This is a genomic window from Nocardioides sp. ChNu-153 (genome assembly GCF_030466625.1).
Lineage (GTDB): Bacteria > Actinomycetota > Actinomycetes > Propionibacteriales > Nocardioidaceae > Nocardioides.
Genome location: NZ_JADEVT010000002.1, coordinates 283,942 through 341,200, shown reverse-complemented (window position 1 = coordinate 341,200; position 57,259 = coordinate 283,942). Strand labels below are relative to the sequence as shown.

Here is a 57,259-nt window from a genome sequence, read left to right as displayed (position 1 = left end):
TGGTGCCCGCTGACCTTCTCCCAGATCTTCTCGGCACCCTCGTAGCAGAGGAAGGCGCCGCCGGCCATGAGGATCGGCGTCAGCAACCAGGGCAGGAACTGGCTGAGCAGCAGGGCCGCCGGCAGGATGATGAGCAGCTTGTTGCGCAGCGACCCCACCGCGATGCGGCGCACGATGGGCAGCTCGCGCTCGGCGGCGACGCCCTGCACGTACTGCGGCGTGACGGCGGTGTCGTCGACGACCACGCCGGCCGCCTTCACGCTGGCGCGGCCGGCCGCGGCGCCCACGTCGTCGATCGAGGCCGCCGCGAGGCGCGCGAGCGCCGCGACGTCGTCGAGCAGGGCGAAGAGGCCGCCGCTCACCGGTGGGCCGCCGGACGGAGGAGGGTCGTCGAGGTCGTCACGTCGAGCAGCCTAGTGCGACGCCGGGGCGGCGCGACCGCGTCGGGCGCCCGCCGCGCGTCGTAGCCCGGCGCCCGGGGTCAGGCGGGGACGAGCCCCAGCCCGAGGTACGCCGCGGCGTACCGGCCCTGCAGCAGCAGCGAGGCGTAGCGGGCCACCTCTCCCCCGTCGTCGTGGCGCAGCTCGACGACCCGGACGTCATGGGCGGCCGCCACCGCGCGCAGGTGCCCGCCCTGCTCACGGACCCGCGGGTCGTCGGACCCGTCGTCGAGCACGAGGAGGACCGGTCGGCTCGCGCCGCCGTCCCCGTCGAACGGGTCGGCGAAGACGTCGCGGGGGCGGGCCGCCTCCAGCACGGGGAGCAGCTGCTCGGCGTCGCCCGCGAGCGCGGCGCGGCCGGAGCCCGACCGCAGCGCCTCGGCCACGCGCCGGGCCGCGCGGGCGGCCAGCGGCGTGCCGCCCCACACCAGCGGTACGGCGTCGGCGAGCCCGATGGCCGCCTCCTTCGCCGGGTTGCCGGCGATGTCCCGGTACGGCGAGCAGCGCACCGCCACGTCGTCGAGCGCCAGCGCCACCACCTCGGGGTCGGTGCTGCGGCCCAGGCCGGCGCCGGCGAGGAAGTCGAGGGCGACGACGGCGGCGGCCAGGGGGTCCCCGCTGGTGGTCGGCAGCAGCACCACGTCGCGCCCGGCGGCGTGGTCGGCGACGAGCGAGGCGGGCGGGCAGGCGACGAGCACGTCGGCCCCCCGTCGTACCGCCTCGGCGACGGTGCCGGCCGCGGCGACGTCGTCACCGCCGGGGGCGAGCACGACGACGAGGTCGAGGCTGCCCGTCCAGCCCGGGAGGCCCGGGGCGGACCAGGCGACGAGGGGGACGGGACAGCCGGCCTCGAGCACGGCGCGCAGCAGGCGGGCCTCGGCACCGGCGGCCACCACGGCTCGCGGGCGGGGACGCTCACGCGCCTCCCGGACCCGGCCGTCGACGGCCTCGGCCGCGGCCTGCGCCTCGCGGCGGACCCGGGCGCCGGACTCGGCGAGCGCGCGCAGCCGGGCGTCGGCGCCCGCCAGCGCCCGCTCGTCGTCGAGCCGCGACTCGTCGAACCACATCGCCGCCACCGTCCCCGCCTCCTGTGCGCCGTCTCGAGCCGTCTCCGCCCCGCCGCCTCAGGCCGGGCGGCGCGCCTCGTCGACGAGGAGCACGGGGATGCCGGAGCGCACCGGGTAGACCAGCCCGCAGGCCGTGCAGACCAGCGTGCTCTCGTCGGAGGGGCTGCCGAGGTCGGCCGCCGCCCCCGCCGTGGTGTCGACGGCGCGCTCCTCGAGCGCGCCATGGCACGCGGGGCACACGACGATGCGCAGCAGGGTGGCGTCGACGCTCATCGGCGGATCACCGCCAGCGCCTCGTCGCGGACCCGGGCCATCGTGGCCTCGTCCTTGCCCTCCACGTTGAGCCGCAGCAGCGGTTCGGTGTTGGAGGCCCGCACGTTGAACCACCAGTCGGCCGCGTCGAAGGTGAGGCCGTCGAGCTCGTCGATCGTCACGCCGGGCCGGGCACCGAAGGTGCTGCGCAGCTCGGCCAGCACCGCCGCCTGGTCGGCGACCGTGGAGTTGATCTCCCCGCTCATCGGGTAGCGCTCGTACTCGGCGAGCAGCTCCGACAGCGTCACGTCGGTGCCGGCCAGCGCCGCGAGCGCGTGCAGCGCGGCGAGCATCCCGGAGTCGGCGCGCCAGAAGTCGCGGAAGTAGAAGTGCCCGCTGTGCTCCCCGCCGAAGACGGCGTCGGTCTCGGCCATCGTGGCCTTGATGTAGGAGTGGCCCACCCGGGTGCGGACGGGCGTGCCGCCCTTCTCCGCCACGATCTCGGGCACGGCCTTCGACGTGATGAGGTTGTGGATGACGTTGGAGCCGGGCACCCGGGCCAGCTCGCGGTCCGCGATGAGCGCCGTCAGCGTCGAGGGCGAGACCGCCCGCCCGGTCTCGTCGACGAGGAAGCAGCGGTCGGCGTCACCGTCGAAGGCGAGCCCGATGTCGGCCTGCTCGGCCACGACGCGGGCCTGCAGGTCGACCAGGGTCTCGGCGTCGATGGGGTTGGCCTCGTGGTTCGGGAAGGTGCCGTCGAGCTCGAAGTACATCGGCACCATGTCGACCGCGCCGGCGCCGATCCGGTCGAACACCGCCGGGGCCGTGAGCCCGGCCATGCCGTTGCCGGCGTCCACGACCAGCTTGAGCCGGCGGCCGGTGACGGGGGCCAGCGACAGCACGTGGGCGGCGTACGCCGCGAGGACGTCGTGCTCCGTGATGCTGCCCGTGCGCGTGGCCGGGGCGGGCTCCTCGCCGGCGACGAGGTCGCGGATCTCGGCCAGGCCCGTGTCGGTGCCGATCGGCACCGCGTTGGCCCGGCACATCTTGATGCCGTTGTACTGCGCCGGGTTGTGGCTGGCGGTGAACATCGCGCCGGCGTGGCCGAGGTGGCCCGACGCGAAGTAGAGCTGGTCGGTGGAGGCGAGACCGATGAGCACGACGTCGGCGCCCTGGTCGGCCGCGCCCTGCGCGAAGGCCCCGGCCATGCCCGGGGACGAGGGCCGCATGTCGTGGCCGACGACGACGGTGGGAGCACCGGTGACCTGCACGAAGGCGGCGCCGACCCGGCGCGCGAACTCCTCGTCGAGCTGGTCGGGGACGGTGCCCCGGACGTCGTACGCCTTGAAGACGGCGGTGAGGTTGGACGGGTCGAGCGTTCCGCTGGGCGCCATGCCCCGGAGCCTAGCGTCCCGCGCGCCGACGCGGGGTCAGAGCAGCGTGGGGTCGGTGTCGAGCACCCGCAGGTGCCCGCCGCGCCGCGGCGCACCGCCGTGCCGGGCAGGACGACCGGGGTGGTCGCTGCGGGGGGCACGGGGGTCGAGGGGGTCGAAGGAGTCGAGGGAGTCGAGGGAGTCGGCCGGGGCGGGGACCGACGGGCGGCGCTCCTGGTCGAAGGGCTCGTCCCGGCCCTGCGGGCCGACGACGTGCGGCGGGCGGCTCGGGGCCGGCGCCGGACGCACCGCGGCCTCGCGCACGGCGTCGGCCAGCGCGAGGAGGTCGTCGTCGGAGGGGCCCGCCCCGACCGGCACGTTCGCCAGGCGGAGGACCTCCCAGCCGCGCGGCGCCGACAGCCGCTCGCTGTGCTGCTCGCACAGGTCGTAGGCGTGGGGCTCCGCCGTCGTCGACAGCGGCCCGAGGACCGCGGTCTGGTCGGAGTAGACGTAGGTGAGCGTCATCGCCGCGGGACGACCGCAGGCGGTGCGCGAACAACGACGGGCGGACCTCACGGGCCAGACGGTACTCCGGGCCGCCGGCGCACCCGGCTAGGCTCGCGGACGGTCGGAGGGAGATTCGCGTGGACGACCCGGTGGACGAGGCGGTGGACGAGGGGGCACGACCCGTGCGCCCGGTACGGCGGCGCGACCGGCACGGTCGCGCCGGGCGCGGCCCCCAGGTCGGCACGGTGCCCGGCATCCGGCGGGCCCGCCCGACGCCCGGTGAGCGCTTCGACGCCGTCGTGCTCGCGGTCGTCTCGGTCGTCGACGCCCCCTGGCGCGCGCACCTCGCGGCGCTCGGGGAGCTCGAGTACGCCGTGGAGGAGATGCCGCTCCTTCCCGACGACTGGGACGACGACGTGCCGCTCGGCTCGCTCGTGCGCGCCCGGGCCGACCAGCCCCACCGCATCGTGCTGTTCCGCCGCCCGCTGGAGCGGCGCAGCGAGTCACGCACCGACCTCGAGGAGCTCGTGCGCCGCGTCGTCGCCGAGCTGCTGGCCGAGCTGCTCGGGACCACGCCGGACACCATCGACCCGGGCTACGACCCCGACGCCTGACCCCACGCCCGGCCCCCCGCCCGGCCCGGTCGGCGGGTGCCGCTCACGGCCAGGCGCGGCGCACGACGGCGACGAGGTCCTCGGGCACGGCGGGTGCGAGCGCGAGGACGCTGGTGCGAGCGCCGGCCGTCACCACGAGGGCGCCCCGCACCGCGTCACCGGCGGACTCCACGTCGACCCGTGCCGCCCCGGCCGGGAGGTCCACGGCCGCGGACGCACCCGGGTCGAGCGCGACGTCCTCGCGCAGCAGCTCCGCACCGTCCGCCGCGCGCGCCACGACCGTCGCGGGCGCCGCCTCCTCACCCGCGTCGTCACCCGCGCCGTCACCCGCGTCGTCACCGCTCCCGTCGCCGCTCCCGTCACCGGTCCCGTCCTCGGCGTCGCGCGACAGCACGAGGCGGGCGGTGCCCGCCTGCGGCGGGAGCAGCGCCGTACCGGTCGTGAGGGGGGCGGCGGGGACGGCCGCGACCTCGTCGGCGCCCGCACCCGAGCGCAGGGTGGCCGCGACGTCCCCGGTCGAGACGACCCGGATGCCGAGCGCGCCCCCGGCGCCGTCCGCGAGACCGTCGGCGACGGCGGCGGTCAGGTCGAGCGAGGCCACCGCACGGGGGGCCACCACGACGGGCTCGAGGCCCGCCGGCCGGTAGCCGCCGTCGGCGCCCAGCAGGTCGACCTCGACCTGCACCTGCGCGTCGGCGGGGTTCGCGACCACGAGGGTGCGGGGGGTCGACGCGTCGCCCGGCAGTCCGAGCAGCGTCGTCGCCGGGGCCGCGGCGGGCAGCAGCGGGGCCCAGGCGGACCCCCCGGCGGTGCCGTCGAGCGGCCGCGTCGTCTGCAGCGCGCCCAGCGCGAGGCGCCCGCGGGTGACCTCGACCCGCACGCCCAGCTCGCCGCGGGTCGGCGCGAGGGCGCCCAGGTCGAGGCGCCGGGTCTCCCCCGCGCCGACGACCACGGAGCGGGCGGCCTCGACGTCGACGGGTCCGGTCTCCCCGAGCACCGTCACGGCGGCGACGGCCGTGCCGGCGTCCGGGTTGGTCAGCTCGAGCACGGAGGCGCGGTCGGCGCCGGCGCCGAGGCCGACGAACCACCCGCCGGTGTCGGGGGTCCGGCAGGTGCGGCCGGCGCCGCCCGCGGCGTCGTACCGGGCGGCGACCAGCCCGGGTGCGGCCTCGCCGGTCGCGCGGACGGTGGTGGGCGCGCCGGTCGACGTGGTCGCGACCGCCCCGTCGGCGACGGGCACCTCCTCGCCGTCGAGCTCCACGGTCGCCGCGCCCACGGCGGGGCCGGTGGCCGCACGCACGGCACCGGCGTCGGGCACGATGGCGTCGAGGTCGCCGCCCGTGCCGGCCGCGACGCCGGCCGAGGGGCAGACGACGGTGGCCGCGGTGCGCACCTGCGTGTCGGGGGCCGTCGCGGGCGGGGTGGGCGCGCCGACCCGCACCGCGGCGCCGAGCCCGAGGGCCACGACCGGCAGGACCACGGCGGCCAGCACCACGGGGTCGACCCGGCGGCGCCGCTCGGTCGCGGGCGCCGCGCGGCGGCGGCCGCCCGCGGTGCCGGCGGTCGCTGGCGTCGCGGGGGTCGCGGGGCTCTCGGGCGTCTCGGGGCTCCGGGGCGTCTCGGTCATGCCCGCTCCTCCTCACGTGCGCGGTCGCCCGCGGGTCGGCTGGGGCCGGCCATGACGAGCACGACCAGCACCGCGACGACCTGCAGCACGAGGAGCAGGCCGCGCAGGAGGTCGGTCCCGGCGGGCTCGACGGCGTCGTCCGGCGGTGGGTCGACCAGCTCCCAGGCACGGGCACCGCCCTCCGCGCCGCTCGCCGGCTGGAGCCCCGCGACGGAGTCGAGGGTGGCGCGGATGGCGGGGTCCCCGGGCGCGGCCTGCACGACGTAGGCGACGCCCGCGGCCCGCAGCGCCTCGACCGCCTCGGGCGTGGGCTCGGACACGAGCGTCCGCACCTCGTCGGCGAACGCGGCGTCGGCGGGGGTCAGCGCGGCGACCTCCTCCTCGCCCAGGCGCAGGCCGTCCTCACGGCGCACCTCGACGGTGAGGCCGCCGCGCACGGTGCCCTCGAGCACGAGCACGCCGTAGGACGGCGACTCCTCGGAGCGCTGGGCCATGTACGCCGGGATGGCGCTGTCGCGGTCGTCGTCGACGATGGCGGACCCCGGCCCGACGAACCAGGCGAGCCCGGCTACCGGCACCACCGCGAGCACGAGCAGCGGCACGAGGGTGGCCACGCGTCGTACCCCGCCGCTCGCCCGCGGCAGCGAGGCCGGCAGCCCCTGGGCGCCCAGCACGGCGGCGGCCACCGCCGCGCCGCCGAGGGCGACGACGACGAAGCCGACGGCGGCCGGGGTCTCCCCCGCCGCGAGGTCGAACGTCGGCAGGGCCAGCACGGCGGCCGGTGCCAGCACGGCGACGGCGACGGCCCAGCAGCCGACGACGGCGATGCGGCTGGCCGGGACCGCGAGGGCGAGGAGCGCGGCGCCCAGCAGCAGGTACGCCGGCCACGCGGCCGCCGCCCCCGCGTCGAGGCGCAGGGCGAGCAGGTCGGTGGGCGCGAGCACGCCGTGGGGCAGGCGCCCGGCCTCGCCGACGAGGGCGACGAGGTCACCGGCGAGCACGGTCGGGACGAGCCAGGGCGCCAGCAGCACGAGCGGCGTCGCCACGGCCACCGCGACCGGCGCCACGGTGCCCGAGAGCACGGCGCGGTCGCGCAGGGCGCGGGCGCCGCCGAGGAGCAGGGCGACGACGGCCACCACGAGGAGCACCCCGGCGGCCAGCCACCACGCGAACGGGACGAGCGCGACGACGAGCGTCAGCAGCAGCCCGGTGCGCCAGCCGGCCCGCCAGCGCCGCTCCCGCTCGGGGTCGGCGAAGCCGAGGGCGGCGTGGACGCACCACGGCAGCAGGGCCGCCGCCCACACCACCCCGAAGCGGCCCTGGGCCCAGGCCCCGGACGTGACGGGCAGGAGGGCGTAGGTGAGGGCGCCGACGCCGAGCAGCCACGGCGAGGTGCCGCGGGGGTCGAGGAGGCGGCCGGCGACGCCGAGCAGGCGCCACGCGCCCCACAGCGCGAACGGCACCGACGCCACGAGCAGGACGGAGACGGCGGTCGCCGGCCCCCCGGGGAGCAGCCACGCGAGCAGGGCCAGGGGCGCGACGTACGGCGGCGCGGGCACCTCGCTGCCCGTGCCGATGGGCAGGTGGGAGGCGAGGTGGAGGGTCCACCAGGCGCCGGTCGTGTCGGGGACCGGCGCCAGCGCACCCCCCGAGACCCGGCCGACCGCGGCCCGCGCGCCGACCAGGCAGAGCACGACCGCGGCGGTGACGGTGAGCGCGACGGGGCTCGTGACGTAGCGCACCAGCCAGCCGCTCTCGGCGGCGAGCTCGTCGTCCTGCTCGCCCGGCACCGCCGCCCGGGTGCCGGAGCGGCCCGCCGCCACCCGATCCCGCTCGGCGGCCGCCCGCGCGTCGCGGCGCCGGTCGGCGACGTCGGCGGCGTGGGTCGTGAGCGCTCCTTGGATCTCCCCCGCCGCGTCGAGACCGTGGCGGTAGGGCAGCCACCACGGCGCCAGCAGGGGCCGCACCTCGGCGTCGGGCACCGTCCGCTGCGGGCGCCGCGCCGCCCGCGCCCGGCGCAGCTCGCCGGGACGCCCGCACACGACGGCGAGGGCGACGAGCTCGTCCAGTGCCGTGGCGGGGCGGCGGGTGAGCAGGAAGCCCAGCGCGCGCAGCAGGCCGCCGAGGACGAGCCGCAGGTAGGTGGGCACGAAGCGGCGGGTCGAGCAGTTCGCCAGGACGACGCGCAGCAGGGCGCGGCGCTCGGCCTGGTGGGCATGGCGGCCGGCGACGCTGCTGCGCCGCAGCCCGCGGTGGCCCGCCTCGGCGTGGAAGACGACGGCCTCGGGGGCCACGACGATGCGGCGCCCGGCGGCGGCCGCGCGCCAGCCCAGGTCGAGGTCGGCGCCCAGCACGGGCAGGGCGGGGTCGAAGCCGCCGAGGTCGCGCAGGAGCGCGGGGCGCACGAGCATCCCGGCGCTGTTGACCGCGAGGACGCGGTGGGAGACGTCGTACTGGCCCTGGTCGTACTCGCCGCGCTCCAACCCGGTCTCGCGGCGGGCCGTGCCGCTGACCGTCACGCCGACCTCCAGCAGGCGGCGCAGCGAGGGCCACTCGCGCAGCTTGGGGCCGACGGCGTCGACCTCGGGGGTGACGGTCGCGCACTCCAGGAGCCGCTGCAGCGCGGTGGGCGCCGGGGTGGCGTCGTCGTGGAGCAGCCACACCCACTCGACGTCCGCCGCCCCGTCACCGCGGGTCCCGGCGGTGTCCGCGAGGCGGGCCAGCGCGAGGTCGACCGCCTCGCCGTACGACGCGGTGGCCGGGGCCTCGAGCACCTGCGCGTGCCCGAACGCGGCGTCGAGCAGCTCGCCGCTGCCGTCGGTGCTGCCGGTGTCGACGGCCAGGGCCCGCCCGGGTCGCACGGTCTGCGCCGCCAGGCCCTCCAGGACGGTCGGCAGCCACGCCGCGCCGTCGTGGGCCACCAGCACGACGGCGACGCGCGAGGCGTCCACCGGCACGACGGGCGCCTCGGCGGGCTCCGCGTCGCGCAGGTCGGCCCAGTGGTCCTCGACGTCACCCTCCGCGACCCCCGGCCGAGCGGACGGACCCGCGGCCCAGGGGGCCTCGGGAGGGAGCGGTCGGTCGGCGTCGGTCACGGTCGGCCACCCTACGATCCGACCCCAGCACCCTCCGAAGTCACGGGTGGGGCGACGCGCGCGCTCAGCCCCAGTGCCGCCGCAGCACCGACGAGACGCGGAACGGGTCGCTGCCGTGCTGCGCCGCGAGCACCCCCGTGCCCTCCGGCGACCCGGTCCACAGCGCGCGCGGCTCGCCGCCCGCCCACCGGGCCCAGGCGCGGGCGTAGGCGCCCGCGCGGTCGGCGTTGCTCCCGAGCACGCCGGGCACGGGGTGCCAGGCCTCGCCGTCGTGGTCGACCTCGCCGCGGGCCGCGCGTCGCAGCACCGCCCGGGGATCGCCCTCGGGCGGCGGCGGGGACAGGACCCGCCGGGCGACGAGGTACCGCGGTCGCTCGACGGGCCCCAGGGCCTCCTCCAGCGCCGTCGCGAAGGTGCGCGAGGCCTCCTCGTCGACGTGCACGAGCCGGGTCCGGTGGGTGCCGTCGGGGTCGACGCTCGTCCGCACCGCGTCGGCTCCGACGGGCACCAGCCCCACCTCGTGGAGGGCGTCCGCCACCGCGGCCGCCACCTGGTGCACCGACGGAGCGCTCCGGGCGTGGGCGAGCACCGCCCGGGCGTGCGCCGCGCGCCGCCGCGCCCGCTCCCGTCGTCGTACGACGTGGTGCCCCACCCCCGCGAGCAGGCCGACGCCGGCGCCGGCGACGACCCCCGCCTCGCTGCCGGCCACCGCCAGGGTCGCCCCGCCGAGCGTGGCCCCGCCGAGGACCAGCCCGGCCCCGGCGTCGCGGCCCAGCGCCACGCGCTCGTCGCGCGCGGCCTCCGCGTCGAGGACCGGCGGCGTGCGGGGCTCGACGACGAGCGGCCCCGCTCCCCCGGGTGCGGCCGGCAGGACCCCGGCGGGCGCGCCCGGGTGGGCCCGCAGCCGGACCGCCGTGCCGACGACGTCGTCGTACGGCTCCCCCACCCGCCAGCGCTCCCGCACCCCCGCCCGGTCGGCGGCCCGCACCCGCGCACGCGCGTTGAGGCGGTCGAGGTCCTCGACGGGCGGCGGGCGGTACGGCGAGAGCAGCGGGTCGAGGTGGGCCACGCCGTCGACGACGTCGCCCGCGTCGTCCACGCCGAGGAAACCGGTGTGCTTGCGCACGAGGCGGTGCCAGTCCGCGTCGCCCTGCGGGTGCTCCGGCGCGAGGCACACCACCGTCCAGCTGACGGCGACCTTGTCGGGCCACGCGGGGTCGGTGCGCAGCGCGCGGCCGCGCACCTGCACCACCGACTGGCTGGTGGTCGCCGCCGTCAGGTCGACCACCCCCGTGACGCGCCGGGCGTCCCACCCCTCGCCGAGCAGGCCCTTGGTGCCGACCAGCACGCGCCCCCCGCCCGCCTCGAACCAGGCGGTCACCTCCCGCACCCAGCGGCGGCTGCGCCAGGCCCCGGTGGTGCCGACGAGCCGGGCCAGCGGCGCCGCCCCCGCCTCGGGGGTGCCCTCCGCGACCGGCTCCACGCGCAGGGTCGCCGCCAGGCCGGGGTCGTGCGCGGCGACGTGGGCGGCCAGGTCCGCGAGCGTCCCCGGCGCCCCCGCCACGGTGCGGGCGGTCACGAGCAGCGGGCCCAGCGCCGCGGTCACCGGGTCGGCGGCGAGCCGGTCCAGGATCGCCCACGCCGATCCGGCCCGGCCGTCCACGACGCCGCGCAGCGTCATCGGCACGGTCGCCGTGGCGCTCTCGTGGTCGCACAGGACGAGCAGCCGCAGGCGGTCGCCGAGCTCGGCGGCCTCGTGGGTGACGATCTCGACCGTCGCCGTGGCCTTCGCCTCCGAGCGGGCGAGCACGCGGTCAACGACGCTGCGGCCCCGCCGTACCCCGCTGCGGGTCCATACGCGACCCACCGCGGGGAGGGTGCGTCGTACGACGTCGAGGACCCGCGCGTCCTCCGGGTCCGCGCTCGGCACGACGCAGCGGCGCAGCCAGTCGTCGAGGAGCAGCACCCAGTCGTCGACGTCGGGCGGCACCCGGTGCTCCTCCCGGGGCCGGGCGCCCTCGGGGAGCTCGAGGAGGCCGGCGTGGGCGAGGCGCAGCGCCGCGTCGGCCAGCCGGGGCTCGGCCAGCGCCAGCGTCGACCACGCCACCCGGCGCTCCGCGCGCGTGGGCTCGACGAAGCGGCGCTCCAGCCAGGCGCGGAACGGGGTCGTCCCGAACGCCGGGTCCTCGAGCATCGCCCGGAGCTCGGCGAAGCGCAGGCCGCCCTCGGCCAGCCAGTCGCGCTCCGCGGGAGTCGGGGTGGTGAACCAGGCGGTCTCCGCGAACGGCGCCAGGTCGCCCTCGCGCACGACCGCCGGGACGCTGGCGGCGTAGGCCACCGGCCCGAACAGCGTGTCGACCACGGCGCCCTGCGCCCGCGACAGCGTCTCGCGGGGCGTCGCGGTCAGGCCGAGCACGCGGGCGCCGGGCACCCGGTCGAGCAGCGCGACCAGCAGCTCCCCCCACAGGTCGAGCAGGTGGTGGCACTCGTCGAGCACGAGCAGGAGCGGGCCCGCGGTCGCCAGGCGCTCGACGAGGTCGGCGCCGTTGGGGTGCAGCCGGGCCACGAGGTCGTCCCCCGGCTCCCCCGCCTCGTCGGGTACCCCCGGCTCCCCCGGCTCCCCCGGCTCCCCCGGCTCCCCCGGCTCCCCCGGCTCATCGGGTACGTCGGGCTCCCCGTCGTCGGCGCGGAAGACCGCGACGGACTGGTAGGTCAGCGCGGTGAGCCCGGCGTCCAGCGAGCGGTCGGTGCCGACCTCGAGGCCGAACGCGCGCGCGGCGACGGCCCACTGCCCCTGGATCGCGGTGTTGGGGGCCAGCACCACGACCCGCTCCGCCTCGCCGGTCGCCAGGGCGTCGCGGGCCACGGCCAGGCCCACCCACGTCTTCCCCGACCCGGGCGGCAGCACGACCCACGAGCGGGACGGCAGGCCCGCGGCGCGCTTGGCGCCGTGGTCGGCGGCGAGGGCCGCCAGGGCGAGGCGCTGGTGCCGGCGCCAGCCCGCTGCCCCGGGCGGCGGCGCGGGAGGAGCGGCGGTCTCAGCCCCAGAAGACACGGTCGACGACCGCCCGCGCGTGCCGCGTGGTGCGGAGGTGGTCGTTGACCATGGCGTCGACCTCGCCGGTCGCGTAGCCCAGCACCTCGGCGACGGCGCTGCGCTCGCGCGTGTCCCGCGGCAGCTGGTCCGACGGCTTGCCCCGCACGAGCGTGACCGCGTTGCGCAGACGGCTGACCAGCCGCCACGCCTCGGCCAGGGTCGCGGCGTCCTCGTGGCCGAGCAGGCCCGCCTCCCGTGCCGCGTCGAGCGCCTCGAGGGTGCGCGGCGTGCGCAGCCCGGGCACGCGACCGGCGTGCTGCATCTGCAGCAGCTGCACGGTCCACTCGATGTCGGCGAGCCCGCCACGGCCGAGCTTGAGGTGGGTCGCGGGGTCGGCGCCGCGCGGCAGCCGCTCGGTGTCGACGCGCGCCTTGATGCGGCGCACCTCCGCCACCGCGTCCTCGTCGAGCCCGTCGGCGGGGAAGCGCAGGGGGTCGACCAGCTCGTGGAAGCGGGCCCGCAGCGTCGTGTCGCCGACGACCGCGTCCGCGCGCAGCAGCGCCTGGAACTCCCACACCGACGACCAGCGGCGGTAGTAGGCGGCGTACGAGTCCAGCGTGCGGACCAGCGGGCCCTGCTTGCCCTCGGGGCGCAGGTCGGCGTCGACCTCGAGCGGCGGGTCGGTGCCCGCCACGCCGAGCTGGCCGCGCAGCTCGCCCACCACCGCCTGGGCGTACGACGCCGCCGCGGCCGCGCGGTCGGCGTCGACCTGGCCGTCGGGCCCGGGCAGCGGGTCGTGCACGAACACGACGTCGGCGTCGGAGCCGTAGGAGAGCTCGAACCCGCCGTAGCGGCCCATCGCCACGATCGCCATGCGGGTCGGCGGCCCGTCGAGGCCACGGGCGCGGGCGACCGCGCGCATCGCGGCGTCGAGGGTGGCCTCCAGCGTCGCGTCGGTGAGGCGCGACAGGGCGGCCCCCACGGTCGCGACGTCGGTGACGCCGAGCAGCTCGCCGCAGGAGATGCGGAACAGCTCGCGCCGCCGTACCGCCCGCACGGCGCGCACGGCGGCGCCCAGGTCGTCGTGGCGCCGCGCGCCCGAGAGCATCTCGGCGGTGAGGGCCTCGGCGCTCAGCGGCGCCAGGTCTTGGCCCAGGATGCGCACGCCCTCGGGCTCGCGCTGCAGCAGGTCGGTGGCGTAGCGCGAGGTGGCCAGCACCCGGGCGAGCCGCTCGGCGACCTCGCCCTCGTCGCGCAGCAGCCGCAGGTACCACGGCGAGGAGCCCAGCGACTCCGAGATGCGGCGGAACCCGAGGAGGCCGGCGTCGGGGTCGGGGGCGTCGGCGAACCAGGCGAGCAGCACCGGCAGGAGCGTGCGCTGGATGCGGGCGGTGCGCGACAGCCCGGCGGTGAGCGCCTCCAGGTGCCGCAGGGCGGCGGCCGGGTCGAGGTAGCCGAGCGCGGCGAGCCGCTGCTCGGCCGACTCCGGCGAGAGCCGCGCGTTGGCGCCGGGGATGCGCGCGACCGCCTCGAGCAGCGGGCGGTAGAAGATCTTCTCGTGGAGGCGACGCACCTCGCGGCGGTGGTGGCGCCACTCCTTCTCCAGCTCCACCACGGCGTTGCGGGCGTGGCCCATCGAGCGGCCGAGGCGGCGCAGGTCGGCCTCGTCCTCCGGCACGACGTGGGTGCGGCGCATCTGCCACAGCTGCATCCGGTGCTCGAGGGTGCGCAGGAACGCGTAGGCCTCGTGCAGCGCGCGGCCGTCCTCCTGCCCGACGTACCCCCCGCGGGTCAGCTCGGCGAGCGCGCTCAGGGTGGCCTGGCTGCGGATCCGCTCGTCGCCGCGCCCGTGGACGAGCTGGAGCAGCTGCACGGCGAACTCGACGTCGCGCAGCCCGCCCGAGCCCAGCTTGAGCTGCCGCGCCGCCTCCTTCGACGGGATGTGCTCCAGCACCCGGCGCCGCATGGCGCGCACGTCGGTGACGAAGTTGTCGCGCTCCGCCGCCCGCCACACGAAGGTCTGCGCCATCTCCAGGTACGCCGCACCCAGCGCCGCGTCGCCGGCCACCGGGCGGGCCTTGAGCAGCGCCTGGAACTCCCAGGTGCTGGCCCAGCGCTCGTAGTAGCCCTCGTGGCTGGCCAGCGTGCGGGACAGCGGGCCGTGGCGGCCCTCGGGCCGCAGGTTCGCGTCGACCGGCCAGATGCTGCCCTCGCCCGTGTGGTCGGAGCAGACCTGCATGAGCTGCGAGGCGAGCTTCGTCGCCGCGCGCGTCGCCGCGTCCGGGTCGGCGCCCTCGGCGGGCTCGTGCACGAAGACGACGTCGACGTCGGAGACGTAGTTGAGCTCGTGGCCGCCGCACTTGCCCATGGCGACGACGGCCAGGCGCACGTCGGCGGCCGCCTCGCCCACCCGGGCGCGCGCCACGGCGAGCGCCGCCTCGAGGGTGGCCGAGGCCAGGTCGGAGAGCTCGGCGGCGACGTCGTCGACCCCGAGGTGGTGGGCGAGGTCGCGCGCGGCGAGACGCAGCAGCAGGCGCCGGTACTCCACCCGCAGCGCGTCGACCGCCGCGCGGTCGGCGTCGGGGCCGGGCAGCGCGGAGACGGGGTCGGTGTCGGCCGGGTCGGCCCCGACGGCGCGCAGCAGGCTCTCGCGCAGCGCCCAGGCCGCCGGCCGCGTCGAGCCCAGGAAGGGGTCGGTGAGCTCGCGCCACTGCTCGGGGTGGCGCGCGAGGTGGTCGCCCAGTGCCGTGCTCGCGCCGAGCACGGTGAGGAGCCGCATCGCGGTGCCCTCGTCGTCGGCGAGAGCCGTGAGGAGCGCCTCGGCGCCGCCCGCGACCTCGTGCTCGCCCACCCGGTCGACGAGCTGGACGAGCTGGGCCAGCGCGGTGTCGGGGTCGGCCGTGCGCGCGAGGATGGTGAGCACCGCCGGCGCGTGCGCACCGAGGGTCGTCAGCCGCTGCGCCGCCTCGTCGACGTCGGCGAAGCCGGCCCGCAGCAGCGTGGCGCGGCTCGGCGCCCGCTCGACCACCGGTTCCCCTCCCGCCCGGTCAGATGACCGGCAGCATGCGGTCGCGCTCGAAGGCGGAGACCTGGGTGCGGTACTCCTCCCACTCCGAGCGCTTGTTGCGCAGGAAGAAGTCGTAGACGTGCTCCCCCAGCGCCTCGGCCAGCAGCTCGGAGGACTCCGCGATGGTGATGGCCTCCGATAGCGTCTTGGGCAGCGGGTCGATCCCCAGGCTCTTGCGCTCGCGCTCGGTCAGCGACCAGACGTCGTCCTCGGCCTCGCGCGGCAGCTCGTACTCGTTCTCGATGCCCTTCATGCCGGCGGCCAGCACGACGGCGTACGCCAGGTAGGGGTTGCACGCCGGGTCGATCGTGCGCAGCTCGACGCGGGTCGACTGGCTCTTGTTGGGCTTGTACATCGGCACGCGCACCATGGCGGAGCGGTTGTTGTGGCCCCAGCAGATGTACGACGGCGCCTCGCCGCCCCACAGCAGCCGCTTGTAGGAGTTCACCCACTGGTTCGTCACCACGGTGATCTCGCCCGCGTGCCGCATGAGGCCGGCGATGAAGTGGCGCCCGGTGCGGGACAGCTGGTACTCCGCCCCCGCCTCCCAGAACGCGTTGCGGTCGCCCTCGAAGAGCGAGACGTGCGTGTGCATGCCCGAGCCCGGGTGCGACGTGAACGGCTTCGGCATGAAGGTCGCCCAGATGCCCTGGCTCAGCGCGACCTCGCGGATGACGGTGCGGAACGTCATGACGTTGTCCGCCGTGCTCAGCGCGTCGGCGTACCGCAGGTCGATCTCCTGCTGCCCGGGCCCGCCCTCGTGGTGGCTGAACTCCACCGAGATGCCCATCGCCTCGAGCATGGTGATCGCCTCGCGGCGGAAGTCGGAGCCCATCGACTGCGGCGTGTGGTCGAAGAAGCCCGTGCGGTCCACCGGCACCGGGTCGGCGCCGACCTCGGGGATGTCCTTGAGCAGGTAGAACTCGATCTCGGGGTGCGTGTAGAAGGTGAAGCCCTTCTCGGCCGCCGCCGCCAGGTTGCGCTTGAGCACGAACCGCGGGTCGGCGTACGACGGGCTGCCGTCCGGCATCACGACGTCGCAGAACATGCGCGCGGTCGAGGGGCCCGTCGCGCGCCACGGGAGGATCTGGAAGGTGGACGCGTCGGGCAGCAGGAGCATGTCGGACTCGTAGACCCGCGCGAAGCCCTCGATGGCCGAGCCGTCGAAGCCGATGCCCTCCGAGAAGGCCCCCTCGAGCTCCGCCGGCGCGACGGCGACCGACTTCAGCGACCCGAGCACGTCGGTGAACCAGAGCCGGACGAACCGGACGTCGCGCTCTTCGAGTGCGCGGAGAACGAAGTCTTCCTGCTTGCCCATGGCGCCACCCTAGTGGTCGGCGTGCACCGGCCCGCGGCTCACCGGACGTTCTCGCGGAACACGCGGTGGAAGGTGGCGGCGAGGCCGGGCGCCCCGGCGCCGGGGCTGAGGTCGACCCCGGTGCGGAGGAAGTCGGTGAAGCCCGGCACGGCGGCCATCGCGTCCGCCCCGAGCTCGCGGAACCCCATGGTCCACTCGGGGAACGCGCGCTCGTCCACCTCCTCCTCCACCACCACGAGGACGCCGCGGTGGCGGGGGTCGGCGGAGATGGTGGCGAAGAGGGACCGCACCGTCTCCCGGGGCCCCTCGAGCGTCTGCACGATGTTGCCGTCGGCGTAGAGCAGCGCCCCGGTGACCCCCGTCGCGGCGTTGCCGGCCCGCGAGTGCGCCAGGATCGCGGCGAGGTCCTCGGACGTCAGCTTCGGCACGGCCGAGCTCAGGTAGGTGAGCGACAGCAGGCCGCCCGCGTCGCCGGGCACGGCTCCCCCGTCGCCGGGCACGGCTCCCCCGTCGCCGCTCACGCCTCCTCCGGCACCCGCTCGAGGTCGGCCAGCCAGGCTGCGGCCGTCGCGTCCGACGGCATGCGCCAGTCGCCGCGCGGGCTCATCGTGCCGCCCGCCGAGACCTTGGGGCCGTTGGGCAGCGCGGAGCGCTTGAACTGGCTCGCGAAGAAGCGGCGCACGAAGACGTCGAGCCAGCGCCGGATCTCGGCGAGGTCGTACTCGGCGCGCCGGTGCTCGGGGAAGTTCGGCGGCCACTCCCCCGCCTCGCGGTCGCGCCAGGCGTGCCAGGCGAGGAGCGCGATGCGGCTCGGCGCCATGCCGTAGCGCAGCACGTGGAAGAGCGTGAAGTCCTGCAGCGCGTAGGGCCCGACGCTGTCCTCCGTGCGCTGCGGCAGCTTGTCCTCGCGGGTGGGGATGAGCTCGGGGGTGATCTCCTGCTCGAGGATCTCCCCGAGCACCGCGTTGGTCTCGTCCTCGAACAGGCCCGCGCCCATCACCCAGCGGATGAGGTGCTGCACCAGCGTCTTCGGCACGCCCGAGTTGACCGTGTAGTGCGACATCTGGTCGCCCACGCCGTACGTGCACCAGCCGAGCGCGAGCTCGGAGAGGTCGCCGGTGCCGAGCACGATGCCGCCACGGTGGTTGGCGAGGCGGAACAGGTAGTCCGTGCGCAGGCCCGCCTGCACGTTCTCGAAGGTGATGTCGAAGACCTCCTCGCCCTGCGCGTAGGGGTGGCCGAGGTCGGTCAGCATCTGGCGCGCGGCGCCGGTGATGTCGATCTCCTCGAACGTCACGCCGAGCGAGCGCGAGAGGCGGGTGGCGTAGGACTTCGTCTCCTCGCCGGTGGCGAAGCCGGGCAGCGTGAACGCGTGGATGTCGCTGCGCGGGCGCCCGAGGCGGTCCATCGCGCGGGCCGCGACGATGAGCGCGTGCGTCGAGTCGAGGCCGCCGCTGACGCCGATGACGACCTTGGGCTGGCCGATCGACTCCAGGCGCCGCTCCAACCCCGCGACCTGGATGCTGTAGGCCTCGTAGCAGTCCTGCGCGAGGCGCTCGGCGTCGTCGGGCACGAACGGGTAGCGCGCGAGCTCCCGGCGCAGGCCGACGTCGCCGGTCGGCGGGTCGAGCTCGAACTCGATGAGCCGGAACGCCCCGTCGCCGAGCACGGCGCGCCGGTTGTCGTCGAACGTGCCGGTGCGCAGGCGCTCCAGGCGGGTGCGGTCGAGGTCGGTGTCCACGACCGTGCGGCGCGGCCCGTCGGGGAACCGCTCGGTCTCCCCCAGCAGCTCGCCGTGCTCGTAGACCATCGTCTGGCCGTCCCACGAGAGGTCGGTGGTGGACTCGCCCTGGCCCGCCGCGGCGTACACGTAGGTGCCGAGGCAGCGCGACGAGGCGGAGCGGGCGAGCAGCTTCCGGTCCTCGGCACGGCCGACGGTGATGGGGCTGCCGGAGAGGTTGAGCAGCAGGGTGGCGCCGGCGAGCGCGGCGTGCGCGCTCGGAGGGACCGGCACCCACATGTCCTCGCAGACCTCGACGTGCAGCACGAGGCCGCGCACGTCGGTGGCCGAGAAGAGCAGGTCGGAGCCGATCGGCACCTCCTGGCCGGCGAGCACGGTCGTGCCGCCCACGTCGTCGCCGGGCGCGAACCAGCGGCGCTCGTAGAACTCGCGGTACGTCGGGAGGTAGGACTTCGGCGCCACGCCCAGGACACGCCCGCGGTGGATGACGATCGCGGTGTTGAGCACCCGGTTGCCGTGCACCAGCGGCGCGCCGACGACGAGCACCGGCAGCAGGTCCGCCGACGCCGCGACGATCTCCGCGACCGCCTCGAGCGTGGCGTCGAGGAGCACGTCCTGGAGGAAGAGGTCCTCCGCCGAGTAGCCCGTGAGGCACAGCTCGGGGAAGACGGCGACGGCCACGGCGTCGTCGTGGCAGGCCCGGGCCTGCTCCAGCACCGCCGCCGCGTTGGCTGCCGGGTCGCCCACCACGACCGGCAGCGTCATCGCCGCCACCCGCGCGAACCCCTGCGCGTACACCGAGGACCACTCCACGCTCACACCACCGTCCCGGCCCGCGGGCCGCTCGCCACCGTCCGTGCGTCCGGCCGCCCGGTACCACCGGGCGCCGCGTCTAACCCTCGCCCCGACCCTCGCCCCGACCCTCGCCGCGGGCCCCGTGCTCGCGCTCGATGCGCCGCAGCCGCTCCCGCGCGCCCTCCTGGTCGTAGCCGCGCCGGAGCTCGCGGCGCAGCACGACGGCCAGCGGCAGCCAGAAGAACAGCACCACGAAGAGGAACAGACCGACCTGCACGGGCGTCGACACCGGCACGAGAGCGACCGCCACGACGAACACCACGAGCAGCCACAGCGGCGCTGAGTGCACGCGCCCCACGGTGCGGGCGTAGCGCGTCAGCAGGGAGGTCACCCCCGCATGGTGCCACCCCCGTGCGCGACCGTTCCGGCGGCCGCACGCCGTCCTATAGTTGAAGTTGTGACTACCACCTTCGCCGCCGTCGTCGGACCGTCCCGCACCACCCTCGAGCACGAGGAGGCGCCGGCCGAGCTGGCACCGGGGACGGTGGAGGTGGCGATCACCTACTGCGGCATCTGCGCCACCGACACGCACAACCACACGTCGGGCGGGAAGGTGCCCCCGGCCGTGTTCGGCCACGAGTGGACCGGCACGATCGCCCGCGCCGCCGACGACGTCACCGGTCTGGAGGTCGGGCAGCGCGTGCTGGCCAGCGTCGGCCCCGCCTGCGGGTCGTGCGCCATGTGCCGCGCGGGCCACGCCGACCACTGCGACCTCGCGTTCGCCGAGGCCAACGGCGTCGCCCCGGGCTCCCCCGCCCACGGCGGGTTCGCCACCTCCCTCGTCGTCCCGGCCCGCCGCGTCGCGCCCGTGCTCGACACGCTCAGCGACGTCGAGGCCGCACTGGTCGAGCCCACCGCGGTGACCTTCCACGCCGTACGGCGCACGCGGCAGCGCCTCGGTGCCGTCGTCGTCGTGCAGGGCGCGGGCCCCATCGGGCTGCTGACCGCCCAGCACGCGCGTCACGCGGGAGCGGGCCGGATCATCGTCGTCGAGCCCAACGAGGCCCGCCGCCGCGCCGCCACCGAGCTCGGCTTCACCGAGGTGCTGGCCCCCGGTGACGCCGCCCGCGACGCCGTGCTGGCCGCGAGCGACGGGCTGGGCGCCGACGTGCTCTACGAGTGCACGGGCGTCGCCGCCCTCCTGCAGCCCTCCGCCGAGCTGGTCCGCCGCGGCGGCACGCTGTCGCTCCTCGGGTTCCCCATGACCGACTCGACGGTCAGCTACGGCGACTGGCAGGTGCGCGAGCTCACCGTCATCGGGTCGCTGGCCTACACCCACGACGACTTCCTCGGCGCGCAGCGCGCGATCGCCGACGGCTCGGTCCGGGTGGCCGGGCTGCACACCGGCACGATCGGGCTGGGCGACCTGGAGGCCATGTTCACCGAGCTCGACTCCGGCGCGACCGAGCACGCCAAGGTGCTCGTGGACCCGCGCCGCTGAGCCGCGCCGCACCCCCGGCCGCGGCGTCCGTCACCCACCCACCCGGGGTGACGGGCGCCACGTCCGCGGCGGTCGTGCCGGTCGTACGCTGGGCCGCGGTCCGGGGACTCCACCAGGGAGCCGCGAGAACGCACAGATCAGGAACTCGACGATGAGTGACGCCACGAACGAGGGGCCCAGCCCGTACGGATCGGGGTCGCAGGCGCCCGCCGCGACACCCCCGGGCGGCAGCAGCCCCCGCCGCATCCGCACCCACCACCTGCGCGACATGAAGGCACGCGGCGAACGGTGGACGATGCTGACGGCCTACGACATGTACACCGCGCAGGTCTTCGACGAGGCGGGCGTCGAGGTGCTCCTCGTCGGCGACAGCGCCTCGAACAACGTGTTCGGCAACGAGACGTCCCTGCCCGTGACCGTGGACGAGCTGCTCCCGCTCACCCGCGCCGTCGCCCGCTCGGCGCGCCGCGCCCTCGTGCTCGGCGACCTGCCCTTCGGCAGCTACCAGGCCAGCCCGGAGCAGGCCTACCTGACCGCGGTGCGGTTCATGAAGGAGGGCGGTGCCCACGCCGTCAAGCTCGAGGGCGGCGCCGAGATGGCCGCCACCATCACGAAGCTGACGCAGGGCGGCGTGCCGGTCTGCGCCCACATCGGCTTCACCCCGCAGTCCGAGCACACCCTCGGCGGCTACCGCGTGCAGGGCCGCGGCGAGGCCGCCGAGCGGGTGCTCGCCGACGCCCGGGCGGTCGCCGACGCGGGCGCCTTCGCCGTGGTGATGGAGATGGTGCCGGGCGACGTCGCCGCGCAGGTCACCCGCGAGCTGACCATCCCCACCGTGGGCATCGGCGCCGGGCCCGACTGCGACGCCCAGGTGCTGGTCTGGCAGGACGCGTTCGGGCTCCGCTCGGGCCGGATGCCCCGGTTCGTGAAGCAGTACGCCGACGTCCGCTCCGTGCTGCTCGACGGCGCGCGGGCCTACGTCGACGACGTGCGGGGCGGGACGTTCCCCGGTCCCGAGCACACCTTCTGAGCCGGGCCCCCGGGACCCCGGGCGCCCTGGGGAGCCGCCGCAGCCGGGCGACGAGGTGCTCAGCCCTCGCGGGGCGCCTCGTCGTCGTCCGCGGCCTCCCACGCCTCGTTGCGCTGGGCCACCCGCTCCAGCGCGCCGGCCGCCTCCTCGCGCGTCGCGAAGGGGCCGAGCCGGTCGGCGTTCCGGCAGCCCTTGCGGGGCTCGACCGTGTGGTGCTTGAGGCAGAACCACCAGTCGTCGGGGGCGTTGTCGGAGGAGGTGCGGGCCATGCCCCCGAACCTACGGGGCGCCCGGGGCCGGCGGTAGCGTGACGCGCATGCGTCCCCCGCTCGTCCCCGGCACCGTCTCCCCCACCCGCCCCGTCCCGCGGGACATCCCGCGGCCGGAGTACGTCGGCAGGCCGGCCCCGGCCCGCTTCGAGGGCGACGACGTGCAGGACGAGGAGACGATCGCGCGGATGCGCGTGGCGGGTCGCGTGGCCGCGCAGGCGCTGGCCGAGGTGGGGCGCGCCGTACGCCCCGAGGTGCCGACCGACGAGCTCGACCGGATCGGCCACGAGTTCCTCTGCGACCACGGCGCCTACCCCTCGACGCTCGGCTACCGCGGCTACCCGAAGTCGCTGTGCTCGTCGATCAACGAGGTCATCTGCCACGGCATCCCGGACTCGACCGTCGTCGAGGACGGCGACATCGTGAACATCGACATCACGGCGTACCTCGACGGGGTGCACGGCGACACCAACGCGACCTTCCTGGCCGGCGACGTCGACGAGGAGTCGCGCCTGCTGGTCGAGCGCACGCGCGAGGCGCTGGAGCGCGGCGTCAAGGCGGTGCGGCCCGGGCGGCGCACCAACGTCATCGGGCGGGTCATCGAGGCCTACGCGAAGCGGTTCGGGTACGGCGTCGTGCGGGACTTCACCGGCCACGGCATCAGCACGCACTTCCACTCGGGCCTCGTCATCGCGCACTACGACAACGACCACTACGCCGACGAGATCCGCGTCGGCATGACGTTCACCATCGAGCCGATGCTCACCCTCGGCACGCCCGAGCACGACATGTGGGACGACGGCTGGACGGCCGTGACCAAGGACCGGCGCCGCACGGCGCAGTTCGAGCACACCCTGCTCGTCACCCCCACCGGCGCCGAGGTGCTGACGCTGCCCTGAGACCTGGGGGCGGCAGGCAACACCCGCGTTACAGGTCGTCGGTAACCTCCGAGCATGACCGCCATGTTCGAGGGCTACCCGGGAGCGCAGGGGCCGGCGTACGACGAGATGTTCGACCCCGCGGGGCTGCGTGCGTCGTACCAGCAGCTGTCCCGCTCGCTCGAGGAGATGAGCGAGTCCGACCTGCGCGGGCGCGTCGACGCGCTGCAGACGGCGTACCTCGACCAGGGCGTCACGTTCGACATCGGCGGGGAGGAGCGGGCGTTCCCGCTCGACATCCTCCCGCGCGTCATCGAGATGGAGGCGTGGAACCGCATCGAGAAGGGCGTGCAGCAGCGCGTCAAGGTGCTCGAGATGTTCCTCGACGACGTGTACGACGCGGGCCGCGTCTTCGAGGACGGCGTCATCCCGCGCACGGTCGTGACGACCTCGTCGCACTACCACCGGGCGGCCGCCGGCATCACGCCGCCGAACGGCGTGCGCATCCAGGTGTCGGGCATCGACCTCATCCGCGACAACGCCGGTGAGTTCCGCGTGCTCGAGGACAACGTGCGGGTGCCCTCGGGCGTCTCCTACGTGATGACGAACCGGCGTGCGATCTCCTCGGCGCTGCCCGAGACGTTCGCCCAGCACCGCATCCGGCCGGTCGCCTCCTACCCGCAGCGGCTGCTCTCCGCGCTGCGCGCCGCCGCCCCCGCCGGCGTGACGGACCCGACCGTGGTGGTGCTGACGCCGGGCGTCTACAACGGCGCGTACTTCGAGCACGCGCTGCTCGCCCGGACGATGGGCGTCGAGCTCGTCGAGGGCCGCGACCTGGTGTGCCGCCGCGGCCGCGTGATGATGCGCACCACCCACGGCCTCGAGCAGGTGCACGTCATCTACCGCCGCGTCGACGACGAGTTCCTCGACCCGGTGCAGTTCCGCGGCGACTCGCTGCTCGGCTGCCCGGGCCTCATCAACGCCGCCCGCGCCGGCAACGTGACGATCGCGAACGCGGTCGGCAACGGCGTCGCCGACGACAAGCTCGTCTACACCTACATGCCCGACCTCATCCGCTACTACGTGGGCGAGGAGCCGGTGCTCCGCAACGTCGACACGTGGCGGATGGGCGAGCCGGAGCACCGCGAGGAGGTCATGGACCGCCTCGACGAGCTGGTGCTCAAGCCGGTCGACGGCTCGGGCGGCAAGGGCATCGTCATCGGCCCGCGCGCGACGCGCGCCGAGCTCGACGAGCTGCGCGCCAAGGTGCTCCAGGACCCGCGGGCGTGGATCGCGCAGCCGGTGGTGCAGCTCTCGACGGTGCCGACGTTCGTGGGCGGTCGGATGGCCCCGCGCCACGTCGACCTGCGTCCCTTCGCCGTCAACGACGGCCAGCGGGTGTGGGTGCTGCCGGGCGGCCTGACCCGCGTGGCCCTCGCCGAGGGCGAGCTCATCGTGAACTCCTCGCGGGGCGGCGGCTCGAAGGACACCTGGGTGCTCGCCGGGCCGGGAGCGGGGCAGCACCGACCGCTGGCGACGCGGCCCGCGAGCACCAGCACCTCTCCCCCGGTCTCCGGCCCCGCGCTGGGCGCGGTGACGGGCGTCGAGCAGGAACAGCAGCAACAGCAGCAGATGGGGCAGCAGATGGGGCAGCAGCTGGGGCGACCGGCGAGCCGGGCCGCCGCGGCCGGGACCGTGGGCACCACCGAGGACGAGGGGGACGGCGCGTGCTGAGCCGCATCGCGGAGTCGATGTTCTGGATCGGGCGCTACGTCGAGCGCGCGGAGGACACGGCCCGCATCCTCGACGTGCAGACCCAGCTCATGCTGGAGGACCCGACGGTCGACGAGGCCGCCACCTGTCGCACCCTGCTCTCGATCATGGGCGTGCCCCACGACGAGGACGCGCCGGTGAACCGGCAGACCATCCTCGAGCTGCTGGCCTACGACGCGCAGGCCCCCGCCTCGATCGCCGCCGCCCTCGCCGCCGCCCGGGAGTCCGCGCGCCGGGCGCGCGAGACGCTCTCGGAGCCGATGTGGGAGGCGGTGAACACGACGTGGCGTGCGCTGCCCTCGGGGCGCTTCCGCACCCTGCGACCCCCGGCCGTGTTCGGCTGGGTGCGCGACCGCGCGGCGCTCGTCAACGGCACGGCCGAGGCGACGATGACGCGCGACGAGGGCTACCAGTTCCTCGTGCTGGGCCGCAGCATCGAACGGGCGGACATGACGGCGCGGCTCGTCGCGACCGCGGCCCTGACCGGGTCCAGCGCGTCGTCGGCGTGGACCTCGACGCTGCGCGCGTGCGGTGCGTACGAGGCGTTCCTGCGCACCTACCGCGGTCTGGAGACCGACCGGGGCGCGGCGGAGTTCCTGCTGCTCGACCGGCTGTTTCCCCGCTCGATCGTGCACTCGATCAGCCGGGCGGAGCAGTGCCTGGAGAACCTCGAGGCGGGCGGTCAGCGCGCCGGCTTCCAGAACGACGCGCAGCGGCTGCTGGGCCGCACCCGCGCCGACCTCGAGTACCGCTCGCTGTCCGACGTCGTGGCGAACCTCCCGGCGGAGATGGAGCGGCTGCAGTACACGTGCGCCGCCGCGACCGAGTCCGTGACCCGCCGGTACTTCGCCGGCTCCGAGGCGACCGAGTGGCACGGAGGTGTCCTGTGAGCATGCAGCTGCGCATCACCCACACGACCGGCTACGAGTACGACGGGAAGGCCATCACGTCGTACAACGAGGCGCGGCTGACCCCGCAGACCTCGCCGGAGCAGATCGTCGTGCACACCCGGCTCGACATCACCCCGACGCCCTGGACGCACACCTACCGGGACTACTTCGGCTCGCAGGTCACGGCGTTCGAGGTGCTGGACCCGCACGACGCGCTGACGGTGCAGGCGCACGCGACCGTGCACACGAACCGCTCGCCGCTCCCGCCCCCGTCGCTGCCCTGGGCGGACCTCGCGACGCCCGAGGTGGCCGACGTGCACACGGAGTACCTCGTGCTCTCCGAGGCCGTCGCCCCCACCGACGACTTCGCCGCCGAGGTGCGGGCGATCGGCACGGACGCCGCCACCCCCGGCGAGGCCGCGATCGGCGTGTGCGCGCTCGTGCACGCCGAGGTCGACTACCTGCCCGGCTCGACCGAGGTCGGCAGCCGCGCGGCCGTGGCGTGGGAGCAGCGCGCCGGGGTGTGCCAGGACATGACCCACCTCGCGATCGGCGGCCTGCGCACGCTCGGCATCCCCGCCCGCTACGTGTCCGGCTACCTCCACCCCCGCGCCGACCCCGAGATCGGCGCGACGGTGCAGGGTGAGTCCCACGCCTGGGTCGAGTGGTGGGACGACGGGTGGCACGCCTTCGACCTGACCAACGACCAGCCCATCGGCGACCGCCACGTCGTGATCGCCGCCGGGCGGGACTACGGCGACGTGCGCCCCCTGTCGGGCATCTTCGCCGGCTCCCGCACGTCGCGGATGTTCGTCGAGGTCGAGGTCACCCGGCTGGCCTGAGGGGTACGGCGCGCCTCAGCGCAGCTGGTCGACCGTGCCCGTCCGCTCGGCGAGGCGGCGCTCGATGCGCAGCACCGTCGTCTCGTGCTCCGGGTCGCCCGTCATGGCGGCCGCGAGGCGCGCGTGCGGGAGGGCGTCGGCGTACCGGGACTGCCGCTCGAGGCTGCGGGCCAGCGCGTGGCGCACCCAGTCGTCGCTCGGGTTCTCGTCAGCGAGGCCGCGGAGCTCCTCGTCGGCCCGCTGCAGTTGCGCGCGCAGGAGGTAGGCCCACGCGCGCAGGCTGCGCAGTCCGTAGTTGCCGGGGTCGACCTCGAGGGCGGGCTCGAGCACGTCGAGCGCCTCCTTCGGCGCGCGGCGGGCGAGCAGATCGTGCGCCGTGCGGTGCGCGCCCGTGGGGTCGGCCGCCTGGCCGGGGAAGACGATGGCCGGGGCCTGGATCTCGTGGCCGGTCTCGTGGCCGGTCTCGTGCTGGATCTCGTGCTGGATCTCGTCGTTCATGGTGCTCCTCTCGTGGGGCGCCCGGACAACGTTCGGCGACCCGGTCGGATTCCCCTATCCTTGCGCGAGCGGATGGGCTGGCCGGGCGGCCGCGGCGCGCTCCACGGAGGGCGTCGAGGAAGGTCCGGGCTCCACAGGGCGAGGTGGTGGGTAACGCCCACCCGGGGTGACCCGCGGGACAGTGCCACAGAGAACAGACCGCCCGCGCCGACCTCGGTCGGTGCGAGCAAGGGTGAAACGGTGGTGCAAGAGACCACCAGCGCTCCGGGCGACCGGAGCGGCTCGGTAAACCCCACCTGGAGCAAGGTCGAGAAGCCTCCCCACGGGGAGGTGCGCGTGCGTTCGAGGGCTGCCCGCCCGAGCACGCGGGTGGACTGCACGAGGCCGTCGGCAACGGCGGCCCTAGATGGATGGCCGCACATCGGTGCCCGGCGACGGGCCCGAGGACAGAACCCGGCCTACAGGCCAGCCCGTCCGCTTCCCGGGCCCGTGCGCCTGGGTGCCGCGCCTGGGACGCCGCGCTCGGGACGCCGCGCCTGGGACGCCGCGCTCGGGGCGCCGGGCTCCACCCCGTGTGCCACGGTGGGGGCATCTCCCGCGCGCTCCCGCCCGGGGTCCCCGACACGATGGAGATGATGCACGTGACCGAGTCCCCGCTCAGCCCGTCGGCCCGCGCGATGCTGGCGAAGCCGAACCCCGCCGTCATCGCCACCACCCGCCGTGACGGGCAGCCCGTCTCCGCGGCGACGTGGTACCTGCTGCAGGACGACGGCCGCGTCCTCGTGAACATGGACGAAGGCCGCGTCCGCCTCCAGCACCTGCGGCGCGACCCGCGGGTCAGCCTCACCGTCATCGACCAGGCGGACTTCTACACCCACCTGACCCTCATCGGTCGCGTCGTCGACATCCACGACGACCCCGACCTCGTCGACATCGACGCGCTGTCCCGGCACTACACCGAGCAGCCCTACGCCCGCCGCGACCGGCTCCGCGTCAGCGCCGTCATCGAGGTCGACCGCGTGCACGGCTGGGGCGAGCAGAAGAACAACGACCAGGCCTCCTGAGTGGTCCGCACCGTCGCGGGGTTGCGTCCGGTCTGGTCGCGGACGACCGGGGCCCTGCTCCTGCTGCTCCTCGTCGAGGTCGTCCTGGTCGTCGCCGGCGCGCCGTTCGACGGCCTCGTGACCCGGGTGGCGTGGGGACCGGCCGTCGTCGCCGCCGCGCTCGTCGCGCTCTCCCTCCTCGTGGCGGTGGCCCCGCGCTCCCCCGTCGGCGCCCCCGTCCGCCTGGCTCCCCCCGTGCGCGGGGAGTGGACGGCGGTCAACAGCCCCGGTCAGCGCCTGCCCAGCCACGGTCGGCGCGCCCGTGGGCAGTACAGCGCCGTCGACGTCTGCGGCCGGGCGACGGGCGGGAGCCCACCCCTCGTGCGGCTCGGCCTGCGCGGCACGCGGCCCGAGCGATACCCGGGGTACGGCGAGCCGTGCTGGCCATGGCCCCCGGCGAGGTAGCGCGGGTGCTCGACCGCCAGCGGGACCACCGGGCCCGCGACACGTGGCAGGGCCTGACGTTCATGGTGACCTTCGAGGGCCTGCTGCGCGACCTGGCCGGCACGGCCCGGGTGCTCGGCAACCACGTCGTCGTCGCGCACGACGACGGCACGGCGGCGGTCTACGCGCACCTGCGGCGGGGGTCGGCCGCCGTACGGACGGGGCAGCGGGTCGGCGTCGGCGAGCTGCTCGGCCGAGTGGGCAACACCGGCAACACCTCCCTCCCCCACCTCCACGCGCAGCTGATGGACCGCACCGACGTCGAGAGCGCGGCCGGTCTCCCGCTCGTCTGGTCCGACGTCGAGCTGACCGGGGAGATCGACGCCCGCTTCGCGGCGTACGCGAAGGCGCCGGAGGCGTCCGCCCTGCCCGGGATGCCCCGCAACGGCGAGGTCTTCCTGGCCGGCGAGGGGCACGAGCCGCACGCGTGACGAGCGTCGGTCGACCTACGCTCGGCCGCATGACCGACCGCGACGTCCTCCGGAGGCTGCTCGACCGGCACGGCACCACCTTCGCCGAGGACGCCGGCATCCGGCTCACGGACGAGCCGGCGCCGTTGTGGCAGCTGCTCGTCCTCACCCTCCTGCTCTCGGCGCGCATTCGCTCCGACGTCGCGGTCGCCGCGACCCGCGAGTTGCTCGACGCCGGCTGGCGCACGCCGCAGCGCATGCAGGACTCCCCCCGTCGCTCGCGCGTCGCCGCCCTGGGCCGGGCGGGCTACCGGCGCTACGACGAGCGCACCGCCACCCGGCTCGGTGAGCTGGCCGACGCGGTGCTCGACCGGTACGCCGGCGACCTCCGCCGGCTGCGTGACGGCGCCGACGGCACCCGTGGCGTCGAGGAGGAGCTGCAGGGATTCGGGGGCATCGGCCCGGCGGGTGCCGCCATCTTCTGCCGCGAGGTGCAGGGCGTGTGGCCCGGGCTCGCGCCGTACGTCGACGACCTCGCCGCCCGCGGCGCCGAGCGGCTCGGGCTGCCCTCCGACGCCGACGCACTCGCGGGTCTCCTGGACCGCGACGACCTCCCGCGCCTGGTCGCCGCCTGCGTCCGGGCCGCCCGCGACGCCGCGGTCGCGGACGCCGCTGCGGATGGCGATACCGACGAGGGCTGAACGCTGCCGTCTTCGACGCGAGCTGGCCCCACTCAGGGCGGCAGGCTGTCGCTAATTACACAAGCGTAGTTCTTATGTGATAGTGGGCCTTGCGTCCCGCTCGGGGCGTCCGTACCGGGCGGGCACCCGGCCGAGGAGAAACGCAATGAGCAAGCCCCCACAGGTCCCCAAGAAGGGCGGCGGCACGCAGGAGCGCGACCGCAACAAGGACGGTCGCTGGCGCGACAAGCGCAGCGACGCTGGCAAGAAGCGCACCTGAGCCAGTAGGGCGGGGAAGCCCGTACTGGGGAAGGGCCCGGAGACACACCACATGTCTCCGGGCCCTTCTGCTCCCCACCGTAGTCAAGGACGTCGTGGGACGTGCGCCGGGCCGGCCTGGGTACCAGGCGACGTGGATCCCGCCAGCGCACCCGCCGTACCCGTTCCGACCGCGGGGGCCGCTCGTGACCCGCACGGTCGCCGACCTCGTCGTCGAGCGCGTCCGCGCCTGGGGCGTGCACCGGGTCTTCGGCTACACGGGTGACGGCATCAACCCCGTCATGGGCGCGCTGCGCCGCGCCGACGGCGACGCCGCCTTCGTGCAGGCCCGCCACGAGGAGCAGGCCGCCCTCATGGCGGTCGGGCACGCCAAGTTCACCGACGGCATCGGCGTGGTGCTCAGCACCCAGGGCCCGGGCGCGGTCCACATCCTCAACGGTCTGTACGACGCGAAGCTCGACCACGTGCCCCTCGTCGCGATCGTCGGCCAGCAGCCGACCACCGCGCTGGGCTCGGAGTACCAGCAGGAGATCGACCTGCCCGCGCTCTTCAAGGACGTCGCGGCCCAGTACGTGCAGTCGGTCCTGTCGCCGGAGTCGGCGCCCATGGTGCTCGACCGCGCCTTCCGCACCGCGCTGGCGACCCGGAGCCCCTGCGTCGTCGTGCTCCCCCACGACGTGCAGACCGCCGAGGTGCCCGAGCCCCTCCCCCACACGCACGGCGTCGTGCCGACCACGCCGACCTGGCGCACGCCGGTCGTCGTACCAACGGACGCGGACCTGCGCGCCGCCGCCGAGGTGCTCGACCGCGGCGAGCGCGTCGCCCTGCTCGTGGGCCAGGGAGCCCGGCACGCCGGCGACCAGGTCCGCGCCGTCGCCGAGCGGCTCGGCGCCGGCGTGACGACCAGCCTGCTGGGCAAGCCGTGGTGGGACGAGACGCTGCCGACCAGCGTGGGGGTCATGGGCCACCTCGGCACCACCGCGTCGGGCTGGCTGATGGACGAGTGCGACACCCTCCTCGTCGTCGGCAGCAACGACCCGTGGACCGAGTACTACCCCGCCCCCGGCCAGGCCCGCGCGGTGCAGGTCGACATCGACGGGCGCCACCTCGGCAACCGCTACCCCGTCGACGTCGGGCTCGTCGGCGACGCGGCCACGACCCTGGAGCGGCTGCTCCCCCTGCTGCGCGAGCGCACCGACCGCTCGTGGGAGCAGGAGGTCGTCGCGCAGGTCGAGCGCTGGCACGACGTCGCCGAGCGCCGCGCCCGGGTCGAGGCGCACCCGCTCAACCCCGAGCTCGTCGTACGACGCCTCTCCGACCACCTGCCCGCGGACGCCCAGGTCGGGGTCGACGTCGGCTCGATCACCTACTGGTACGCGCGGCACCTGCGGCTCCCGCCCGGCGTCCCGGCCCCACCTCTCGTCCACGCTCGCGAGCATGGGCTCGGCCGTGCCCTACGGGCTGGCCGCGAAGCTCGAGCACCCCGACCGTCCCGTCGTGGCCCTCGCCGGTGACGGCGCGACCCAGATGACGGGGCTCGCCGAGCTCGTCACGGTGGCGTCGCGCTGGCGCGACTGGGCCGACCCGCGCTTCGTGCTCCTCGTCCTCGCCAACCGGGACCTCGCGGAGGTCACGTGGGAGCAGCGCGAGATGGAGGGCGAGCCCCGCTTCGACACCAGCCAGTCACTGCCCGACGTGCCGTACGCCGGGTGGGCCGACCTCCTCGGGCTGCGGGGCATCCGGCTCGACGACCCCGCCGACGTCGACGACGTGTGGCGCGCCGCCCTGTCGGCCGACCGGCCCGTCGTCATCGAGGCGGTCGTCGACGCGGACGTGCCGCTGCTGCCGCCGTTCCCCGCCGGCGCCCAGAAGCTCGACAGCTTCCGCGACGCCCTGGCCCAGGAGGGCGAAGCCGGCGAGCACGCCCGTGCCCTGCTCGACGAGCACGCCGCGCACGAGGGCGGCTAGGCGCTGTAACGCGGTGTCCGGGCTGCTGCACACGGCGCCGGCGCCGTCTCCAGTAGCCCGGACACCGCGTTACACCCGCCGGGGAGTGCTCGTCACACCTCGGGCGCCGGGGCGACGTTCGGCGGCACGCTGCCCGGGCCGGCCGTCGGCGGGCGCGGCCGGTCCTCGGGGTGCAGGCGCACGGCGACGATCGCGACGTCGTCCTCCGTCCACCCCGGCAGCATGCGGCGCAGCAGCTCGTCGCTGAGCTCCTCGAGCGGCAGGTCCTGGGCTGCGAGGTCGGTCAGGGTCTCCCGCAGCAGCTCCAGGCCGACGTCGAGCACCTGGCCGCGTCGCTCGACGAGGCCGTCGGTGTAGAGCAGGAGGGTCGAACCGCGCGGCAGCACGACGACGGAGTCGTCGCGAGCCTCCTCGTCGCCGGGGATGCCGGTCAGCAACCCGAGCATGGGGTTGGCCGCGTCGGCCCACAGCAGGCGCGCCGTCAGGCCGCCGGAGGAGTCGGGGACGACCACGACCGGCGGCGGGTGGCCCGCGTTGGACCACCGCAGGCGAGTGACGCCGTCGGCACGCTCCTGGGGCGTCTGCTCGAGCCGCGCGACCACGGCGGTCGCCATGGTGTCGACCTGCAGGGTCGTCATGGCCGAGTCGACCCGCCGCAGCACGGCGGCCGGGCCCTCCTCCGTCGTCACCGCGATGCCCCGGAGCAGCGTGCGGACCTGGCCCATCGCCGCCGCCGCGACGGTGTCGTGGCCGATGACGTCGCCGATCACCAGCGTGGTCGCACCGTCGGGCTGGAGGAACGCGTCGTACCAGTCCCCGCCCACCTGCGCGGCCTCGGCCGCCGGCTCGTAGCGCACGACGACCTCGAGGTGGTCCGGCTCCGGCGGAGCCGTGAGCAGGCTGCGCTGCAGGCCCTCCGCGAGCTCGCGCTGGTCGGTGTACATGCTCGCGTTGTCCAGCGCCAGCCCCGCGCGCTCAGCGACGTCGGCGAGGACCTCGACGTCGTCGTCCGTGAAGGTGGCGCGGCCCGCGCCGCGGAACACGCTCATGAGGCCCGCCACCCGGCCGCGCCCCTGCAGCGGGATGATCGCGGCCGCCGACGGCGCCAACCGGCGGCACAGGTCGGTGGCCTCGCCGGGCTGCAGGATCGCGGCGATGCGGTCGGCAGCGCCCTCGGGCACGACGACCGGCCGGCCGCTCACCAGCGCCTGCACGACGAGCGACTCGTCGGTCAGCGCGGGCACCCGCAGCTGCGCGTAGCGCTCGACGAGCGGGCGGAGTGCGAGGTCGTCGGCCCACCAGCCCACGTCGCGCAGCCGGCGGCGCCACGAGCGCTCGGAGAGCAGGTCGTCCGGGAGCGTGCCGTCGACCAGGGTGACCACGCACCAGTCGCCCAGGGCCGGCACCAGCAGCTTCGTCAGCCGCCCGACCGCCTCCTCCTCGTCGAGGGTGTCGGTCAGCGCCCGCGTCGCCTCGGCCAGCAGCGCGGCGCGTCGCGCCCGGCGGGCCAGCAGCTCCTGCGCACGGCGTCGCTCGGTGATGCCGAGGAAGTAGACCGACAACCCGTCGGGCGCGGGCCAGCAGCGCACCTCGTACCAGTCGTCGAGCGGCGGCGGGTAGTACGCCTCGAACGCGGACGGCTCGCCCGAGGCGACGGAGCCGCGGTAGTGCCGCTCGAAGTCCGTGCCCAGCGCCGCGGGGAACAGCTCCCAGATGTCGTGGCCGACCACGTCGGTGCCGATGCCACCCAGGAGGCGACGGGCCTCGGGGTTCGCGTAGGTGAACCGCCACTCGGGGTCGAGCTGGAAGAACGCGGTCGGCATCGCCTCGAGGATCCGGCCGACGCGCGCCTCGCCCTCGCGCACCGCGGTGGTGTCGTACGCCGCTCCCACGACCCGCACCGCCGCGCCGTCCTCGCCCGTCACGGCATGACCGCGCGCGGCGACCCAGCGCAGCTCGCCGTCGGGCCGGACCACGCGGTACTCCGCCTCGTACTCACCGCAGGTGGCGATGGCCTCCGCCAGCGCCGCGCCCACGCGGGCCCGGTCGTCCGGGTGCACGCACTGCTCGAAGGCCTCGATCGTGCCGCCGAACGTGGTGCGGTCGTGCCCGAACAGCCCCAGCAGGCGCTCGTCCCACCGGAGCGCCCCCGTCGCCAGGTCCCAGTCGAAGGCACCGACCCCGGCCGCGTCGACCGCGAGCTGCCACAGCACGCGGTCCTCCTCGTAGGTGGTCTCGAGGGCGGCGAGCTCGAGCTCGGTCAGCGCGGGCCCCGTCAGCTGCTGCAGCAGCGCGACGTCGTCGTCGGACCACGACCGGGTCTCCCGGCCGAAGACGCACAGGGCGCCCACCACGTGGTCGCCCGCCCGCAGGGGGACGCCCAGGTAGGACCCGACCGCGCCCGAGGTCACCGGCGGCAGGTCCCGCACCCGCGGGTCGGCCGTCGCGTCGGGGATCAGCACCGGGACACCGGCCTCGACCGTCACGGTGCACAGCGACTCGGCAGCGGCCGAGCGCACCCCGACCGTCTGCGACGCCAGGCCGGCGCCGCCCATGACGGTCTGCTCGTCGGCGACGACGGAGACCTGGGCGGACTCGACGCCCAGCAGCTGCGCGGCCAGCTCGGCCAGCCGGTTGAGCGGGAGCAGCCCGCCGGGGCGCGCCGCGAGCTTGCGGGCACGCTCCACGCGGGCGGCGTCGCGGGCGCCGGACGACCCGAAGGGGGCGGCCCGGCCGTCGTGGGCACGGAGCTCCTGCCCCGTGTCGTCGGTGCCGGCACCTGCACCCGTCGTCACGGCGTCGTCACGTCGCGCACGGCTCAATCGGACTCCACTCGACGACGCCCCGAGGCTGCGGCCCAGGACGAGGAAAATGTCGTCGGACATTCTTCCACAACGCGCCCCGTCCGCCGCCTCGGCGCCGCGGCCGTGCTCCGGTTGCCCGCCACCGGGGTGGGTACCAGCCCGGCGCACCCTCCCACCCCGACACGCACGGAGGCACCCGTGAAGGCGATGACGTACCGCGGCCCGTACCGCATCCGCGTGGAGGAGAAGGACCGCCCCACGATCGAGCACCCGAACGACGCGATCGTGCGCGTCACGACCGCGGCCATCTGCGGCTCGGACCTGCACCTCTACCACGGCCTGATGCCGGACACCCGCGTCGGCCACACGTTCGGCCACGAGTTCGTGGGCATCGTCGACGAGGTCGGTCCGTCGGTGCAGTCGTTGCAGGTCGGCAACCGGGTGATGGTGCCGTTCAACGTCTTCTGCGGCTCGTGCTTCTTCTGCGCGCGCGGCCTCTACTCCAACTGCCACAACGTGAACCCCAACGCCACGGCGGTCGGCGGCATCTACGGCTACTCCCACACCACGGGCGGGTACGACGGCGGGCAGGCCGAGTACGTCCGCGTGCCGTTCGCCGACGTCGGCCCCTCGCTCGTCCCCGACTGGATGGGCGACGAGGACGCGGTGCTGCTCACCGATGCGCTGCCCACCGGCTACTTCGGCGCACAGCTGGGCGACATCGTGGAGGGCGACACCGTCGTGGTGTTCGGCGCCGGGCCGGTCGGCCTGTTCGCCGCGAAGTCGGCGTGGCTCATGGGCGCCGGCCGCGTCATCGTCGTCGACCACCTCGACTACCGCCTCGAGCTGGCGCGGACCTTCGCGCACGCCGAGACGGTCAACTTCACCCACCACCGCGACATCGTGGTGCACCTCAAGCGCACGACGGGCCACCTCGGGGCGGACGTGGCGATCGACGCCGTGGGGGCCGAGGCGGACGGCAACCTGCTCATGCACGTGACCGCGGCGAAGCTGAAGATGCAGGGCGGCTCGCCCATCGCCCTCAACTGGGCCATCGACGGCGTCCGCAAGGGCGGGACCATCTCCGTGATGGGCGCCTACGGCCCCATCTTCAGCGCCGTGAAGTTCGGCGACGCCATGAACAAGGGCCTCACCATCAACGCCAACCAGTGCCCGGTGAAGCGGCAGTGGCCGCGCCTGCTGGAGCACATCCGCAACGGCCACCTGCGCCCGAGCGACATCGTGACCCACCGCTTCCCCCTCGACGAGATCGCCGAGGGCTACCACGTCTTCTCCGCCAAGCTGGACGGCGTCGTCAAGCCGCTCGTCGTCCCGTCGGCGGCGTGACCGAGGAGCCAGCCATGATCGAGAAGCGCGACCCGGCCGACCTGACCTCCGAGGAGCGTGCCGAGCTGGGCACGCGGTACACCTACACCCCGCACAAGCCGCCGCTGGCCGAGACCAGCGACGAGCTCCGCGCCCGCATCCCCGGGTGGGGCGCCGACCTGGACCCGGCCGACCGCCCGGCGGTGCCGAAGATGCGGTTCGACCCCGGCGCGACCGGCGCCCGGTGGGAGTTCCCCGAGCGGCAGCCCGAGCTGCGGCCGCGGGAGCGGTCGGTGGAGCACGCGTTCGTGACCCCCGTCTTCGGCACCGGGCAGCCCCTCAAGGGCGTCTCGGGCGTCGTGCGCCGCCTGGCCTACCGCCGCTTCAGCGAGGCCCGGGCCGCGCACTGGCTGCTGCTCGTCGCCGCCGACCGGGTGGACGTCGCCGAGGGCCGGGTGACCTCCGCGCTGCGCGGCCGTCCCGACCGCCTCGTGGCGGAGACCGGCGTCCGGGGCGAGGCGGGCCACGAGCCCGTGTCCTCGCGCGCCGGCCGGGTCGACGTGCGACACCAGTGGATCGACCCCGTCATCGTGGCCGGGCCGATGGCGGTCGCGGGCGTGCTGGCCTACCGCGTCGTACGACGGGCCCGCTCGGCACGCTGAGGCCGGGGGGTCCGCCCGGGTGGCACCGTCGTCACCGAGGGGCGGACACCGGCACGCGCACCACGGTCAGCACCCGGTGCGCCAGCGACCCCGGCTCGGCGACGACGTCCACGGCGACCCCGTTGCGCTCTGCGCGGCGGCGCAGCGCCACGAGGGTGCCGACGGCGAGGCTGGGGAAGAAGGTGGCCTCGCTGAGGTCGAGGCGCACGTCGCGCGCGAACCCTCCCGACGCGGCGCTCACCGACAGGTCGAGCTGCTCGACGTCGTGGGTGTCGTAGAGCCCACCCGTCAGGCGCAGCGTTCTCGTGGCGGTGTCGAAGGTGAACGACGCCTCGGGCTCCCGCACGGTCGGCCTCCTCAACTGGCGAGCAGGGCCCCGACGGCCCGACTTCCCTGCGACGAAACCTACACAAACCGTTGAGGATTTTCTAGACATGCCGCCGAGCCCGCGCGCCGCGCCGCGCGTCGGGGTCGCCCGGGCGCGCCGCCCCGCCTAGGCTTCTCCGCTGTGCTGATCCTGCTGCCGCCCAGCGAGGGCAAGGCCGCGCCGGCGCGCGGCAAGCCGCTCGACCTGGCCTCGGTGTCGTTCCCCTCGCTCACCCCGGCCCGCGAGCAGGTGATCGACGCGCTCGTCGAGCTCTGCTCCGGCAACGAGCGCCACGCGGCGGAGGTGCTCGGCCTCGGCGCCACGCTGGCCGACCTCGTGCCCCACGACGCGGCGATCCGGTCGGTGCCCACGGCGCGGGCGGAGCTCGTCTACACCGGCGTCCTCTTCGAGGCCCTCGACGCGCTGACCCTCGACGCGGGTGCCCGTCGTCGGCTGCGCCGGGTGCTCGTCACGTCCTCGCTGCTGGGACTGGTGCGCCTCGGGGACCGGATCCCGTCGTACCGGCTCGGCGGCGACGTGTCGCTGCCCGGCGTGGGTCCGGTCGCCGGCGTGTGGCGCGAGCACCTGGGTCCGGTCGTCGAGCAGGAGGTCGGCCGGGGGCTGCTCGTCGACCTCCGGTCGAGCACGTACGCCGCCTTCTGGCGCCCCGAGGGCGACGTCGCCACCCGCACGGCCACCGTCCGCGTGCTCCACGAGCACGAGGGCGAGCGCAAGGTCGTCAGCCACTTCAACAAGGCGACCAAGGGGCGCATCGTGCGCTCCGTCCTGACCGACGGCGGCGACCCCCGCACCCCGGCCCGGTTCGCCGAGCAGCTGCGCGACCTGGGCTGGCACGTCGAGGTGGGAGAGACGGGACCGCGCGGCACGCGCCTCGACGTGGTCGTCCGCTCGCTCTGACGGCCTCGCGGGGTCAGGCGCCGAAGGGCCCCGTGCCCGGCACCCCGTTGAAGAGCCGCAGGCTCGCCATCGGCTCCGCGTCGTCGTCACCGGCGAAGTGGCCGACGACGGTGACCGACGCCGGGGCGAGCTCCATCCGGAAGACGGCCTCCAGCGGGGCCCCGAGGGCGTGGGCGACGAGCACCTTGATCGGGGTCACGTGGGACACCACGACGACGGTGCCGCCGGCGTGCTCCGCGAGCAGGCGCCGCAGGCCGTCGAGCACGCGGCGCTCCACGGTGCGGAACGACTCCCCCGTGCCGCCCGGTCGGGCGTCGAGCGAGCCGAGCCACGCGTCGAGCCCCGCCCGGTCGCGTTCCGCGACCTCGGCGAAGGTCGACCCGTCCCAGGCACCGAACTCCATCTCGGCGAACCCGGGCTCCTCGCGCGGCGCACCGGTGCCGAGGCGCTCCGCCACGATCTCCGCCGACTCGCGGGTGCGCCGTACCGGGGAGGTGACGACGGCGGTGACCCGCTCCGCCAGTGGCGCGAGCCAGTCCGCGGTCGCGCGCACCTGCGCCCGTCCCTCGTCGGTGAGCGGGGGGTTCGCCGATGCGAGGCCGCCCGAGAAGCTCTTGCGCTGGGTGTGCGCGGTGACGCCGTGGCGCACGAGCACCAGCGTGGTGGTGGCCCCTCCCGGCGACCAGCCGCGTGCGGGCGCGGGGGCCGTCGCGACGGGCGCGTCGTCGCGCGCCTCCTGGGCGCCCGCGTCGACCTCCTGCTGCAGGGCGTCCCCGGCCGCCGGCGCGGCCAGGTGCTCCACACCGGAGCGGGTGCCGTCGAGGGCCTCGTTGGCGAGGCGGTCGGCGTAGGCGTTCTCCGCCCGCGGCACCCACGTCCACCGGGTGCCGGGCGGGGCCAGCCCGCTCGCCTCCCGTGCGAGCGCCTGCATGTCGGGGTGCTTGATGCGCCAGTTGCCGGCCATCTGCTCGACGACGAGCTTGGAGTCCATCCGCACCTCGACCGAGGCCCCCGGCGCGAACGCGCGCGCCAGCCTCAGGCCCGCGACGAGGCCCGAGTACTCCGCCACGTTGTTGGTGGCCCGCCCCAGCGTCGCGCCGTCGTGCGCGATGACCTCACCGGTGCGCGCGTCCCGCAGCACCGCGCCGTACGCCGCGGGGCCCGGGTTGCCGCGCGACCCGCCGTCGGCCTCCACGATGACCTCGCGGTACGTCGGGGCGTCGCTCACAGACCCGACTCGCCCGTGCGGACGAGGATCCGCGAGCACTCCTCGCAGCGCACGACCGTCTCGACGCCGGCCTTCCGGATGACGGCCAGCTCGGCGTTGTCGAGCGTGAGGCGGCAACCGCCGCACTCGCGGCGGCGCAGCAGCGCCGCGCCGATGCCGCCCTTCTGCTCGCGCAGCCGGTCGTAGAGGGCGAGCAGGTCGGCCGGCAGGTCCGCCACTAGGGGGCCGCGGGCCGCGGTGGCGGCGGCGAGCTCCTCGTCGATGGCCTGCTGCTGGGCGGCGACGTCCGCCTGCAGCGCGCGGCCGCGCTCGTCGATCTCGGCGAGCTGGGCCGTCGCCGCGTCGAGTCGGCCCTGGGCCTCCTCGAGCCGCTCCATGATCTCGATCTCGGTGTCCTCGAGGGAGGCGATGCGCCGCTCCAGGGAGACCAGCTCGGCCTGCATGCGCTCGAGGTCGCGGGGGTTGGTGACGAGCCCGGCGTCCATGCGCTGCTGGTCGCGGGTGCGGCGGGTCTTGACCTGCTCGACGTCCGCGTCGGCCTTGCGCTGCTCGAGGGAGAGGTCGTCGACCGCGATGCGGGCGTCGCGTGCCTCGTCGTCCACCACCCGGCGCCGGGCGGTGAGGTCGGCGAGCTCGGCGAGGCCCGGCAGCGAGCGGCGCTGGTGGCGCAGCACGTCGATGCGGGAGTCGACCTCCTGGACGTCGAGCAGCTTCAGCTGCGCGAACGGATCGGCTTTGATCACTCGCTCCTCTCGGTGCGGTCAGCGGGGTCCGTGGACACGGTGCGGAACTGCCACGGGTCGGTGCGCAGCTCGCTGACGCGGACGTCCACCTTATCGCCGAACGCGTCCTGCACGCGCCGCTGCACCACGGGCAGCCACGTCCACTCGGCCGCCCAGTGGGAGACGTCCACGAGCGCCGGCCCGCCCGCCGCGACGAACTCCGCGGCCCGGTGGTGGCGCAGGTCGCTCGTGACGTAGACGTCGACGTCGGAGGCGGCCAGGCGGTCCAGCAGGAAGTCGCCGGCGCCGCCGCAGACGGCGATGCGCCGCACCGACCGCGTGGGGTCGCCCGCGACGCGCACACCGCCCTCGGTGGCCGGCAGGGCGTCGGCGACGACCTGGGCGAACGCGCCGAGGGTCGCGCGCTCGACGACGCCGATCCGACCGGTGCCGCTGACGAGCGCCTGGGGGTCGGCCAGCTCGACGACGTCGTACGCCGGCACCTCGTAGGGGTGCGCGGCCAGGAGCGCCGCCACCACCTGGCGGCGCAGGCGCCGCGGCAGCACGGCCTCGACCCGCTCCTCCTCGACGACGGCGATGTCACCGACGGTGCCGATGGTGGGCTGGGAGCCCTCGAGCGGGCGGAACCGTCCCTGGCCGGCCACCGAGAACGTGCAGTGGTCGTAGGTGCCGATCGCCCCTGCGCCGGCCTCGGCGATCGCGGCCCGCACGGGGGCGGCGGCGTCGGTCGGGACGGTCACGGTGAGCTTGTCGTAGGGGGCGGCGTGCCCGGGGAGGATCGGCTCCAGCTCGCTCAGCCCGAGTGCGTGGGCCAGCGCCTCGGAGACCCCGCCGACCGCCTGGTCGGCGTTCGTGTGCGCCACCAGCAGCGCGCACCCGGCCGCGGCGAGGCGGCTCAGCGTGCGGCCCTTCGGCGTCGTCGCCGCGAAGCCGTGCACCGGGGTCAGGAAGAGGGGGTGGTGCACGACCAGCAGGTCGGCGCCCCACGCGACGGCCTCCGCCGCGACCGCCTCGTCGACGTCGACGGCCAGCATGACCTTGCGCACCTGCTGGGCGGGGTCGCCGTACACGAGCCCGACGGCGTCCCAGTCCTCGGCCGTCGCCGGCGGGTACCAGGAGTGGAGGGCGGAGACCAGCTCGTCCAGCGACGTCATGGGCCGTACCGTAGCGGCCCCGTCGGACCTCAGTTGACCTGGCGCTCCTGGCCCTCCCAGTACGGCGCGCGCAGCTTGAACTTCTGCAGCTTGCCCGTCGCCGTGCGGGCCAGCTCGTCGCGGACCTCGACCGACGTGGGCGCCTTGTAGCCGGCCAGCCGGTCCTTGCACCACGCGATCAGCTCGGCCTCGTCCGCGCTCGAGCCGGGCGTGAGCACGACCAGCGCCTTGATCGTCTCGCCCCACTTCTCGCTGGGGACGCCGATGACGGCGACCTCGGCGACGTCGGGGTGCGAGAACAGCGCGTCCTCCACCTCGATCGACGAGACGTTCTCGCCGCCGGTGATGATCACGTCCTTCTTGCGGTCGCTGATGGTGAGGTAGCCGTCGTCGCCGATGACGCCCCCGTCGCCGGTGTGGAACCACCCGCCCGCCAGCGCCCGCTCCGTCTCGGCCGGCTGCTCCCAGTAGCCCTGGAGCACCTGGTTGCCCTGCGCCAGCACCTCGCCGTGCTCGTCGACCCGCAGCCGTACGCCGAGGGCCGGCGCCCCGGCGCGCACCAGCCGGGCCGCGCGCTCCTCGGCCGTCAGGTCGTCCCACTCCGCGCGCGTGCGGTTGACCGTGAGCAGCGGCGAGGTCTCGGTGAGGCCGTAGATCTGGACGAACTCCCAGCCGAGCTCCTCCTCGACGCGGGCGACCGTCCGGGTGGGCGGCGGCGCGCCGGCCACGATGATCCGCACGCGGTCGCGCCCCGGCACCTCGCCCTCCCAGGTCTGCGCGGCCTCGAGCACGGCGGCGACGACCGCCGGCGCGGCGCACAGGACGGTGACGCCGTGCTGCTCGACGCGGCGCAGGATCTCGGCGCCGTCGACCTTGCGCAGCACGACCTGGGGGACCCCGAGGCCCGTGGTCGCGAACGGCATGCCCCAGCCGTTGGCGTGGAACATCGGCAGGGTGTGCAGGTAGACGTCGCGGTCACCCAGCCCGACGTGCAGCGCGAACGTCGTGGCGTTCACCCAGATGTTGCGGTGCGTGATCTGCACGCCCTTGGGGCGGGCCGTGGTGCCCGAGGTGTAGTTGATGCAGGCCGTGGCGTCCTCGTCGGGTTCCCACGGCGCCGGCTCGGCCCCCTCGGGGGCGTAGAGGTGCTCGTCGCGGCCGAGCACGTAGCGGTGCTCGCAGGTGACGTCGGCGAGGGCCTCGTCCAGCTCGGGGTCGACGTACAGCACCCGTGCCCCCGAGTGCTCGACGATGTAGCGCACCTCGTCGGGCCGCAGCCGGAAGTTCACCGGCACGAGGACCCGCCCGTGCCCCGCGACCCCGAAGAACGACCCGAGCAGGCGGGCGCTGTTGTGCGAGACGACGGCGACCCGGTCCCCGACCCCCACACCCAGGGCGTCGAGGTGCGCGGCCTGGCGCCGAGCGAGGTCGTCGAGCGCGGCGTAGGTGAGGGAACCGAGCGACGGCGCGGGCTGGTCGGGCTCGTCGACGACGCCCACCCGGTCCGGGTAGACCGTGCGGGCCCGGTCGATGAAGTCGCGGACGCTCAACGGCACGAACATGGCACTCCCTGTCGTTCCGGGGCCCGACCCGGCGGTCGGGCGCGTGACGCCCGTCACTCTAGGGCCGGCGGGGGCGGCACCCGCGGGTCGGGTCGTGAGAGCCCTCTCATGAACCTGGGCCGGGGGACGTCGGTGGGGCAGGATCGACCCGTCATGTCCAGCGTCCTCAAGGTCCTCCTCGGCGTCGTCGTCGGTCTCGTCGTCGGCGGGGTCGGCGTCCGCGCCCTCGCGGGCGAGCCCGCCGCTCCCGAGGTGGGCGGGGCCGTGAGCCCGTCGGGCGCCGGCACACCCGGGGAGCCGCTCGGCACCGGTACGACGCCTCCCACCGCCACCGCCACCCCCACCCCGACGGCCCCGGCCACCCCGGGCACGCCCACCACCGGTCCGACGGCCTCGCCGGCGCCGCCCGCCCCGGCGCCGCCCGCCCCCCGCACCGTGCAGCCCACGGCCGTGCCGGTGCCCCCCGAGCGCGACGACGACGGGGACGATGCCGGGGACGACGGCGGGGACGACGGCGGGGATGCCGGGGACGACGACAGCGGGAGCGACGACGACGGGGACGACGACTGAGCACCCCCCGCTCCCCCGCGTCGCGCACCGGCGCGTCGGTGCGCCTGCGCATCACGACGACCGTGGCGCTGCTCGTCGCGCTCGCCCTGGCCGGTGCGGGGCTCAGCTTCTTCCTCATCGAGGACCAGCGCATCGACGCCGAGCGCGTCGCGGCCATCGAGCAGGAGCTGGCCGAGTTCCGGCAGTTCGCCGCCGCCCCGGGCCCCTTCAGCCAGCCGGACCCCACGACGGGCGAGCGGCGCACCGGCATCGCCGACCTGCTCTGGGGGTACGTCGAGAGCAACGTGCCGACCGACGACGAGCTGCTGGTCGGCTGGTGGGACGACCGCCTCCAGGTGCGTCCCGGGACCGGCAGGGGCCGTGACGCGGCGGTCACCGAGGCGGAGGCCTTCAGCGACGCCGTCCGTCCCCTTGTGGCGTCAGGCGGCTCGACCACGGTGGAGGTGGCGGGTGAGCCGCTCTTCCTGACCGTGCAGCCGGCGACCGCGACCGACGCGGCAGGTGCCGTCGAGCCGGGCGCCCTCGTGGTCGTCACCTTCACCGACGTCGCCGACGAGCAGCTGGCGGAGACGGTGCGCACCTACGCGGTGGTGGCCGCGATCGCACTGCTGCTCGTGGTCGGCGCCGCCGCGTGGCAGTCGGGACGCCTCCTGCGCCCGCTGCGCGTGCTGCGCCGCAACGCGGAGGAGATCGGCGAGACCGACCTCTCGCGCCGCGTCCCGGAGACCGGCAACGACGACATCACCGCCCTGACCCGCACGGTGAACGGCATGCTCGCCCGCCTCGAGAACGCCTTCGCCGCCCAGCGCCGCTTCCTCGACGACGCGGGTCACGAGCTCAAGACGCCGCTGACCATCGTGCGTGGCCACCTCGAGCTGCTGGAGACCGACAGCCCCGACGCCGCGCAGACCCGCGACCTGGTGCTGGACGAGGTCGACCGCATGGCCCGCCTCGTCGGGGACCTCCTGCTGCTCGCCAAGAGCGACCGCCCCGACTTCCTGCGCACCGCGCCCACCGACGTCGGCGACCTGGTCCTCGACGTGCTGGCCAAGGCGCGGGCGCTGGGTGAGCGCACCTGGACCCTGGACGCCCCGGACCCGGCCACCGGGTCCGCGGGCGCCGTCGTCGAGGCCGACCCCCAGCGGCTCACCCAGGCCCTGCTGCAGCTGTGCGACAACGCCGTCAAGCACACGCGGCCCGGCGACGAGGTGGCCGTGGGGTACGACGTGCCCGCCCCCGGCCGGGTGCGCCTGTGGGTGCGCGACACCGGGCCGGGCGTGCCCGAGACCGACCGCGACCTGGTGTTCGAGCGCTTCGGCCGCAGCCACGTCCCCGATGGCGACGAGGGGTTCGGTCTCGGCCTGTCGATCGTCGCGGCGATCGTGCACGCCCACGGCGGCACGGTGGCCGTCGAGGAGGCCGATCCCCCGGGCGCCCGGTTCGTCGTCACGCTCCGGGAGTCGGGATGAGACCGTCCCGCGGCGCCGCGGGTCGTCGTACCGCACCGCCACCGCACCACCGCACGCACGCACGACCTGCACGCACCACACGCACCGGAGGAGGACCAGGGGTGGCCAGCATCCTGATCGTCGAGGACGAGCAGCGGATCGCGTCGTTCGTCGCGAAGGGCCTCAAGGCCGACGGGCACACCGTGACGGTGGTCGGCGACGGCGTCGACGGTCTCGACGAGGCGCTGAGCGGCGGCCACGACCTGATGGTGCTCGACATCGGCCTGCCGCGCATGGACGGGTTCGAGGTGCTCGACCAGCTGCGCTCGCAGGGGTCGCGCATGCCGGTCATCGTGCTGACGGCCCGCGACTCGGCCGCGGACACCGTGTCGGCCCTCGACGGGGGCGCGGACGACTACATGCCGAAGCCGTTCCGCTTCGCCGAGCTGCAGGCCCGCATCCGCGCCCGCCTGCGGCAGGTGTCGGCCGGCGGTGGCGAGGCCGCCGCGACGGTGCTCGACGTCGGCGGCGTGCGGCTCGACCTGCGCACCCGCCGCGCCACCGTCGCCGGGCGCACCCTCGAGCTGTCGGCCCGCGAGTTCACCCTCGCCGAGATGTTCCTGCGCAACCCCGGCCAGGTGCTGTCCCGCGAGCAGCTGCTGGACAAGGTCTGGGGCCTCGACTTCGACCCGTCGTCGAACGTCGTCGACGTGTACGTCGGGTACCTGCGCCGCAAGTTCGGCGCCCACACCATCGGGACGGTCCGCGGGATGGGCTACCGCTTCAACTCCTGAGTGCAGGCCCGACAGCGCAGACACGACGGCGCAGGCACGACAGCGCCCCCGCGACCCGTGGTCGCGGGGGCGCTGTCGCCCGGGGGGTCCGGTACGGCGCGGCGCCGCGTCAGTCGTCGCCACCGTCGTCGTCGCCGTCGTCACCGCGGTCGTCGTCACCGTCGTCACCGCGGTCGTCGTCACCGTCGTCGCCGCGGTCGTCACGGTCGTCGTCGTCACGGTTCGGTGCCGGCGCAGCCGGCCGCGGCGCGGGGGCGGGCGTCGACCGGGGCGCGGGCGCGGGCGCCGTCGAGCGGTCGTCGCGGTCGTCGTCGCGGTCGTCGTCGCGGTCGTCGTCGCCGTCCCGTCGCGGCGCCGCGGGGGGCGCCGGAGCCGGTGCGGAGGGGGCCGCCGTGGGAGCAGCCGTGGGGGGCGTGGTGGGGGCGGCCGAGGTCGGTGCCGCGGTGGGCGCGGGGGTGCCGGCGTCGTCGGCGTCGTCGTCACCGACGGAGGTGATGGTGACGGCCTCGGGCTGCGGGCCGCCCGACCCGGGGAGGGCGAGCAGGGCCGCGCCGCACAGGCCCAGCAGGGCGACGACGCCGGGGAGCACGATCTTGAGCAGCATGGGGTGTCCTCTTCTCGACGGACCCGCGGGCCCGGTGGGTGATAGGACGACCTTCCCGCCGCGCCGTTAGACCACCGTGAGGCTTGCGTGAGAGCCCTCTCACCTCGACCGGGGGCCCACCGGGGAGGAACCTCCGGTCGGGTAGTCGGCGCTCCGCGCCGGCCGGAGGGGCGCGCCGTCGGCACAGGACGCCGGCGGGACGGCGGGGTGGGCGAAGAGGGGCTCGAACCCCCGACCTTCCGGGTGTAAACCGGACGCTCTGACCAGCTGAGCTATTCGCCCTCGGGCGGCGCACAGCCTACGACAGCCGGGGGGACGTCACCGACCGGGCCGGACGCCGGGTGCGATCCGGACGTCCGCGAAATTGAATGTCGCGCCGCTGGAGTCTCGGGTCACCAGCGGCGCGACGAGAAGATCATGCAACGGTTGATCGTTGAACTTCCACGGAACGCGGAATCCGTCTCACATCGCGGCCACCGGTCCAGACCGGTGGGGCCGGTCGGGGCCGGTCGGGGCCGCTCAGACCGCGGCGCGCAGCGCGGCGAGGTGCGCGTCGAGGTCACGCCCCTGCGAGCGCTCGTTGTGCACCGCCCACCGCACGACCCCGTCCGGCCCCACGACGTACGACGAGCGGCGCGGGCAGCCGCGCGCCTCGTCGAGCACGCCGTACGCCGACGCCACCGCCCCGTGGGGCCAGAAGTCGGACAGCAGCGGCAGGTTGAGCCCGTCGCGGTCGGCGAACGCCCGCAGCGAGTACACCGGGTCGCAGGAGACGACCAGCGCCTCGGTGTCGAACGTCAGGAAGTCGGCGATGCGGGCCTGGAGACCGCCGAGCTCGCCGGTGCAGACCCCGGAGAACGCGAACGGGATGAAGACGAGCGCCACCGCCTTGCGGTCGCGGAACGACGACAGGGTGACGCTCTGGCCGAACTGGTCGCGCAGCGTGAAGTCCGGTGCCTGCGCGCCGACCGGGAGACCCGGGCCGGCCGCGCCGGCGCCGGGTCCGGGCGGGAGGTCGAGCTGCAGGTCGGGCATGTCGCCCATCCTCGCACCCTCCGCCGGCACCTCCCGCGACACCCGCTCAGCCCGCGTCGAGCTCCCGCTTCAGCACCTTGCCGGTGGCGTTGCGGGGCAGCTCGTCGAGGAACACGATCTCGCGCGGGACCTTGTAGCGGGCCAGGTTGGCGCGCACCCAGTCCTTGAGCCCGTCCTCGTCCACCGAGCCGTCGGCGGTCAGCACGACGAAGGCCCGCAGCCGCTTGCCGAAGTCGTCGTCCGGCACGCCCAGCGCGGCGACCTCGCTGACGGCCTCGTGCCGCGCCAGGCAGTCCTCGACCTCGCGGGGGAAGACGTTCTCCCCGCCGGAGACGATCATCTCGTCGTCGCGACCCTCGACGTAGAGGCGGCCGTCCGGGCCGAACCGCCCGACGTCACCGGACGACATGAGGCCGTCCACGACCTCCTTGGCGCCGCCGCCCGTGTACCCCTCGATCTGCAGGTCGTTGCCGACGAAGATCCGGCCCGGCTCCCCGTCGGGCACCGGTCGGCCCTGCTCGTCGAGGATGCGGATGACCGTGGCGTGCGGCAGCCGGCCCGCCGAGCCGGGCGCCTCCCGCAGGTCGGTGGGGTCGGCGATGCTCGCCCAGGCGACCTCGGTCGAGCCGTAGGTGCTGTAGAGGTTGTCGCCGAAGCGGTCCATCCAGTCCAGCGCGAGGTCGCCGGGCAGCGCCGACCCCGACGACGCGACGACCTGCAGGTGGTCGAGCCGGTGGCGGTCGAGCACGTCGGCGGGCAGCGCGAGGATGCGCTGCAGCATCACGGGGATCACGACGAAGGACGTGCAGCGCTCCTCCTCGAGCAGCGCGAGGGCCTCGGCCGGGTCGAAGCGGCGGCGCAGCACGAGCGTCGTGCCGAGCAGCATGGCGAGCTGGTAGTGCGCGAAGCCCCAGGTGTGGAACAGCGGTGCGGCGACGTAGCAGCGCCACCCGGCCCGCAGCGGCATCCGCGACAGCAGCGAGACCGCCGCCGGCACGCCACCCTGGGGCCGCGGGGCGCCCTTCGGCGTGCCCGTCGTGCCCGACGTGAGGATGATCGTGCGGCCCTCGCGACCCGGCGGGGCGGGCTCGGCGTCACCACCGGCCGCGGTCGCGGCCTCCACGAGCCCGTCGATCGTGGGCGGGGCGTCGGGGCCCGTCGGCTCCTCGTCGACCCAGGCGAGCACGCGCAGCTCGACGTCGACGTCGGCCAGCAGGTCGGTGAACTCCTCGTCGTGCACCAGGACGCGGGGCTGCTCGCGCTCGACGACGTCAGCCAGCTGCGGCCCGGCGAAGGCGGTGTTGAGGTAGAGCACGTCGGCCCCGAGCTTGCTCACCGCGATGGAGGCCTCCACGAAGCCCCGGTGGTTGCGGCACATGAGGGCGACGCCGTCGCCCTCGCGGACCCCCCGCGCGCGCAGGGCCGCGGCCAGGGCGTTCGTACGGCGGTGCAGCTCACCCCAGGTGAGCACGCCCCGCTCGTCCACCACGCCGGGCTGGTCGGGGGCGCGCAGCGCCAGCGTCCGGAACCCGCCCGCCGGCGACGTGCCCCACGCGCGGAGCGTGCCGACGAGACCGGCCAGCACCTTCGGGGAGTACGGGCGGACGATGCCCGACCTGACCAGGACCCGCAGGCTCGTGCCCGCGTCGGACGCCTTCGTCCTGAGTGCGCTCATGACCGACCTTTCCTCGAGAGGGTAGGGCGACCCTACGTGCCGAGGAACGGTCTTGAACAGGAAGTGTCACGCGCTGTTACGCAATCGGGCGCACGGGCCCGCCGATCAGCCCTGGGACTTCGGGGCCACGAGCCGCGTGGCCGACCAGTCCTTGCTGACCGGGGCCGTGGTCGTCTGCGCGAGCCCGGCGACCGGCGCGGCCTCCGCGATGTCGGCAGGGTCCACGCTGCCGGGACGACCCACCTTCGGCGTGAGCAGCCAGATCGCGCCGCCCCCCACGAGGTCGGTCAGCGCGTCGACGAGCCCGTCGACCAGGTCGCCGTCGTCCGCGCGCCACCACAGGAGCACGGCGTCGACCACGGCGCCGTCCGCCTCCTCGACGAGGTCGGCGTCGATCTCCTCCTCGATCGCAGCCCGGAGGTCGTCGTCGCAGTCCTCGTCCCAGCCGAGCTCCTGGATCGTCATGCCCTTCACCAGGCCCAGCCGGGCCGCCGGGCTCATGCCCGCCGTCTGGGTGGATCCACCACCCGGGGTCGCACTCACTGACTCCTCCAGTCCTTCGTCCGCAGTCCCGCGACGGCCTCGTGCCGCAGCGTGCCCCGTAGTCCACCGGGTTTCCGCAGGCTGCGCAACCTCTCCCCGCCGCGTGGCGCGCCCCGGAGGGGCCCGCTGGCCGCCTGGCGGACGTACTCACGGGTAGATTTCTTGCGGGTTCGCCACGTGCGACGATGGCGGGCGTGACCGCTGACTCGACACCCCGACCCGGCCAGTCGCGCTCCACTTCCACGTCCGTGATCCACGAGGGCCTGCCGACCCAGTTGCCCGACATCGACCCGGACGAGACCCACGAGTGGCTCGACTCCTTCGACTCCCTGATCGACGACCGAGGGCGGGAGCGCGCGCGCTACGTCATGCTCCGGTTGCTCGAGCGGGCGCGTGAGAAGCAGGTCGGCGTGCCGGCCCTGCGTTCCACCGACTACATCAACACCATCCCGCCCGAGCGCGAGCCGTGGTTCCCCGGCGACGAGGACGTCGAGCGCCGCATCCGTGCCTTCATCCGGTGGAACGCCGCGATGATGGTCTCGAGCGCGAACCGCAAGGGCCTCGAGGTCGGTGGCCACATCGCGACGTACCAGTCGTCGGCCAGCCTCTACGAGGTCGGCTTCAACCACTTCTTCAAGGGCCGTGACGCCGAGGGCGGGGGCGACCAGGTCTACATCCAGGGCCACGCCTCCCCCGGCGTCTACGCCCGCGCCTTCCTCGAGGGCCGGCTGTCGGAGCAGCAGCTCTACCGGTTCCGCCAGGAGGTCCAGCACGGCGTCGGGGCCGGCCTGTCGTCGTACCCCCACCCCCGGCTCATGCCGGAGTTCTGGGAGTTCCCGACGGTCTCGATGGGCCTGACGGCGATCAACTCGATCTACCAGGCCCGCTTCAACCGCTACCTGCAGAACCGCGGCGTCAAGGACACGAGCAAGCAGCGCGTGTGGGCCTTCCTCGGCGACGGCGAGATGGGCGAGCCCGAGTCGCTCGGCGCGATCCGCACCGCGGCGCGCGAGGAGCTCGACAACCTGACCTGGGTCGTCAACTGCAACCTGCAGCAGCTCGACGGTCCGGTGACGGGCAACGGCAAGATCATCCAGGAGCTGGAGTCCTACTTCCGCGGCGCCGGCTGGAACGTCATCAAGGTCGTCTGGGGCCGCGAGTGGGACCAGCTGCTGGCCCGCGACGTCGACGGCGTGCTCGTCAACCAGATGAACACGACCCCCGACGGCGCCTTCCAGACCTACTCGGTCGAGTCGGGCTCCTACGTGCGCGAGGACTTCTTCGGCGGCGACCAGCGCCTGCGGGCGATGGTCGAGCACATGAGCGACGACCAGATCCGCAAGCTCCCCCGCGGCGGTCACGACTACCGCAAGGTGTACGCCGCGTTCGACGCCGCGACGAAGCACGTCGGCCAGCCGACCGTGATCCTCGCGAAGACGATCAAGGGCTGGACGATCGACTCGCTCGAGGGCAAGAACGCGACGCACCAGATGAAGAAGCTGACGAAGGACGACGTCAAGCGCTTCCGCGACCGCCTCTACCTGCCCATCTCCGACCGCGACCTCGAGATCGCGTACGAGGAGACCGGCGCCGCTCCGTTCTTCCACCCCGGGGCGAAGTCGCCCGAGATGGAGTACATGATGGAGCGCCGCAACCAGCTCGGCGGCTCGCTCCCCCGTCGCGTCAACCGCGCGACGATGCTGAAGCTCCCGGGCGACAAGGTCTACGCAGACCTCAAGAAGGGCGCCGGCAAGAACAAGGTGGCCACGACGATGGCCGCCGTGCGCCTGCTGCGCGACTGGATGAAGGACCCCGAGATCGGCCAGCGGGTCGTGCCGATCGCGCCCGACGAGTACCGGACCTTCGGCATGGACTCGATGTTCCCGAGCGTCAAGGTCTACAACCCGATGGGCCAGACCTACGAGTCGGTCGACCGCAACATGCTGCTGGCCTACAAGGAGTCGACCTCGGGGCAGCTGCTCCACGAGGGCATCTCCGAGGCCGGCGCGATGGCGTCCGCGACCGCTGCGGGTTCGGCGTACAGCACGCACGGCGAGCACATGATCCCGTTCTACATCTTCTACTCGATGTTCGGGTTCCAGCGCACGGGCGACTCCATCTGGGCCATGGCCGACCAGCTCGCCCGCGGCTTCCTCGTGGGCGCGACGGCCGGTCGCACCACGCTCACCGGCGAGGGCCTGCAGCACGCCGACGGCCACTCCCCGCTGCTCGCGGCGACCAACCCGGCGGTCGTGCACTACGACCCCGCGTTCGCCTACGAGGTCGGCCACGTGATGCGTTCGGGCCTCGAGCGCATGTACGGCGCGAGCGAGGAGCACCCGACGGGCGAGGACGTCATCTTCTACCTCACCGTCTACAACGAGCCGGTCGAGCAGCCCGCGGAGCCCGAGGACCTCGACGTCGCCGGTCTCCTCAAGGGCATGTACCAGGTGTCCGCGTCGGAGGCGGAGGGCCCGCGGGTCCGCCTGCTCGCCTCGGGCGTCGGCTTCCCCTGGATCAAGGACGCCCAGCGCATGCTCGCCGAGGAGTGGGGCGTCGCGGCCGACACCTGGTCGGTCACGTCGTGGAACGAGCTGGCCCGCGAGGCCATCGCGTCGGAGGAGTGGAACCTGCTCCACCCCGACGAGGCCCCGCGCACGGCGTACGTCTCGGAGAAGCTGAGCGACTCGTCGGGCCCGGTCGTCGCCGTGTCGGACTACATGGCCGCGGTGCCGCTGCAGATCGCCCGCTGGGTGCCGGAGGACTACCGCGTGCTCGGTGCGGACGGGTTCGGCTTCGCCGACACGCGTCCGTCGGCGCGCCGGTTCTTCCACATCGACGCCCAGTCCGTCGTCGTCGCCTCGCTGCAGGCGCTCGCGGACGCCGGCGAGATCGACCCGGCGCTGGTCCGCAAGGCGTTCGACAAGTACCGGATCGACGACCCCACCGCGGTGAAGGACGTCGCGCAGGAGGGCGGCGACGCCTGACGCGTCGTCGACCGTGACGAGGGCCCCGGGCCCGCGCGGTGGGAGCGATCCCGCCGCGCGGCCCGGGGCCCTCGCCGTCGGCGGGGTTCCGGAGCGAACCGCAGGAAGAGGCGGCGTACGCCGGTCAGGCGCCCCGCACCAGGCGCAGGCGGCGCGGAGCCGGCGGGGCCGGTGCAGGACGGGCCGGCGCCTCGCCGGCCTCGGCCTGCACCGCGGGGACCGTCGGCCCGTCGAGGAGGTGGCGGCGCCAGCGTGCCCGGCTGTGCCGCGCGGGCTCCGTCGTCGCCACGAAGTCCTCGATGACCGCGGCGAACCGCCCGGGGTGGTCCTTGTGCGGGAAGTGGCCCGCGTCGTCCAGGACCTCGATGCGCGCGCCCGGCGCGAGCCGCGCCGCGTTGTCGACGTGGCCCACCGGGATGACCTCGTCCTCGCGCCCCCAGACGACGCACATCGGCAGCGACGCCGTGAGGTAGGCGCGGTCGGCCATGGTGATGATCTGGCCCCGCCAGTCGACGACGCCCCGCACGACGTGCCGGATCGCCGCGCGGGCGCGGGGGTCGCGGAACGACTCGACGATGGCGGCCACCTCGGGCAGGTCGCGCGTGCGGCGCCCCGGCACCCGGCCGAGCACCCGCAGGCCGCCGGTCACCGCCTGCCGCACGCCGGGCGCCGTCAGCACGCCCATCGCCTCGTGGAACCCGGGCGTGGTCACCGCCCGGATCATCGGGCTCACCTCCGGGCCCAGGCCGCCGCTGGCCACCAGGACGAGGCGCTCGGTGCGCTCGGGGAACTGGTACGCGAACTGCATGGCGACCCCGCCCCCGAAGCTGTGGCCCACGACCGTCACGCGGTCGACGCCCAGCACGGTCAGCAGGTCGCGCATGCCGTTGGCGTAGCCGCCCACGCTGTAGTCGGCCCGGGGCTTGTCCGAGCGGCCGTGCCCGAGCAGGTCGGGCGCGATGACGGTGTGGCGCTCGGCCAGCCGCGCCATGGCGGGCAGCCACGTCGTGTGGTCGCAGCCGAGGCCGTGCAGCAGGAGCAGCGCGGGGCCGCTGCCGGTCACCACGAAGGCCCGGCGGTGGCCGTGGACCTCGACGTGCTGCAGCTGGGGTTCCGGCACGGGCCCTCCTCGGGGTGGGGTCGTGCCGGATTCAACCAGAGGTACGTGCGGGGCGCGCGACGACGGGCGGGCGGTGACGAGACCGTCAGCGCACCGTCACCCCGGCGTGACCCGGGCGACGCACTAGGCTGTGGCGGGTGGTCCTCTCCCCGCTCCCCGGCCCCGGCGGGCCCCCGGCGGACCCCTCGGGAGGGACCCGGCCGTCGCCGGAGTCGACGCCCGACGCCGCACTGCGCGCCCGGACCTCCGACGTCCTCCAGCGGGGCGCCGGACGGCTGAGCACCGCGGCCACGGCCCGCATGGAGACCGAGGTGGGCTGGTTCCGCGACCTCTCGGCCGAGGACCGGTCGTGGGTCGGCCTCATCATCCAGGCCGGCATCCGCAGCTTCGTCGACTGGTGGCGGGCCGGTGGGGGCGCGCAGCCCTCGGACGCCACGCTGGCGACCGCCGTCTTCGGCGCCGCGCCACGGGCCCTGGCGGGCGTCATCACCCTCCAGCAGACCGTCGACCTCGTGCGCCTGGGCATCGACGTCGTCGAGGAGCACCTCGACCAGGTGCTCGACCCCGGCGACAGCCCCGCGGTGCACGCGGCGATCCTGCGCTACGGCCGCGAGCTGGCGTTCGCCACCGCGACGGTCTACGCCCGGGCCGCGGAGGCGCGCGGCGCCTGGGACGCCCGGCTCGAGGCGCTCGTCGTCGACAGCATCCTGCGGGGCGACCCGGACGACGAGATGCTCTCGCGCGCCAGCGCGCTCGGCTGGGAGTCGCGTGGCGGGGTGTGCGTCGTCCTCGGCGCGGCACCGCAGGAGCGGGTCGCCCCCGACCTCGTCGGCACCGTCCGCCGTCACGCCCTCACGGCCGCCACCGACGTGCTGTCCGCCATCCAGGGCCACCGCCTGGTCATCGTCCTGGGCGGCGTCGACTCCCCCGTCGAGGCCGCCGCCGCGGTCGTCGGCGAGTTCGGGGCCGGACCCGTCGTGGTGGGTCCGCGGGCCGACGACCTCGCGTCGGCGTACCGCTCGGCGCGGGAGGCGGTGGCCGGGTACGACGTCGCGGCCGCCTGGCCCGACGCCCCCCGGCCCGTGCACGCGCTGGACCTGCTGCCCGAGCGCCTGCTGGCCGGCGACCGCGGCGCCGCGGAGCACCTGCTGACCCGCGTGCACCGGCCGCTGGCGGAGCACCGCTCGGCGCTCGTGGAGACCCTGACGTCGTACTTCGCCCACCGGTCGTCGATCGAGGGCACCGCGCGGGCGCTGTTCGTGCACGCCAACACGGTGCGCTACCGCCTGGCGCAGGTCGCCGAGGTGACGGGTTGCACGCCGACCGACCCCCGGGACGCGTTCACCCTGCAGATCGCGCTCGTGGTGGGCCGCCAACACGGGGCTGCAGCCCGACCGGCGGGTAACCCGGATTTGTAGGGTCCCTCCAACGTCGCCCGCCCCAAGTTCGTCACCATCGGACCTGAATGGTGGGAAGGGCACAAGGCACAGTGGGGGCGTGCTCGTCGTACTGGCCCCCGGCCAAGGCTCCCAGACCCCCGGTTTCCTCCGACCCTGGCTCGCCGACCCCACGTTCGCGACCCGCTTCGACTACCTCGCCAGCGTCGCCGACCTCGACCTCGCGCACTACGGCACCGAGGCGGACGCCGAGACCATCCGCGACACCGCGATCGCCCAGCCGCTGCTCGTCGCCGCCGGCCTCGTGGCCGCGCTCGAGCTCTTCCCCCACCCGTCCGACGCCTTCGCACGCGTGGGCGCCGTCGTCGGCCACAGCGTGGGCGAGCTCGCCGCCGCCGCCGGCGCGCGGGCGATCAGCGCCGAGCAGGCGATGGTGCTCGTGCGGGAGCGCGGCCGGGCCATGGCGGCCGCCGCCGCGGCCACGCCGACCGGCATGACGGCCGTGCTGGGCGGCCAGCGCGACGACGTGCTCGCGACGCTGGAGCGCCACGGCCTCGTCGCCGCCAACGACAACGGCCCCGGCCAGGTGGTCGCCGCCGGTACGACGGAGCAGCTCGCCGCCCTCGCCGCCGACCCGCCGACCCGCGCCCGGCTCATCCCGCTCAGCGTGGCCGGCGCGTTCCACACCCACCACATGGCCCCGGCCGTCGACCGCCTCGGTGCCCTCGCCGCCGCCGTCACGACGCACGACTCGCGCATCCCGGTGATCTCGAACCGCGACGGCCGGGTCGTCCACGACGGCCAGGACGTGCTGCGGCGCATCGTCACCCAGATCGCCAACCCCGTGCGCTGGGACCTGTGCATGGAGACGATGCTCGACCTCGGCGTCACCGGCGTGCTCGAGATGCCGCCGGCCGGCACCCTCACCGGCATCGCCAAGCGGGCCATGAAGGGCGTCGAGACGTTCGCGCTCAACACCCCCGACCAGCTCGACGACGCCCGCGCGTTCGTGCGCAAGCACGGCGAGCGCTCCCTCATCTCCACGACGCCGACGTGGCGGATGGTCGTCGCCCCGGCCAAGGGCACCTTCGAGCGCGACGAGCAGGCCGGCGCCGCCGACCTGCTCGCGCCCCACGCCACGATCGGCTCGATCGTGTCCCTGCGCGACCGCACGCCGGTCACCGCGGCCCACGGCGGGCACGTCGTCGAGTGGCTCGTGGAGGACGGCGACCTCGTCTCCCCCGGTCAGCCCCTGCTCCGCCTGCACCCCGCGGGCGCCGCCTGATGACCGGGCTCGCCCTCGAGGCCGGCTCCGGGTCCCCCCACGCGCGCATCCTCGGCGTCGGCGCCTACCGCCCGCGCCGCGTGGTGCCCAACAGCGAGGTCGTCGACGCGATCGACTCCAGCGACGAGTGGATCCAGCAGCGCAGCGGCATCCGCAGCCGCCGCTGGGCCGACGCCGACGAGACGATCGAGATGATGTCGGTCGAGGCCTCCCGGGCCGCGCTCGCGCAGGCCGGCATCGACGCCCGCCAGGTCGACTGCGTCGTGGTCGCGACCGTCAGCCACATGCTCAACCTGCCGTCGGCCGCGGCCGCCATCGCCCACCGGCTCGGCACCGACCAGGCCGCGGCGTTCGACGTCTCCGCCGCCTGCGCGGGCTTCTGCCACGGCGTGGCCCTGGCCTCCGACATGGTGCGGGCCGGCTCCGCCCGCCACGTGCTGGTCGTCGGCGTCGAGCGGCTCTCCGACATGACCGACCCGACCGACCGCGGCACCGCGTTCATCTTCGCGGACGGCGCCGGCGCCGTCGTCGTGGGCCCGTCCGAGACGCCCGCGATCGGCCCCGTCGTGTGGGGCTCCGACGGCGAGCAGTACGACCTGATCCGCCAGAAGGACGACTGGCGCGACGTGCTCGCCGCCGACGAGCCGGCCTTCCCCTTCATGACCATGCAGGGCGCCGCGGTGTTCCGGTGGGCCTCCTTCACCATGGCCAAGACGGCGCAGCAGGCCCTCGACCGGGCCGGCATCACGGTCGACGACCTCGACGTGTTCGTGCCCCACCAGGCCAACATGCGCATCACCGACGCGATGGCGCGCACGATGAAGCTGCCCGCCACGGTGCGCGTCGCCCGCGACATCGCCGAGGCGGGCAACACCTCCGCCGCCTCGGTCCCCCTCGCGCTCGAGCGCATGATCGCCGAGGGCGAGGCACGCTCCGGCGACATCGCCCTCCTCATCGCCTTCGGCGCCGGCCTGGCGTACGCCGCCCAGGTCGTCGTCCTCCCCTGAGGCGGGAGCGTCCGGTCCGCCGGCCGCTCCCGCCGGCACCACCACCCCTGCACCACCCCTGCACCAACCCCCTGCACCAACCCCCTGCACCACCCCGCGACCACGGGGACGCACCCCGCGCCCCGGTCCCGACCGAGAGGAAGCACCATGCCCAGCACCGATGAGATCCGCGCCGACCTCGCCGACATCGTCAACGAGGTCGCCGGCATCCCGGCCGACGACGTCCAGCTCGACAAGTCGTTCGTCGACGACCTCGACGTCGACTCGCTCTCCATGGTCGAGGTCGTCGTCGCCGCCGAGGAGAAGTTCGGCGTCACCATCCCCGACGACGAGGTCAAGAACCTGAAGACCGTCGGCGACGCCGTCAGCTTCATCGAGAACCGCCTCTGAGGCTCCCGCCCACCGCGCGCGTCCGCCGTACCCCCACCAGCGAAGGGAACCCCCCATGACCAGCACCCGAGTCGTCGTCACTGGACTGGGCGCCACCTCTCCCGTCGGTGGTGACGTCGCCAGCACCTGGAGCGCCCTCCTC

The 57,259-nt window shown here is 75.2% G+C and carries 51 protein-coding genes, 1 tRNA gene and 1 other RNA gene (2 of these 53 running past the window's edge); 26 read left to right on the top strand and 27 right to left on the bottom strand.

Translation table 11 applies throughout. The annotated features are described in order from the left end of the window. The 5 genes from INN71_RS05495 to INN71_RS05475 all read right to left on the bottom strand — a co-directional run. Positions 1-362: the beginning of a DUF808 domain-containing protein gene (locus INN71_RS05495; RefSeq protein WP_301799818.1), read on the bottom strand. The gene continues 646 nt to the left of window position 1, outside the view; the window shows 362 of its 1,008 coding nt (coding positions 1-362); its start codon is at positions 360-362; the stop codon falls past the left edge of the window. Between the two features lie 119 nt (positions 363-481). Then, a complete protein-coding gene (locus tag INN71_RS05490; protein WP_301799817.1) occupies positions 482-1,507 on the bottom strand; it encodes an SIS domain-containing protein in 1,026 nt (341 codons plus the stop codon). A gap of 57 nt (positions 1,508-1,564) precedes the next feature. Then, positions 1,565-1,780, bottom strand: a complete 216-nt coding sequence (locus tag INN71_RS05485) for a Trm112 family protein (protein ID WP_301799816.1) — start codon at positions 1,778-1,780, stop codon at positions 1,565-1,567. Continuing rightward, positions 1,777-3,153, bottom strand: coding sequence for a phosphomannomutase/phosphoglucomutase (locus INN71_RS05480; protein ID WP_301799814.1), 1,377 nt, complete (start codon positions 3,151-3,153; stop codon positions 1,777-1,779). The genes INN71_RS05485 and INN71_RS05480 overlap by 4 nt, the downstream gene beginning before the upstream one ends. A 36-nt stretch (positions 3,154-3,189) precedes the next feature. Beyond that, positions 3,190-3,708, bottom strand: a complete 519-nt coding sequence (locus INN71_RS05475; protein WP_301799813.1) for a DUF3499 domain-containing protein — start codon at positions 3,706-3,708, stop codon at positions 3,190-3,192. Between the two features lie 68 nt (positions 3,709-3,776). Here INN71_RS05475 and INN71_RS05470 point away from each other — a divergent pair, with 68 nt between their 5' ends. Next, complete coding sequence (locus tag INN71_RS05470; protein WP_301799812.1) at positions 3,777-4,253, top strand: metallopeptidase family protein; 477 nt, start codon at positions 3,777-3,779, stop codon at positions 4,251-4,253. Between the two features lie 43 nt (positions 4,254-4,296). On the opposite strand, the gene INN71_RS05465 is transcribed toward INN71_RS05470, so the two are convergent. The 8 genes from INN71_RS05465 to INN71_RS05430 form a co-directional block, all read right to left on the bottom strand. Next, entirely contained in the window at positions 4,297-5,880 is a 1,584-nt protein-coding gene (locus INN71_RS05465) for a DUF5719 family protein (RefSeq protein WP_301799811.1), read from the bottom strand. After that, complete coding sequence (locus INN71_RS05460; RefSeq protein ID WP_301799810.1) at positions 5,877-8,975, bottom strand: glycosyltransferase; 3,099 nt, start codon at positions 8,973-8,975, stop codon at positions 5,877-5,879. Before INN71_RS05460 ends, INN71_RS05465 begins: the two co-directional genes overlap by 4 nt. A 64-nt stretch (positions 8,976-9,039) precedes the next feature. Continuing rightward, a complete protein-coding gene (locus INN71_RS05455) occupies positions 9,040-12,030 on the bottom strand; it encodes a DEAD/DEAH box helicase family protein (protein WP_301799809.1) in 2,991 nt (996 codons plus the stop codon). Continuing rightward, on the bottom strand, positions 12,014-15,040 hold the full coding sequence (locus INN71_RS05450) for a bifunctional [glutamine synthetase] adenylyltransferase/[glutamine synthetase]-adenylyl-L-tyrosine phosphorylase (RefSeq protein WP_301799808.1): 3,027 nt from the start codon (positions 15,038-15,040) through the stop codon (positions 12,014-12,016). Before INN71_RS05450 ends, INN71_RS05455 begins: the two co-directional genes overlap by 17 nt. A gap of 19 nt (positions 15,041-15,059) precedes the next feature. After that, entirely contained in the window at positions 15,060-16,397 is a 1,338-nt protein-coding gene (locus tag INN71_RS05445; protein WP_277498874.1) for a glutamine synthetase family protein, read from the bottom strand. A gap of 38 nt (positions 16,398-16,435) precedes the next feature. Continuing rightward, positions 16,436-16,918 (bottom strand): BLUF domain-containing protein, encoded by a 483-nt coding sequence (locus INN71_RS05440; RefSeq protein WP_301799807.1) that lies wholly within the window; start codon positions 16,916-16,918, stop codon positions 16,436-16,438. Then, complete coding sequence (locus tag INN71_RS05435; protein WP_301799806.1) at positions 16,915-18,957, bottom strand: NAD(+) synthase; 2,043 nt, start codon at positions 18,955-18,957, stop codon at positions 16,915-16,917. Before INN71_RS05435 ends, INN71_RS05440 begins: the two co-directional genes overlap by 4 nt. A gap of 73 nt (positions 18,958-19,030) precedes the next feature. Next, a complete protein-coding gene (locus tag INN71_RS05430; RefSeq protein ID WP_301799805.1) occupies positions 19,031-19,324 on the bottom strand; it encodes a hypothetical protein in 294 nt (97 codons plus the stop codon). 66 nt (positions 19,325-19,390) lie between these two features. On the opposite strand from INN71_RS05430, the gene INN71_RS05425 reads away from it, so the two are divergent. Both INN71_RS05425 and panB read left to right on the top strand, forming a co-directional pair. Then, positions 19,391-20,434, top strand: a complete 1,044-nt coding sequence (locus INN71_RS05425) for a zinc-binding dehydrogenase (protein WP_301799803.1) — start codon at positions 19,391-19,393, stop codon at positions 20,432-20,434. A gap of 151 nt (positions 20,435-20,585) precedes the next feature. Next, a complete protein-coding gene (gene panB / locus INN71_RS05420) occupies positions 20,586-21,464 on the top strand; it encodes a 3-methyl-2-oxobutanoate hydroxymethyltransferase (protein WP_301799802.1) in 879 nt (292 codons plus the stop codon). A 59-nt stretch (positions 21,465-21,523) separates the two neighbouring features. Here panB and INN71_RS05415 read toward each other — a convergent pair whose 3' ends face one another. Continuing rightward, positions 21,524-21,733 carry a hypothetical protein gene (locus INN71_RS05415; protein ID WP_277498881.1) on the bottom strand — a complete coding sequence of 70 codons (210 nt, stop codon included), beginning with the start codon at positions 21,731-21,733 and terminating at the stop codon, positions 21,524-21,526. 47 nt (positions 21,734-21,780) lie between these two features. Between INN71_RS05415 and map the strand changes: the two genes are divergently transcribed. From map to INN71_RS05395, 4 genes are read left to right on the top strand one after another with little or no spacing between them, the layout of a single operon-like run. Further along, on the top strand, positions 21,781-22,632 hold the full coding sequence (map, locus tag INN71_RS05410) for a type I methionyl aminopeptidase (protein WP_301799801.1): 852 nt from the start codon (positions 21,781-21,783) through the stop codon (positions 22,630-22,632). Between the two features lie 54 nt (positions 22,633-22,686). After that, on the top strand, positions 22,687-24,345 hold the full coding sequence (locus tag INN71_RS05405) for a circularly permuted type 2 ATP-grasp protein (RefSeq protein ID WP_277498883.1): 1,659 nt from the start codon (positions 22,687-22,689) through the stop codon (positions 24,343-24,345). Then, on the top strand, positions 24,339-25,274 hold the full coding sequence (locus INN71_RS05400) for an alpha-E domain-containing protein (protein WP_277498885.1): 936 nt from the start codon (positions 24,339-24,341) through the stop codon (positions 25,272-25,274). The genes INN71_RS05405 and INN71_RS05400 overlap by 7 nt, the downstream gene beginning before the upstream one ends. A gap of 2 nt (positions 25,275-25,276) precedes the next feature. Continuing rightward, positions 25,277-26,116: a transglutaminase family protein gene (locus tag INN71_RS05395; RefSeq protein ID WP_277498887.1), complete on the top strand. Its 840-nt coding sequence runs from the start codon at positions 25,277-25,279 to the stop codon at positions 26,114-26,116. 15 nt (positions 26,117-26,131) lie between these two features. Here INN71_RS05395 and INN71_RS05390 read toward each other — a convergent pair whose 3' ends face one another. Further along, positions 26,132-26,614 (bottom strand): tetratricopeptide repeat protein, encoded by a 483-nt coding sequence (locus INN71_RS05390; RefSeq protein WP_277498888.1) that lies wholly within the window; start codon positions 26,612-26,614, stop codon positions 26,132-26,134. A 73-nt stretch (positions 26,615-26,687) separates the two neighbouring features. Here INN71_RS05390 and rnpB point away from each other — a divergent pair. The 7 genes from rnpB (at position 26,688) to INN71_RS05355 (ending at position 31,498) form a co-directional block, all read left to right on the top strand. Next, positions 26,688-27,091, top strand: an RNA gene (gene rnpB / locus INN71_RS05385) — RNase P RNA component class A. 164 nt (positions 27,092-27,255) lie between these two features. Continuing rightward, positions 27,256-27,678, top strand: coding sequence for a PPOX class F420-dependent oxidoreductase (locus tag INN71_RS05380; RefSeq protein ID WP_277498889.1), 423 nt, complete (start codon positions 27,256-27,258; stop codon positions 27,676-27,678). Between the two features lie 21 nt (positions 27,679-27,699). Beyond that, positions 27,700-28,122 carry a hypothetical protein gene (locus INN71_RS05375; protein ID WP_277498891.1) on the top strand — a complete coding sequence of 141 codons (423 nt, stop codon included), beginning with the start codon at positions 27,700-27,702 and terminating at the stop codon, positions 28,120-28,122. 5 nt (positions 28,123-28,127) lie between these two features. Then, entirely contained in the window at positions 28,128-28,592 is a 465-nt protein-coding gene (locus INN71_RS05370; protein WP_277498894.1) for a M23 family metallopeptidase, read from the top strand. 29 nt (positions 28,593-28,621) lie between these two features. Continuing rightward, positions 28,622-29,272: an endonuclease gene (locus INN71_RS05365; RefSeq protein ID WP_277498896.1), complete on the top strand. Its 651-nt coding sequence runs from the start codon at positions 28,622-28,624 to the stop codon at positions 29,270-29,272. A 443-nt stretch (positions 29,273-29,715) separates the two neighbouring features. Beyond that, positions 29,716-31,044 (top strand): thiamine pyrophosphate-binding protein, encoded by a 1,329-nt coding sequence (locus tag INN71_RS05360; protein WP_277498897.1) that lies wholly within the window; start codon positions 29,716-29,718, stop codon positions 31,042-31,044. Continuing rightward, positions 30,968-31,498, top strand: coding sequence for a thiamine pyrophosphate-dependent enzyme (locus tag INN71_RS05355; protein WP_277498898.1), 531 nt, complete (start codon positions 30,968-30,970; stop codon positions 31,496-31,498). The genes INN71_RS05360 and INN71_RS05355 overlap by 77 nt, the downstream gene beginning before the upstream one ends. A gap of 92 nt (positions 31,499-31,590) precedes the next feature. On the opposite strand, the gene INN71_RS05350 is transcribed toward INN71_RS05355, so the two are convergent. After that, positions 31,591-34,383, bottom strand: a complete 2,793-nt coding sequence (locus tag INN71_RS05350) for a SpoIIE family protein phosphatase (RefSeq protein WP_277498899.1) — start codon at positions 34,381-34,383, stop codon at positions 31,591-31,593. A gap of 126 nt (positions 34,384-34,509) precedes the next feature. Between INN71_RS05350 and INN71_RS05345 the strand changes: the two genes are divergently transcribed. Both INN71_RS05345 and INN71_RS05340 read left to right on the top strand, forming a co-directional pair. After that, complete coding sequence (locus INN71_RS05345; RefSeq protein WP_277498974.1) at positions 34,510-35,649, top strand: zinc-dependent alcohol dehydrogenase; 1,140 nt, start codon at positions 34,510-34,512, stop codon at positions 35,647-35,649. A 14-nt stretch (positions 35,650-35,663) separates the two neighbouring features. Continuing rightward, complete coding sequence (locus INN71_RS05340; RefSeq protein WP_277498901.1) at positions 35,664-36,290, top strand: hypothetical protein; 627 nt, start codon at positions 35,664-35,666, stop codon at positions 36,288-36,290. Between the two features lie 31 nt (positions 36,291-36,321). On the opposite strand, the gene INN71_RS05335 is transcribed toward INN71_RS05340, so the two are convergent. Next, positions 36,322-36,636, bottom strand: a complete 315-nt coding sequence (locus INN71_RS05335) for a hypothetical protein (RefSeq protein WP_277498903.1) — start codon at positions 36,634-36,636, stop codon at positions 36,322-36,324. Between the two features lie 162 nt (positions 36,637-36,798). On the opposite strand from INN71_RS05335, the gene yaaA reads away from it, so the two are divergent. Then, positions 36,799-37,575, top strand: coding sequence for a peroxide stress protein YaaA (yaaA, locus tag INN71_RS05330; protein ID WP_277498905.1), 777 nt, complete (start codon positions 36,799-36,801; stop codon positions 37,573-37,575). Positions 37,576-37,588: 13 nt separating this feature from the next. On the opposite strand, the gene INN71_RS05325 is transcribed toward yaaA, so the two are convergent. Genes INN71_RS05325 through INN71_RS05310 form a run of 4 tightly spaced genes read right to left on the bottom strand, consistent with a single transcriptional unit; the run spans position 37,589 to position 42,262 of the window. Next, a complete protein-coding gene (locus INN71_RS05325) occupies positions 37,589-38,803 on the bottom strand; it encodes a bifunctional RNase H/acid phosphatase (protein ID WP_277498906.1) in 1,215 nt (404 codons plus the stop codon). Then, positions 38,800-39,546: a zinc ribbon domain-containing protein gene (locus INN71_RS05320; RefSeq protein WP_277498907.1), complete on the bottom strand. Its 747-nt coding sequence runs from the start codon at positions 39,544-39,546 to the stop codon at positions 38,800-38,802. The genes INN71_RS05325 and INN71_RS05320 overlap by 4 nt, the downstream gene beginning before the upstream one ends. Beyond that, the gene (locus tag INN71_RS05315; protein WP_277498908.1) at positions 39,543-40,700 is read right to left on the bottom strand and encodes a Nif3-like dinuclear metal center hexameric protein; all 1,158 of its coding nucleotides are present in this window, start codon (positions 40,698-40,700) and stop codon (positions 39,543-39,545) included. Before INN71_RS05315 ends, INN71_RS05320 begins: the two co-directional genes overlap by 4 nt. Positions 40,701-40,729: 29 nt before the next feature. Then, a complete protein-coding gene (locus INN71_RS05310; RefSeq protein ID WP_277498909.1) occupies positions 40,730-42,262 on the bottom strand; it encodes an AMP-binding protein in 1,533 nt (510 codons plus the stop codon). Positions 42,263-42,415: 153 nt separating this feature from the next. On the opposite strand from INN71_RS05310, the gene INN71_RS05305 reads away from it, so the two are divergent. From INN71_RS05305 to INN71_RS05295, 3 genes are all read left to right on the top strand, one after another. Then, complete coding sequence (locus tag INN71_RS05305; RefSeq protein WP_277498910.1) at positions 42,416-42,832, top strand: hypothetical protein; 417 nt, start codon at positions 42,416-42,418, stop codon at positions 42,830-42,832. A gap of 38 nt (positions 42,833-42,870) precedes the next feature. Continuing rightward, on the top strand, positions 42,871-44,301 hold the full coding sequence (locus tag INN71_RS05300; protein ID WP_277498911.1) for a cell wall metabolism sensor histidine kinase WalK: 1,431 nt from the start codon (positions 42,871-42,873) through the stop codon (positions 44,299-44,301). A 101-nt stretch (positions 44,302-44,402) separates the two neighbouring features. Further along, positions 44,403-45,074, top strand: a complete 672-nt coding sequence (locus INN71_RS05295) for a response regulator transcription factor (RefSeq protein ID WP_277498912.1) — start codon at positions 44,403-44,405, stop codon at positions 45,072-45,074. 109 nt (positions 45,075-45,183) lie between these two features. Here INN71_RS05295 and INN71_RS05290 read toward each other — a convergent pair whose 3' ends face one another. From INN71_RS05290 to INN71_RS05270, 5 genes are all read right to left on the bottom strand, one after another. Continuing rightward, on the bottom strand, positions 45,184-45,678 hold the full coding sequence (locus tag INN71_RS05290) for a hypothetical protein (RefSeq protein ID WP_277498913.1): 495 nt from the start codon (positions 45,676-45,678) through the stop codon (positions 45,184-45,186). A 208-nt stretch (positions 45,679-45,886) separates the two neighbouring features. Then, positions 45,887-45,960 (bottom strand) — tRNA-Val (locus INN71_RS05285). A 237-nt stretch (positions 45,961-46,197) separates the two neighbouring features. After that, on the bottom strand, positions 46,198-46,713 hold the full coding sequence (locus INN71_RS05280; RefSeq protein ID WP_277498915.1) for a peroxiredoxin: 516 nt from the start codon (positions 46,711-46,713) through the stop codon (positions 46,198-46,200). A gap of 46 nt (positions 46,714-46,759) precedes the next feature. After that, positions 46,760-48,388, bottom strand: coding sequence for an AMP-binding protein (locus INN71_RS05275; protein WP_277498916.1), 1,629 nt, complete (start codon positions 48,386-48,388; stop codon positions 46,760-46,762). A 105-nt stretch (positions 48,389-48,493) separates the two neighbouring features. Next, on the bottom strand, positions 48,494-48,889 hold the full coding sequence (locus tag INN71_RS05270; RefSeq protein WP_277498918.1) for a DUF3052 domain-containing protein: 396 nt from the start codon (positions 48,887-48,889) through the stop codon (positions 48,494-48,496). A 236-nt stretch (positions 48,890-49,125) separates the two neighbouring features. Here INN71_RS05270 and aceE point away from each other — a divergent pair, with 236 nt between their 5' ends. Next, a complete protein-coding gene (gene aceE, locus INN71_RS05265) occupies positions 49,126-51,918 on the top strand; it encodes a pyruvate dehydrogenase (acetyl-transferring), homodimeric type (RefSeq protein WP_301799800.1) in 2,793 nt (930 codons plus the stop codon). Between the two features lie 124 nt (positions 51,919-52,042). Here aceE and INN71_RS05260 read toward each other — a convergent pair whose 3' ends face one another. Further along, positions 52,043-53,038 (bottom strand): alpha/beta fold hydrolase, encoded by a 996-nt coding sequence (locus tag INN71_RS05260; RefSeq protein WP_277498920.1) that lies wholly within the window; start codon positions 53,036-53,038, stop codon positions 52,043-52,045. 137 nt (positions 53,039-53,175) lie between these two features. Here INN71_RS05260 and INN71_RS05255 point away from each other — a divergent pair, with 137 nt between their 5' ends. The 5 genes from INN71_RS05255 to INN71_RS05235 all read left to right on the top strand — a co-directional run. Next, entirely contained in the window at positions 53,176-54,456 is a 1,281-nt protein-coding gene (locus INN71_RS05255; RefSeq protein WP_277498922.1) for a CdaR family transcriptional regulator, read from the top strand. A gap of 79 nt (positions 54,457-54,535) precedes the next feature. Further along, a complete protein-coding gene (locus INN71_RS05250) occupies positions 54,536-55,720 on the top strand; it encodes an acyltransferase domain-containing protein (RefSeq protein WP_277498923.1) in 1,185 nt (394 codons plus the stop codon). Then, a complete protein-coding gene (locus INN71_RS05245) occupies positions 55,720-56,727 on the top strand; it encodes a beta-ketoacyl-ACP synthase III (protein WP_277498924.1) in 1,008 nt (335 codons plus the stop codon). Before INN71_RS05250 ends, INN71_RS05245 begins: the two co-directional genes overlap by 1 nt. A gap of 147 nt (positions 56,728-56,874) precedes the next feature. Then, positions 56,875-57,117: an acyl carrier protein gene (locus INN71_RS05240; protein ID WP_277498925.1), complete on the top strand. Its 243-nt coding sequence runs from the start codon at positions 56,875-56,877 to the stop codon at positions 57,115-57,117. A gap of 55 nt (positions 57,118-57,172) precedes the next feature. After that, positions 57,173-57,259, top strand: the 5' end (the start) of a protein-coding gene (locus INN71_RS05235) for a beta-ketoacyl synthase (protein WP_277498935.1). It continues 1,161 nt past the right edge of the window; 87 of the gene's 1,248 nt are visible here — the first part of the coding sequence; its start codon is at positions 57,173-57,175; the stop codon falls past the right edge of the window.

Excerpts from the sequence above, each read along its gene's own strand:
- INN71_RS05490 (WP_301799817.1), bottom strand. The coding sequence starts at position 1,507 with ATGTGGTTCGACGAGTCGCGGCTCGACGACGAGCGGGCGCTGGCGGGC.
- INN71_RS05485 (WP_301799816.1), bottom strand. The coding sequence starts at position 1,780 with ATGAGCGTCGACGCCACCCTGCTGCGCATCGTCGTGTGCCCCGCGTGC.
- INN71_RS05480 (WP_301799814.1), bottom strand. The coding sequence starts at position 3,153 with ATGGCGCCCAGCGGAACGCTCGACCCGTCCAACCTCACCGCCGTCTTC.
- INN71_RS05465 (WP_301799811.1), bottom strand. The coding sequence starts at position 5,880 with ATGACCGAGACGCCCCGGAGCCCCGAGACGCCCGAGAGCCCCGCGACC.
- INN71_RS05445 (WP_277498874.1), bottom strand. The coding sequence starts at position 16,397 with ATGGGCAAGCAGGAAGACTTCGTTCTCCGCGCACTCGAAGAGCGCGAC.
- panB (WP_301799802.1), top strand. The coding sequence starts at position 20,586 with ATGAGTGACGCCACGAACGAGGGGCCCAGCCCGTACGGATCGGGGTCG.
- INN71_RS05415 (WP_277498881.1), bottom strand. The coding sequence starts at position 21,733 with ATGGCCCGCACCTCCTCCGACAACGCCCCCGACGACTGGTGGTTCTGC.
- map (WP_301799801.1), top strand. The coding sequence starts at position 21,781 with ATGCGTCCCCCGCTCGTCCCCGGCACCGTCTCCCCCACCCGCCCCGTC.
- INN71_RS05405 (WP_277498883.1), top strand. The coding sequence starts at position 22,687 with ATGACCGCCATGTTCGAGGGCTACCCGGGAGCGCAGGGGCCGGCGTAC.
- INN71_RS05395 (WP_277498887.1), top strand. The coding sequence starts at position 25,277 with ATGCAGCTGCGCATCACCCACACGACCGGCTACGAGTACGACGGGAAG.
- INN71_RS05390 (WP_277498888.1), bottom strand. The coding sequence starts at position 26,614 with ATGAACGACGAGATCCAGCACGAGATCCAGCACGAGACCGGCCACGAG.
- INN71_RS05365 (WP_277498896.1), top strand. The coding sequence starts at position 28,622 with ATGACCGACCGCGACGTCCTCCGGAGGCTGCTCGACCGGCACGGCACC.
- INN71_RS05355 (WP_277498898.1), top strand. The coding sequence starts at position 30,968 with ATGGGCTCGGCCGTGCCCTACGGGCTGGCCGCGAAGCTCGAGCACCCC.
- INN71_RS05350 (WP_277498899.1), bottom strand. The coding sequence starts at position 34,383 with ATGTCCGACGACATTTTCCTCGTCCTGGGCCGCAGCCTCGGGGCGTCG.
- INN71_RS05345 (WP_277498974.1), top strand. The coding sequence starts at position 34,510 with ATGACGTACCGCGGCCCGTACCGCATCCGCGTGGAGGAGAAGGACCGC.
- INN71_RS05340 (WP_277498901.1), top strand. The coding sequence starts at position 35,664 with ATGATCGAGAAGCGCGACCCGGCCGACCTGACCTCCGAGGAGCGTGCC.
- INN71_RS05315 (WP_277498908.1), bottom strand. The coding sequence starts at position 40,700 with ATGACGTCGCTGGACGAGCTGGTCTCCGCCCTCCACTCCTGGTACCCG.
- INN71_RS05310 (WP_277498909.1), bottom strand. The coding sequence starts at position 42,262 with ATGTTCGTGCCGTTGAGCGTCCGCGACTTCATCGACCGGGCCCGCACG.
- INN71_RS05305 (WP_277498910.1), top strand. The coding sequence starts at position 42,416 with ATGTCCAGCGTCCTCAAGGTCCTCCTCGGCGTCGTCGTCGGTCTCGTC.
- INN71_RS05290 (WP_277498913.1), bottom strand. The coding sequence starts at position 45,678 with ATGCTGCTCAAGATCGTGCTCCCCGGCGTCGTCGCCCTGCTGGGCCTG.
- INN71_RS05280 (WP_277498915.1), bottom strand. The coding sequence starts at position 46,713 with ATGCCCGACCTGCAGCTCGACCTCCCGCCCGGACCCGGCGCCGGCGCG.
- INN71_RS05275 (WP_277498916.1), bottom strand. The coding sequence starts at position 48,388 with ATGAGCGCACTCAGGACGAAGGCGTCCGACGCGGGCACGAGCCTGCGG.
- INN71_RS05270 (WP_277498918.1), bottom strand. The coding sequence starts at position 48,889 with ATGAGCCCGGCGGCCCGGCTGGGCCTGGTGAAGGGCATGACGATCCAG.
- INN71_RS05245 (WP_277498924.1), top strand. The coding sequence starts at position 55,720 with ATGACCGGGCTCGCCCTCGAGGCCGGCTCCGGGTCCCCCCACGCGCGC.
- INN71_RS05240 (WP_277498925.1), top strand. The coding sequence starts at position 56,875 with ATGCCCAGCACCGATGAGATCCGCGCCGACCTCGCCGACATCGTCAAC.